The organism is Streptomyces sp. NPDC059787 (assembly GCF_042732315.1).
GTDB lineage: Bacteria > Actinomycetota > Actinomycetes > Streptomycetales > Streptomycetaceae > Streptomyces > Streptomyces atrovirens.
This window is the reverse complement of record NZ_JBHWHX010000011.1, coordinates 173,015-229,283: the sequence shown is the minus strand read 5'-3', so window position 1 is coordinate 229,283 and position 56,269 is coordinate 173,015. Positions and strand designations below refer to the sequence as shown.

General features: G+C 72.2%; 48 protein-coding genes and 1 pseudogene (1 of these 49 only partly in view). 28 read left to right on the top strand and 21 right to left on the bottom strand.

The genetic code is table 11. The features are described from left to right. Positions 1-117: 117 nt before the first annotated feature. The 4 genes from ACFV5H_RS13690 to ACFV5H_RS13675 form a co-directional block, all read right to left on the bottom strand. Entirely contained in the window at positions 118-834 is a 717-nt protein-coding gene (locus tag ACFV5H_RS13690) for a cupin (RefSeq protein ID WP_385059125.1), read from the bottom strand. Beyond that, positions 831-1,766 (bottom strand): PmoA family protein, encoded by a 936-nt coding sequence (locus ACFV5H_RS13685; RefSeq protein WP_385194727.1) that lies wholly within the window; start codon positions 1,764-1,766, stop codon positions 831-833. Before ACFV5H_RS13685 ends, ACFV5H_RS13690 begins: the two co-directional genes overlap by 4 nt. Then, entirely contained in the window at positions 1,766-2,878 is a 1,113-nt protein-coding gene (locus ACFV5H_RS13680; RefSeq protein ID WP_385059120.1) for a Gfo/Idh/MocA family protein, read from the bottom strand. The genes ACFV5H_RS13685 and ACFV5H_RS13680 overlap by 1 nt, the downstream gene beginning before the upstream one ends. A gap of 169 nt (positions 2,879-3,047) precedes the next feature. After that, a complete protein-coding gene (locus ACFV5H_RS13675) occupies positions 3,048-3,806 on the bottom strand; it encodes a response regulator (RefSeq protein WP_385059118.1) in 759 nt (252 codons plus the stop codon). A gap of 242 nt (positions 3,807-4,048) precedes the next feature. Between ACFV5H_RS13675 and ACFV5H_RS13670 the strand changes: the two genes are divergently transcribed. The 3 genes from ACFV5H_RS13670 to ACFV5H_RS13660 are packed head-to-tail and all read left to right on the top strand — an operon-like array spanning position 4,049 to position 7,063. Next, positions 4,049-5,032, top strand: coding sequence for a Bug family tripartite tricarboxylate transporter substrate binding protein (locus ACFV5H_RS13670; protein ID WP_385059128.1), 984 nt, complete (start codon positions 4,049-4,051; stop codon positions 5,030-5,032). Continuing rightward, a complete protein-coding gene (locus tag ACFV5H_RS13665) occupies positions 5,029-5,568 on the top strand; it encodes a tripartite tricarboxylate transporter TctB family protein (protein WP_385059115.1) in 540 nt (179 codons plus the stop codon). The genes ACFV5H_RS13670 and ACFV5H_RS13665 overlap by 4 nt, the downstream gene beginning before the upstream one ends. Before the next feature lies 1 nt (position 5,569). Continuing rightward, entirely contained in the window at positions 5,570-7,063 is a 1,494-nt protein-coding gene (locus ACFV5H_RS13660) for a tripartite tricarboxylate transporter permease (RefSeq protein WP_385194724.1), read from the top strand. Between the two features lie 148 nt (positions 7,064-7,211). Here ACFV5H_RS13660 and ACFV5H_RS13655 read toward each other — a convergent pair whose 3' ends face one another. Further along, on the bottom strand, positions 7,212-7,604 hold the full coding sequence (locus tag ACFV5H_RS13655; protein WP_385044768.1) for a DUF2795 domain-containing protein: 393 nt from the start codon (positions 7,602-7,604) through the stop codon (positions 7,212-7,214). A 160-nt stretch (positions 7,605-7,764) separates the two neighbouring features. Here ACFV5H_RS13655 and ACFV5H_RS13650 point away from each other — a divergent pair, with 160 nt between their 5' ends. From ACFV5H_RS13650 to ACFV5H_RS13630, 5 genes are all read left to right on the top strand, one after another. Then, on the top strand, positions 7,765-7,914 hold the full coding sequence (locus tag ACFV5H_RS13650; RefSeq protein ID WP_385044765.1) for a hypothetical protein: 150 nt from the start codon (positions 7,765-7,767) through the stop codon (positions 7,912-7,914). Positions 7,915-8,210: 296 nt separating this feature from the next. Next, the gene (locus ACFV5H_RS13645; protein WP_385044762.1) at positions 8,211-9,005 is read left to right on the top strand and encodes an RNA polymerase sigma factor SigF; all 795 of its coding nucleotides are present in this window, start codon (positions 8,211-8,213) and stop codon (positions 9,003-9,005) included. Positions 9,006-9,146: 141 nt separating this feature from the next. Then, a complete protein-coding gene (locus ACFV5H_RS13640) occupies positions 9,147-10,145 on the top strand; it encodes a hypothetical protein (protein WP_385194721.1) in 999 nt (332 codons plus the stop codon). Positions 10,146-10,395: 250 nt separating this feature from the next. Then, positions 10,396-11,643 carry an aminotransferase class I/II-fold pyridoxal phosphate-dependent enzyme gene (locus tag ACFV5H_RS13635; protein ID WP_385044758.1) on the top strand — a complete coding sequence of 416 codons (1,248 nt, stop codon included), beginning with the start codon at positions 10,396-10,398 and terminating at the stop codon, positions 11,641-11,643. Beyond that, positions 11,640-12,692 (top strand): MBL fold metallo-hydrolase, encoded by a 1,053-nt coding sequence (locus tag ACFV5H_RS13630; RefSeq protein ID WP_385194719.1) that lies wholly within the window; start codon positions 11,640-11,642, stop codon positions 12,690-12,692. Before ACFV5H_RS13635 ends, ACFV5H_RS13630 begins: the two co-directional genes overlap by 4 nt. Before the next feature lie 27 nt (positions 12,693-12,719). Here the strand turns inward: ACFV5H_RS13630 and ACFV5H_RS13625 are convergent, their stop codons facing one another. Both ACFV5H_RS13625 and ACFV5H_RS13620 read right to left on the bottom strand, forming a co-directional pair. After that, complete coding sequence (locus ACFV5H_RS13625; RefSeq protein ID WP_385044973.1) at positions 12,720-13,343, bottom strand: DedA family protein; 624 nt, start codon at positions 13,341-13,343, stop codon at positions 12,720-12,722. A 47-nt stretch (positions 13,344-13,390) separates the two neighbouring features. After that, positions 13,391-14,164 carry an MBL fold metallo-hydrolase gene (locus tag ACFV5H_RS13620; protein WP_385044753.1) on the bottom strand — a complete coding sequence of 258 codons (774 nt, stop codon included), beginning with the start codon at positions 14,162-14,164 and terminating at the stop codon, positions 13,391-13,393. 84 nt (positions 14,165-14,248) lie between these two features. Here ACFV5H_RS13620 and ACFV5H_RS13615 point away from each other — a divergent pair, with 84 nt between their 5' ends. The 6 genes and pseudogenes from ACFV5H_RS13615 to dnaK all read left to right on the top strand — a co-directional run bounded on the left by ACFV5H_RS13615 (position 14,249) and on the right by dnaK (position 20,678). Continuing rightward, the gene (locus tag ACFV5H_RS13615) at positions 14,249-14,650 is read left to right on the top strand and encodes a hypothetical protein (RefSeq protein WP_385044750.1); all 402 of its coding nucleotides are present in this window, start codon (positions 14,249-14,251) and stop codon (positions 14,648-14,650) included. Between the two features lie 91 nt (positions 14,651-14,741). Further along, positions 14,742-16,826 (top strand): phage holin family protein, encoded by a 2,085-nt coding sequence (locus ACFV5H_RS13610; RefSeq protein ID WP_385194717.1) that lies wholly within the window; start codon positions 14,742-14,744, stop codon positions 16,824-16,826. A gap of 181 nt (positions 16,827-17,007) precedes the next feature. Then, a pseudogene (locus ACFV5H_RS13605) lies at positions 17,008-17,274 on the top strand (hypothetical protein); the annotation flags it as partial. Between the two features lie 194 nt (positions 17,275-17,468). Beyond that, entirely contained in the window at positions 17,469-17,897 is a 429-nt protein-coding gene (locus tag ACFV5H_RS13600) for an OsmC family protein (protein ID WP_085574457.1), read from the top strand. Between the two features lie 81 nt (positions 17,898-17,978). Next, the gene (locus tag ACFV5H_RS13595) at positions 17,979-18,710 is read left to right on the top strand and encodes a glycerophosphodiester phosphodiesterase family protein (RefSeq protein WP_385044744.1); all 732 of its coding nucleotides are present in this window, start codon (positions 17,979-17,981) and stop codon (positions 18,708-18,710) included. A gap of 93 nt (positions 18,711-18,803) precedes the next feature. Beyond that, positions 18,804-20,678 (top strand): molecular chaperone DnaK, encoded by a 1,875-nt coding sequence (gene dnaK / locus ACFV5H_RS13590; protein WP_385044741.1) that lies wholly within the window; start codon positions 18,804-18,806, stop codon positions 20,676-20,678. Positions 20,679-20,697: 19 nt separating this feature from the next. On the opposite strand, the gene ACFV5H_RS13585 is transcribed toward dnaK, so the two are convergent. Both ACFV5H_RS13585 and ACFV5H_RS13580 read right to left on the bottom strand, forming a co-directional pair. Next, positions 20,698-21,513: an SAM-dependent methyltransferase gene (locus tag ACFV5H_RS13585; RefSeq protein ID WP_385044738.1), complete on the bottom strand. Its 816-nt coding sequence runs from the start codon at positions 21,511-21,513 to the stop codon at positions 20,698-20,700. Between the two features lie 56 nt (positions 21,514-21,569). Further along, positions 21,570-22,433 carry a helix-turn-helix domain-containing protein gene (locus ACFV5H_RS13580; RefSeq protein ID WP_385044735.1) on the bottom strand — a complete coding sequence of 288 codons (864 nt, stop codon included), beginning with the start codon at positions 22,431-22,433 and terminating at the stop codon, positions 21,570-21,572. A 416-nt stretch (positions 22,434-22,849) separates the two neighbouring features. On the opposite strand from ACFV5H_RS13580, the gene ACFV5H_RS13575 reads away from it, so the two are divergent. Further along, on the top strand, positions 22,850-23,275 hold the full coding sequence (locus ACFV5H_RS13575) for a hypothetical protein (protein WP_385044733.1): 426 nt from the start codon (positions 22,850-22,852) through the stop codon (positions 23,273-23,275). Here ACFV5H_RS13575 and ACFV5H_RS13570 read toward each other — a convergent pair. Continuing rightward, entirely contained in the window at positions 23,257-24,075 is an 819-nt protein-coding gene (locus ACFV5H_RS13570) for a helix-turn-helix domain-containing protein (protein ID WP_385044732.1), read from the bottom strand. The two genes, ACFV5H_RS13575 and ACFV5H_RS13570, sit on opposite strands and share 19 nt — an antisense overlap. A gap of 150 nt (positions 24,076-24,225) precedes the next feature. Here ACFV5H_RS13570 and ACFV5H_RS13565 point away from each other — a divergent pair, with 150 nt between their 5' ends. The 3 genes from ACFV5H_RS13565 to ACFV5H_RS13555 are packed head-to-tail and all read left to right on the top strand — an operon-like array spanning position 24,226 to position 27,220. Beyond that, the gene (locus tag ACFV5H_RS13565; protein WP_385044729.1) at positions 24,226-24,531 is read left to right on the top strand and encodes a 4a-hydroxytetrahydrobiopterin dehydratase; all 306 of its coding nucleotides are present in this window, start codon (positions 24,226-24,228) and stop codon (positions 24,529-24,531) included. Between the two features lie 5 nt (positions 24,532-24,536). Next, entirely contained in the window at positions 24,537-25,310 is a 774-nt protein-coding gene (locus ACFV5H_RS13560) for a class I SAM-dependent methyltransferase (protein ID WP_385194714.1), read from the top strand. A gap of 38 nt (positions 25,311-25,348) precedes the next feature. After that, the gene (locus ACFV5H_RS13555) at positions 25,349-27,220 is read left to right on the top strand and encodes a rhamnogalacturonan lyase (protein ID WP_385044724.1); all 1,872 of its coding nucleotides are present in this window, start codon (positions 25,349-25,351) and stop codon (positions 27,218-27,220) included. A 70-nt stretch (positions 27,221-27,290) separates the two neighbouring features. Here ACFV5H_RS13555 and ACFV5H_RS13550 read toward each other — a convergent pair whose 3' ends face one another. Both ACFV5H_RS13550 and ACFV5H_RS13545 read right to left on the bottom strand, forming a co-directional pair. Next, positions 27,291-29,963, bottom strand: coding sequence for a cellulose binding domain-containing protein (locus tag ACFV5H_RS13550; protein ID WP_385044722.1), 2,673 nt, complete (start codon positions 29,961-29,963; stop codon positions 27,291-27,293). Between the two features lie 143 nt (positions 29,964-30,106). Then, complete coding sequence (locus tag ACFV5H_RS13545) at positions 30,107-33,022, bottom strand: glycoside hydrolase family 48 protein (RefSeq protein WP_385194711.1); 2,916 nt, start codon at positions 33,020-33,022, stop codon at positions 30,107-30,109. 492 nt (positions 33,023-33,514) lie between these two features. Between ACFV5H_RS13545 and ACFV5H_RS13540 the strand changes: the two genes are divergently transcribed. The 3 genes from ACFV5H_RS13540 to ACFV5H_RS13530 all read left to right on the top strand — a co-directional run bounded on the left by ACFV5H_RS13540 (position 33,515) and on the right by ACFV5H_RS13530 (position 37,054). Next, positions 33,515-35,242 carry a glycoside hydrolase family 6 protein gene (locus tag ACFV5H_RS13540; protein ID WP_385194709.1) on the top strand — a complete coding sequence of 576 codons (1,728 nt, stop codon included), beginning with the start codon at positions 33,515-33,517 and terminating at the stop codon, positions 35,240-35,242. Between the two features lie 152 nt (positions 35,243-35,394). Beyond that, entirely contained in the window at positions 35,395-36,285 is an 891-nt protein-coding gene (locus ACFV5H_RS13535) for a class I SAM-dependent methyltransferase (protein WP_385044713.1), read from the top strand. Between the two features lie 67 nt (positions 36,286-36,352). Further along, positions 36,353-37,054, top strand: a complete 702-nt coding sequence (locus ACFV5H_RS13530) for an SDR family oxidoreductase (RefSeq protein ID WP_385194707.1) — start codon at positions 36,353-36,355, stop codon at positions 37,052-37,054. A 63-nt stretch (positions 37,055-37,117) separates the two neighbouring features. On the opposite strand, the gene ACFV5H_RS13525 is transcribed toward ACFV5H_RS13530, so the two are convergent. The 3 genes from ACFV5H_RS13525 to ACFV5H_RS13515 form a co-directional block, all read right to left on the bottom strand. Next, positions 37,118-37,909, bottom strand: coding sequence for an aldo/keto reductase (locus ACFV5H_RS13525; protein ID WP_385044972.1), 792 nt, complete (start codon positions 37,907-37,909; stop codon positions 37,118-37,120). Between the two features lie 135 nt (positions 37,910-38,044). Beyond that, positions 38,045-39,871: an AMP-dependent synthetase/ligase gene (locus ACFV5H_RS13520; protein WP_385044707.1), complete on the bottom strand. Its 1,827-nt coding sequence runs from the start codon at positions 39,869-39,871 to the stop codon at positions 38,045-38,047. Between the two features lie 295 nt (positions 39,872-40,166). Beyond that, a complete protein-coding gene (locus ACFV5H_RS13515; protein ID WP_385194705.1) occupies positions 40,167-41,048 on the bottom strand; it encodes a LysR family transcriptional regulator in 882 nt (293 codons plus the stop codon). A 171-nt stretch (positions 41,049-41,219) separates the two neighbouring features. Here ACFV5H_RS13515 and ACFV5H_RS13510 point away from each other — a divergent pair, with 171 nt between their 5' ends. Then, complete coding sequence (locus tag ACFV5H_RS13510; RefSeq protein WP_385044969.1) at positions 41,220-42,239, top strand: bile acid:sodium symporter family protein; 1,020 nt, start codon at positions 41,220-41,222, stop codon at positions 42,237-42,239. A gap of 321 nt (positions 42,240-42,560) precedes the next feature. Here ACFV5H_RS13510 and ACFV5H_RS13505 read toward each other — a convergent pair whose 3' ends face one another. The 6 genes from ACFV5H_RS13505 to ACFV5H_RS13480 form a co-directional block, all read right to left on the bottom strand. Further along, positions 42,561-44,090, bottom strand: a complete 1,530-nt coding sequence (locus ACFV5H_RS13505) for an alpha/beta hydrolase (protein ID WP_385194703.1) — start codon at positions 44,088-44,090, stop codon at positions 42,561-42,563. A 361-nt stretch (positions 44,091-44,451) separates the two neighbouring features. Continuing rightward, positions 44,452-45,300, bottom strand: coding sequence for a formate dehydrogenase accessory sulfurtransferase FdhD (gene fdhD / locus ACFV5H_RS13500; RefSeq protein WP_385044699.1), 849 nt, complete (start codon positions 45,298-45,300; stop codon positions 44,452-44,454). Between the two features lie 17 nt (positions 45,301-45,317). After that, complete coding sequence (locus tag ACFV5H_RS13495; protein WP_385194701.1) at positions 45,318-46,178, bottom strand: 2Fe-2S iron-sulfur cluster-binding protein; 861 nt, start codon at positions 46,176-46,178, stop codon at positions 45,318-45,320. Beyond that, positions 46,175-48,124, bottom strand: a complete 1,950-nt coding sequence (locus ACFV5H_RS13490) for an NAD(P)H-dependent oxidoreductase subunit E (protein ID WP_385044693.1) — start codon at positions 48,122-48,124, stop codon at positions 46,175-46,177. Before ACFV5H_RS13490 ends, ACFV5H_RS13495 begins: the two co-directional genes overlap by 4 nt. Then, positions 48,105-50,048: a molybdopterin oxidoreductase family protein gene (locus ACFV5H_RS13485; RefSeq protein WP_385194699.1), complete on the bottom strand. Its 1,944-nt coding sequence runs from the start codon at positions 50,046-50,048 to the stop codon at positions 48,105-48,107. Before ACFV5H_RS13485 ends, ACFV5H_RS13490 begins: the two co-directional genes overlap by 20 nt. Further along, entirely contained in the window at positions 50,045-51,016 is a 972-nt protein-coding gene (locus ACFV5H_RS13480) for a 2-dehydropantoate 2-reductase (RefSeq protein WP_385194697.1), read from the bottom strand. The genes ACFV5H_RS13485 and ACFV5H_RS13480 overlap by 4 nt, the downstream gene beginning before the upstream one ends. A gap of 178 nt (positions 51,017-51,194) precedes the next feature. Here ACFV5H_RS13480 and ACFV5H_RS13475 point away from each other — a divergent pair, with 178 nt between their 5' ends. The 6 genes from ACFV5H_RS13475 to ACFV5H_RS13450 all read left to right on the top strand — a co-directional run. Continuing rightward, positions 51,195-52,535: an OFA family MFS transporter gene (locus tag ACFV5H_RS13475; protein ID WP_385044685.1), complete on the top strand. Its 1,341-nt coding sequence runs from the start codon at positions 51,195-51,197 to the stop codon at positions 52,533-52,535. Further along, a complete protein-coding gene (locus ACFV5H_RS13470; protein WP_167748549.1) occupies positions 52,504-52,647 on the top strand; it encodes a hypothetical protein in 144 nt (47 codons plus the stop codon). The genes ACFV5H_RS13475 and ACFV5H_RS13470 overlap by 32 nt, the downstream gene beginning before the upstream one ends. 145 nt (positions 52,648-52,792) lie before the next feature. Then, positions 52,793-53,740, top strand: coding sequence for a beta-ketoacyl-ACP synthase III (locus ACFV5H_RS13465; protein ID WP_385044682.1), 948 nt, complete (start codon positions 52,793-52,795; stop codon positions 53,738-53,740). Positions 53,741-53,884: 144 nt separating this feature from the next. Next, positions 53,885-54,562 (top strand): GntR family transcriptional regulator, encoded by a 678-nt coding sequence (locus ACFV5H_RS13460; protein WP_385044679.1) that lies wholly within the window; start codon positions 53,885-53,887, stop codon positions 54,560-54,562. Positions 54,563-54,772: 210 nt separating this feature from the next. After that, the gene (locus ACFV5H_RS13455; RefSeq protein ID WP_385194694.1) at positions 54,773-55,954 is read left to right on the top strand and encodes an ROK family protein; all 1,182 of its coding nucleotides are present in this window, start codon (positions 54,773-54,775) and stop codon (positions 55,952-55,954) included. Between the two features lie 277 nt (positions 55,955-56,231). Continuing rightward, a protein-coding gene (locus ACFV5H_RS13450) for a sugar ABC transporter ATP-binding protein (protein WP_385044676.1) crosses the window boundary here: on the top strand, positions 56,232-56,269 show its beginning. Its footprint extends 1,480 nt past the window's final position; only the first 38 of its 1,518 coding nucleotides appear in the window; it begins with the start codon at positions 56,232-56,234; the stop codon falls past the right edge of the window.

The window sequence follows — 56,269 nt, the reverse complement described above, 5'->3', positions numbered from 1 at the left end:
CAGGCGCTACCCAAGCCCCCACCCGAGCCGCACAGGCGCCGCAGGCATCCCACCCACCGGACCGAAAGCCGCACCGCAGGCACAAGACCCGCACCCCCACCAAAGCCGCAGGCATGGTCACGGCACCGTGTACTCGTCCCGTAGGCCGCACATCCCGAAGCCTCCCCGCCGGCTGGGAGCCGTCTCGTACGCCGCCGCCTCTTCGAGGTGCGCGGAATCGCCCGCGGCCAGCGCGGACAACTGAGCCCCCGTACGCTCGGCGGCGGCCAGGGCACCGGACCGCCACAGTTCCCGCCACACCGGCACCCGGTCCCGCACCAGCCGGGCCGCCGCACGCCGGAACTCCCGGTACGGCCCGACGTCACCTCCCACAAGCGCCTCACGCAGCACGAGATAGCCTTCGACCGCGAGATCCCTCCGCCGCCGTGCCGCCGCCTCCGCCTCCGGCCCCACCCCGGGCGGAAGCACCGCCGCCTCGGCGTAGCGCTCGGGGTCGGCCAGCACCTCCGCCGGGAAGGTGAACACCGCGTCCCCGGCCTCCGGCAGCCCGCTGTTCTGCATCAGCACCGTGACCCGCAGATCACCGCCCTGCACCATCCGGTGCACGGTCCCCGGCGTGAACCAGGCCACCGTCCCCGGCCGCAGCGGGATGTCCCGGTACCCGTCGGAACTCAGCGTCTGCACGGCACCCCGGCCGCCGGTCACGACGTACGCCTCCGTGCACACCAGATGCAGATGCGGACTGCCGCCGCACACCCCGTCGGCGGCCTCCCAGTCGTAGGCGCTGAGATGCGACAGACCGACCGCGCCGGGGAGCGGATCGGACCCGCTCACCACGGCAGGCCGTCCAGGTGCGCCTCCACCCGCTCCCGGTCCCACACCCCGTCCGCGACCACGATCCGGTAGCGGTACGAGAAGGACTCCCCCGGCGGCAGCGCGAACTCCTCGAAGAACGCCCAGGAGAACGCGACCGACGGTATGGGCTGCGAGCGCACGAACCAGTGCGACGGATGGACGGCGCTCCCGTCGAGGTTCTCCGGCGCGTGCGCGAAGACGAGCGTGGAGTGACCGTCGTGCTCGTCGTGTTCGGCACTGAACGAGAGCCACGGCCCCTGCACGCCCATGAGTTCCCCGGCCTCGGCACCGGCGCCCGTGCCGACGTCCGGCACGAGGACCGTACCGCCCGTGAAGTCGCGCGGCCCGCGCCACTGCAGCCCGGTGTAACCGGCCATCCCACGGCCGGCGGTGGTGGGTGAGCCGAACTCCAGTGGCACGTCACGCAGGTTCGTGAGCCGGATCGACCAGTCCAGCACCCAGGCCCCGGCCTCCTCGTCGACCGAGTGGACACGCAGTCCGCGCTCCTCCCGGGCCCACTCGGCACCGCCGTTCTCCACCCACGTCAGGTCCTCGGTGCAGTCGAACCGGTCGGCCCCGGCCTCGAAGGCGGAGAACCCGTCGTGCCGCATCGACCCGATGCGCTCGGGCAGGGGCAGGTAACCCTGCCCGTGCACATACGAGTTGCCGCCCCAGAAGTTCTGCCCGGACAGATGACTGGCCGTCATCTGCAGGCCCTTGTGCCAGCGGTGGTCGTTCGGCCGGTACCCGGTGACCGTACGCCCGCCCAGCGTCCGCACCGGATGGGCGTACGGCTTCCGGGACTCGAACGCCTCGGGATCGGGCCGGTAGACGTACCGCAGGATCTCCGTACCCCCCGCGGCCGTCACCACCACGGCCTCGCCGACCTCATGAGTGACGCTGATACCCATCAGTGCTCCTCGGGCGCCCAGTCGGAGTGACCACCGTGCATGGCCGCGTAGAACGGGTCACCGGGGCCGATCTCCCCGGCCCGCACCGGCAGCCCGGTGAACGCGGCCTTGTACAGGGCGGCGGCGAACTCGAGGGTGCTCCGCGCCTCCGCCCCGCTCCCCGGCGGTCGCGTACCGGCGTCGTGGGCGTCGAGGAGGGCGCCCAGCTGCGCCGTGTGCGAACTGGGCACGTCCTGCGAGGGCGTACGCCACGCCGCGGCGCGCTCGGCGGGGACGTGCCGGGCCGGGGTGTAGGCCCAGTCGTCGTTGACGTGCCCGTACAGGTGGGTGAGCTCGACCGTCGCGTCGGCGCAGTCGACACGGATCCGGCTCACCTCGTCCGGCGAGAGCACGCTGTTGACGACGGTCGCGAGCGCGCCGCCCCGGAAGCGGACCAGGGCGGTGGAGACGTCCTCGCTCTCGGTGTCGTGGACGAGGCGCGCCGCCATGGCCCGTATCTCCTCCCACTCGCCGAGCAGGTGCAGCAGCAGGTCGAACTGGTGGATGCCGTGCCCCATGGTGGGCCCGCCGCCCTCGGTGGCCCAGCGGCCGCGCCAGGGCACGGAGTAGTACGCGCTGTCCCGGTGCCAGGTGGTCTGGCAGTGCGCGACCAGCGGGACGCCCAGCTCACCGCTGCGGATCAGCTCACGGGCGTGGACGGCGCCGGAGCCGTAGCGGTGCTGGAAGATCACGGAGGCGTACGCCCCCGAGGCCTCCTCAGCGGCCGCGATGTCGTCGTACTCGGCGAGCGACAGGCACAGCGGCTTCTCGCACAGTACCCAGGCGCCGGCCTTGAGCGCGGCCACCGTCTGCTCCCGGTGGAGCGACGGAGGGGTCCCGATCAGCACCAGGTCCGGCCGTACGGCGTCCAGCATCGCGCTCATCGAGGTGAACCCGGCGACCTGCTCCCCGGCGGTCGCGCGGAAGGCGTCGAGCCGGCCCTGGTCCACGTCGACGGCGGCGACCAGTTCGGTGCGGTCGGCGTGGGCGCGCAGCGCGGGCAGATGGCCGCCGCTGACGATGGCGCCGGTGCCGACGACGGCGACACGGCGGCGGACGGGGGACAAGGACATGCGGCGCTCCTCGGAACGACGGCGAAGGCAGACCGGAAAGCGTTTTAGAAAGCGCTTACTCTCATGGTCGACCCTAGGCCCGCCCGCAGACAGGGACAACCCCATGCCCTGTATTCGAGATCAACCGAAGCCGAAGCCAAAGCCGAACCCGAAGCCCGAACCGGACCCCCTACGCCCGCACCCCACCCCCCGACCGCAGCCCTCCCCCCTGCCCCAGGAACCGGTACCGCCGCTCGGGCCGCCCCGTCGCCCCGTACCGCAGCGACACCTCCACGGCGCCCACGGTGTGGAAGTACTCCAGATACCGTCGGGCGCTGACCCGCGAGACCCCGGTCAGAGCGGCGCACTCGGTGGCCGACAGGGTGCCGTCGGTCTCGCGCAGGGTGCGCTCGACCAGCCCGGCGGTCTCCGCGCTCATGCCCTTGGGCAGCACCGGGGACACCGGCCCCGCCGCACCGCCCGCCAGCACCCGGTCGACGTCCGCCTGACCGCGCACCACCGTGTCGAGCAGCCGCCCGCGCTGCACCGCGTAGCGCTCCAGACGTCCCCGCAGGTCCTCGAAGTCGAACGGCTTGAGCAGATAGTCGACGACCCCGTGCCGCACCGCGCCGCGCACCGCGTCCGCCTCCCGGGCGGCGCTGATGACCATCACGTCGCAGTCGTGCCCGGCGGTCCGCAGCCGGGGGATGACATCGAGACCGAACACATCGGGCAGGTACAGGTCGAGCAGCACCAGATCGGGACGGAGTCCGTCCACGGCGGCGACGGCCTGCTCCCCCGTCCCCGCGACACCCACGACCCGGAACACGTCGAGGCGTTCGACGTAGGCCCGGTGCACCCGGGCCACCCGGAAGTCGTCGTCGACCACGAGCACATCGATCGCGTCGGCTGTCGCGGGCGCAGGGCGACCGCCCCGACCACTGTCCATCGGCTTGCTCCTTCCGCCACCGCGTCGGTGAGGTGACCGGAACCGCCCATCATGGCCCCCACCTGCGGCTGAGGAAAGAGACGTGCACCACTGGCGCACCCGCGCTGACGCAATGACCACAACCTCCATTGCTTCCGCAAGCGCGACAGCCCGGCGGCGCGCGGGCACCATGTGGCCCGCGTCACCCTCCCCCACAGGGCCTGGCGTGATCCCAGACGACCGACCGACAGGTGGTGGCATTCGTGCGCCTGCGCACACCCCTCGCCCTGCTCGGGGCCGCCGTGCTCCTACTCGTGGGCCCGCCGCTGCTCACGACCGGCAGCGGCACCGAGACCGGCACGCAGATCCCGGGCCTGCGCTTCATGGTTCCCAACTCGCCCGGCGGCGGCTATGACATCACGGCCCGTACGGCCGCGAAGAACGCCGAGGACGCCGGACTCACCCACTCCATCGAGGTGTTCAACCTGCCCGGCGCCGGCGGCACCGTGGGCCTGAGCCGGCTGGTGAGCGAGCACGGCAACGGCAGGCTCGCCATGTCGATGGGCCTGGGCGTGGTCGGCGCCGTCCGCTCCAACGACGCGCCGAAGACCCTCGCGGACACCACCCCGATCGCCCGGCTCACCGAGGAGCAGGACGTCGTCGTGGTCGGGAAGGACTCCCCGTACAGGACGATCGACGATCTGATCGGCGCCTGGAAGGAGAACCCCGGCAAGCTCCCGGTGGGCGGCGGGTCCTCCCCCGGCGGGCCCGACCACCTCGCGCCGATGCTGATGGCGCGGGCGGCCGGTATCCCACCGAAGGAGGTCAACTACATCCCCTTCGACGGCGGCGGCGAACTGCTCGCCTCGATCCTCGGCAACAAGGTCGCCTTCGGTGTCTCCGGTGTCGGTGAGTACCTCGACCAGATCAACTCCGGTGAGCTGCGGCTGCTCGCGGTCACCGGCCCGGAACGCGTCGCGGGACTCGACGCGCCGACCCTCCAGGAGGCGGGCTACGACGTGAGCTTCACCAACTGGCGCGGCATCGTCGCCCCGCCCGGCCTCACCGACGCCGAGCGCGACAAGCTCGTACTCCTGGTGCGGGAGCTGCACGACTCCGAGGAGTGGCGGGAGTCGATGAAGCGCAACGGCTGGGACGACGCCTTCCTGACCGGCGAGAAGTTCGGCGCGTTCCTGGACTCCGAGGACAAGCGCGTGGTCTCGGTGCTGAAGGAGCTCGGACTGTGACGACATCAGCCACCGACGACACCCCCACCCCCGCCGACGGACGCCGCTCCTGGCTCCGCGACCACTCCGAACTCGGCGTCTGCGCCCTGCTGCTGGCCCTCGGCGTGCTCGTCCTGACCGACGCGCTCACCATGGACGTCGACATCACCCAGCGCGGTCCCGTCGGCCCGAGGACCGTGCCGATCGTGGTCGGTGCCGGCCTGCTCGTCATCGCCGCGCTCCTCGCCGTAGACGTGCTGCGCGGCGGCCGGGGGCAGGCCGAGACCGGTGAGGACGTCGACCTGTCCGAACCCGCCGACTGGCGCACGGTGTCGCTGCTCGCCGGGGTGTTCCTCGGCGCCGCCGTCCTCATCGAGCCGCTGGGCTTCCCCGTCGCGGGCGCCCTGCTCTTCTGGGGCGCGGCCTTCGCGCTCGGCAGCCGCAGACCCGACCGCGATCCGCTGATCGCGGCGGTGGTCTCCTTCGTCACCTACGCCGTGTTCAACAACCTGCTCGGAGTGCCGCTGCCCGGCGGTCCGCTGATGGGAGTGCTGTGAGATGAACGCCCTCAACTCCCTCATGGACGGCTTCGGTACGGCCCTCACCCCGCTCAATCTGCTCTGGGCCGCCGTGGGTGTGCTGCTCGGCACGGCGATCGGTGTGCTGCCCGGCATCGGCCCGGCGATGGCGGTGGCGCTGCTGCTGCCGGTGACGTACGGGCTCGAGCCGACCGGCGCGTTCATCATGTTCGCCGGGATCTACTACGGCGCGATGTTCGGCGGTTCGACCACCTCCATCCTGCTGAACACACCCGGTGAGAGCGCGGCCGTGGTCGCGGCCATGGAGGGCAACCCCATGGCCAAGTCGGGGCGCGGCGCGCAGGCCCTCGCGGCCGCCGCCATCGGGCACTTCGCGGGTGGCATGGTCGGCACGGTCCTGCTGGTGGCGCTGGCTCCGACGGTCGCGGACCTGGCGGTGGACATCGGCGCCCCGGACTACTTCGCCATCATGGTGCTGGCGTTCATCGCGGTGACGTCGGTGCTGGGTTCGTCCCGGATCCGGGGTCTGGCCTCGCTGCTGATCGGGCTGACGATCGGTCTGGTGGGCCTGGACCAGATGACCGGCCAGCAGCGGCTGACGTTCGGCTCGCTGCAACTCGCCGACGGTGTCGACGTGGTGATCGTCGCGGTGGGTCTGTTCGCGATCGGTGAGGCGCTGTGGGTGGCCGCGCATCTGCGGCGCCGGCCGCCGGACCCGATCCCGGTGGGCCGGCCGTGGCTGGGCCGCGCCGATGTGAAGCGCACCTGGAAGTCCTGGGCGCGCGGCCCGTTCATCGGCTTCCCGTTCGGCGCGATCCCGGCGGGCGGCGCGGAGATCCCGACGTTCCTGTCGTACGTCACGGAGAAGCGGCTGTCGAAGCACAAGGACGAGTGGGGCAAGGGCGCGATCGAGGGTGTCGCGGGCCCTGAGTCGGCGGCGTCGGCCTCGGCGGCGGGCACGCTGGTGTCCATGCTGACCCTGGGCCTGCCGACCACGGCGGTCGCGGCGGTGATGCTGGCCGCGTTCCAGCAGTACGGCATCCAGCCGGGCCCGCTGCTCTTCGAACGCGAACCCGACCTGGTGTGGGGCCTGATCGCCTCGCTGTTCGTCGGCATGGTGCTGCTGCTCGCCCTCAACCTGCCGCTGGCCCCGGTGTGGGCGAAGCTGCTGCGCATCCCGCGGCCGTACCTGTACGCCGGGATCATGTTCTTCGCGGCGGTGGGCGCGTACGCGGTCGGCGGCGAGGTGATCGACCTGGTGATCCTGCTGGTCATCGGCCTGATCGGGTTCGGCATGCGGCGGTACGGACTGCCGGTGCTGCCCGCCATCATCGGGGTGATCCTCGGCCCGGCCGCCGAACAGCAGTTGCGCCGCGCCCTGCAGATCAGCGACGGCAGCGTCACGGGTCTGGTCGACACACCGTTCTCGGTGATCGTCTACGCGGTCGTCGTGCTGCTGCTGGCCTGGCCGCTGGTGCGCAGGGCGCTGCCCCGGAAGGGCGCCCGGACCTGATCGAACGCGTCGTTCGCCGGTCGGGGGGGGGGCCCCCCCGGGCCCCCCCCCCCCCCGGCGGCCCGGGCCCCGGGGGCGGCGCGGGCCCCCCCCCCCGCGCCCGCGGCGGGGGCCCCCGCGGCCGGCCGCGGGGCCCCGGACGGGCCGGTTACGCGGTCTCCGTCTCCCGGGACCGGGTCAGCGCCTCGGCCAGCTCCTGGACGCTGTTGTAGCGGGCCTGGTGCGGCAGCCGCTCCAACGCCTCGATGAGGACGTCGGGCGCGTACCGCCGGTCCAGGGCGCGCATCAGCTCGCGCGGACCCGCGGGGAACGCCCCGCGGCCCAGGATCCTGGCCAGTTCCAGCCGCACCGACTCCAGTGACGTCGGGCCGCGGCCCGGTGTCACCGGGCCGCGCGCGACCTCGGGGTCGTCGTCGGCGAACGGCTCCGGGTCGTGCCACTCCTCGGTGCGGGTGGGGTGCCCGGACCGCAGCAGACCCTGCAGTTCGTGCTTCATCTCGTCGTCGCGGTGGACGTTGAGCCGGTCGCTGCCTCGCTGCATGTCTCCCTCCAGATCCTTCGGGGTGCGCACCGCGTACCCGGGGAGCGGAGGGCGACACGGGAGTTCGGGTGCCGGATCGTCACGGGCCGGGGTTTGGCCGCCGGGGGGCGGGAGACCCGCATCCCCACGCCCCCCACGTGCCTCCCGGAAAGGACAGGCCATGGCGGTGCTCGCCGTGCTCATCCCGCCACTCATGCTCGGCGTGATCCTGATGCTGGGCCGCTACGAGGATTTCGTGCTCCCGCCCGCACCGCCCGTACCGCCCGAGGCCGACCCGCCCGAAACCCGGTTGGGGAGTTTGGGAGGGTGAAGCGGGGGCAGGCGCACCCCCAGTGCTTCGGACAGGAGGCACGTCCGTGGAGGCGGTGTCGCGCCGCTCCGGGCGCGCCTGTCCCCCGACCGGTGCGTTCGCCACGGTGACCGTCCGTCCCCTAGGCCTTGTCACCACGTTCCCGCCCGTCCGGCACGTATTCCCCCACGAGGGGTCCATCGAGGGCACTGCGGTGCCTTGCGATCGCGTGCGCCGGACGCCGCCGGGTCCGCCCTCCGTGCGGACGGCGGGAACGCGACGACAGGACCTGGCCCCCGAGGGAGCTGCGACGCACCATGCCGACCCGAGCGACCGCGAAACACCCGCACGACGACGCGCCCGACACCGCGGCCGCCTTCCACAGGCTCGCCGCACTGCCCCCGGGGCCGGAGCGGGACGCGCTCCGTGACGAGATCGTCGAGGCCTGGCTGCCCATGGCCGACCGCCTCGCCGGACGCTTCCGCAGCCGCGGCGAGAGCTTCGACGACCTGCGCCAGGTCGCCGCGCTCGGCCTGGTCAAGGCCGTCGACCGGTACGACCCCGAGCTGGGCAACGCGTTCGAGAGCTACGCCGTGCCGACCGTCACCGGCGAGATCAAACGGCACTTCCGCGACCACATGTGGACCCTGCACGTGCCGCGCCGGGTCCAGGACCTGCGCAACCGCGTCCGGCACGCCTCCCAGGACCTGTCCCAGACCACCTCCGGCCGCCGGCCGACCGTGGCCGAGATCGCCGAGCACGCCGATCTGAGCGAGGAGGACGTCCGTACCGGACAGGAGGCGCTGGAGAGCTTCTCCGCGCTGTCCCTCGACGCCGAGCTGCCCGGCAGCGACGACGGCTACTCGCTCGGCGACGCACTCGGCGCGCCCGACCCGGCGCTGGACACCGTGGTCGACCGCGAGGCCGTCAGGGAACGGCTGGCCGCGCTGCCCGAGCGGGAGCGGGCCATCCTCTACATGAGGTTCTTCGGCGACATGACGCAGAGCGGCATCGCCGAGGAGCTGGGCATCTCGCAGATGCACGTCTCCCGCCTGATCAGCCGCTGCTGCGGCCGGGTACGGGAGCAGGTCATGGGGGACGGGGAGGAGTAGCGCGGGTCCTTCACCCGCTCGGGTGCGCCCGGTCCCGCCAATGGTGTCCGGCGGCGAGCGGTGCGGCGGGGATGGGGCTGTGATGGCTGTGGGGCGTGACCGCACGCCGTGCCCCCGCCGTCGCTCGAAGGAGCCCGCACCATGCGCCGCACCGCCCGTGCCCTGTCCCTCGCCGCCGCCACCGGTGCCGCCCTCGCGGCGCTCGCACCGGCCGCGTCTGCGGGCACCGTTCTGCACGACGGGGCCTCCTGGGGCACCACCTCCCCCTCGCCCTGCCCGCGGCCGGAGGGGCACACGTGGGAACCGGACGCCGCCCTCGACCCCGCCGGGCCCGAGGCGGTCGTACCGGAGAGCACGGCGTTGGACGAGGCCGAAGCCGAGTTCGATGCCGGACCCGGTGCCGGTGCCGGTGCCGGTGCCGGACCGGACGCCGAGTCCGGCACCGATGCCGGACCCGGCTCCGGGGCGGAGATCCCCGCTCCGCAGGAGGGCGACCCCGCCGGGCCCGAGGCGGTCGTACCGGAGAGCACGGCGTTGGACGAGCCCGGAGCCGAGTTCGATGCCGGACCCGGTGCCGGTGCCGGTGCCGGTGCCGGTGCCGGTGCCGGACCGGACGCCGAGTTCGGCACCGATGCCGATGCCGATGCCGGATCCGGCTCCGGGGCGGAGATCCCCGCTCCGCAGGAGGGCGACCCCGCCGGGCCCGAGGCGGTCGTACCGGAGAGCACGGTGCTGGACGAGCCCGGAGCCGAGCTCGATACCGGACTCGATGCCGATGCCGATGCCGATGCCGATGCCGGACCGGACGCCGAGCTCGGCACCGATGCCGATGCCGGACCCGGCTCCGGGGCGGAGATCCCCGCTCCCCAGGAGGGCGACCCCGCCGACCCGGAGGCCGGCGACCCGGTGGCCCTGAGGCCCAGGCCCACCGGGTCCAAGGCACCCGAGCCCAGGCCCACCGAGTCGAAAGGCACCCCCTGCCCCACCGCCCCCGCGCACCAGGGCGTCCACGCCGGCACGGGCGGTGCCTTCACCGACTCCGTGCCCGCGCTGGCCGCCGGCGGGCTGCTGATCGCGGGCGCGTTCGGCGCCGCCGCGCACCGCGTGCACCGCGACCGCACCACCCGCGCGGACGGCTGACACCGGCCGCCCCCACGTGTGAACAGCGCGATCCACCCGGCACCCATGGCACGCGGCACGCTGGGTACTGACTGGCTTGGGCCCGCAGTCAAGTCCCCGCCCGCCCGGCGACGCCCGGCACGCGCTCTCTCCGTACGCGCACCGGACGCCGCCGGGCCCGCCTTCCGGGCGGACGGCGGGGATGTGACGACAGGACCTGGAACACGAGCCGGCGCCGGGCACGACGCCGGGGAACCGCGCGGAGGTAGGGATGCGGCGGACGGATCCGGAAGGCCACGGCCCCGTCCGGTTCGGGCCGGCGCTCCCCGAGGACGGGCTGCCCGTCCTGCCCGAGCTGTCCGCCGTACTCGCCGCCGCGGCCTCCCGCGCGGGCGCCGAACCGGTCGGCGGCGGGCCCGCCCTGCTGGACGCGGCCTGCGGCTACGGCGACCGGCGCGGACTGCCCGCCGCCCCCGACCGGGTGGCCGTCGCCCCCGGCGCCCCCGCCCTGCTGGTGGCGCTGACCGCCGCCCTCGGCGGCGACGTCCTGGTGCCCCGGCCCTGCGCCGCCTGGTGGGCCCCCTACGCCCGCCTGCTCGGCCGCCCCGCCTTCCACGTGCCGACCCCGGCCGAGAGCGGCGGCGTCCCCGACCCGTACGCCCTGCTGGAGACCGTGCGCCGGCTGCGGGCCGAGGGCGGCGATCCACGCCTGCTGGTGCTCTCCGTCGCCGACGACCCCACCGCCGGCGTCGCCCCGCCCGAACTGCTGCACGAGACCCTGGAGGCCGCCGTCGGCGAGGGGCTGCACCTGGTCAGCGACGAGACCTGGCGCGACACCCTGCACGACCCGCACGACACCGTGCTGCTCAGCCCCGCCGAGATGCTGCCCGACCGGGTCACCGTCGTCACCGACCTGGCCGGCGCCCTGCTCCCCCCGGGCTGGCCGGCGGCGGTGGCCCGCTTCCCGGCCGGCGAGGACGGGAACGCGCTCCACGCGCGCGTGCTCGACGTGCTCACCGCGCTCGACGCGCGCGTCGCCTCCCCCGTCGCCGCCGCGGCGGTGTACGCGTTGTCCGAACCCGAACCGGTCACCGCGCGCGTCGCCGACACCGTGCGCCTGCACGCGCGCGTGGCCGCCGCCGCGCACCACGCCGTCGTCGCCGCGGGCGCCCTCGCCCGGCCCCCCTGCTGCGGCCGGCACCTGTACGTCGACCTCACCCCCCTGGCCCCCGCGCTCCGCGTGCACGGCATCGGTGACGCCCAGGAACTGGAGGACTTCCTCACCACCCGGCTCGGCATGCCCGCACCGGGCGGCCACCGCTTCGGTGACGGCCTCGAAGCACCGCGTGTACGGCTGTCCACCGCCCCCCTGCTGGGCGACACCGCCGAACTGCGCGCGGAAGGCCTGGGTTCACCCGCGCCCCTGGAACTGCCACAGGTACGAAGCGCGTTGACCCGGCTGACAACGGTCTTCGACGAACTCCGCGACGGCGCCCGGCGACGGGAGCCCCCCCGATGACGCGGCGCCCCGGAACGATCGTGAGGACGGCCACCCCCGGATCCGCCGGCCGGGAGGCCGACGACCCGCCCGCCCCGTACCCGCCGCTGGCCGCACCCCGCCCGCTCGCCGAACGCCGCTTGTGGCCCCGCCCCTTCCACGACCGGCTGACGTCCCCGCTGCCCGGCCTGAAGGCCCTCGCCCGTTTCGCCCGCGAGGGCGCCGTACGGCCCACCCCGGACGGTCTCGCCGACGTCCCCCTGCTGCCCTGCGCCCCCGGCCCGCTGCCCCGCGCCGACGCCCGTACGGTCGCCGTCACCTGGGTGGGACACGCGAGCTGGGTGCTGCGGATCGGCGGGCTCACCGTGCTCACCGACCCGGTCTGGTCCCACCGCATCCTCGGCACCCCCGCCCGGATCACTCCCGTGGGCGTCCCCTGGGAGGCCCTGCCGCGCGTGGACGCGGTCGTCATCAGCCACAACCACTACGACCACCTGGACGCCCCCACCCTGCGCCGGCTCCCGCGCGACACCCCCGTGTTCGTACCGGCCGGACTCGCCCCCTGGTTCCACCGCCGCGAGTTCACCCGCGTCACCGAGCTCGACTGGTGGGAGGTCGCCGAACTGGACGGCGTCCGCTTCGACTTCGTACCGGCCCACCACTGGTCCAAGCGCACCCTCACCGACACCTGCCGCTCCCTGTGGGGCGGCTGGGTGCTCACCGGCCCCGACGGACGGCGCGTCCACTTCGCCGGCGACACCGGCTACGGCCACTGGTTCTCCCGCATCGGCCGCCGCTACCCCGGCATCGACCTCACCCTGCTGCCCATCGGCGCCTACGACCCCCGATGGTGGCTGGCCGACGTCCACTGCGACCCGGAGGAGGCGGTACGCGCCGCCCAGGACCTCGGCGCACGCCACATGGCCCCCATGCACTGGGGCACGTTCGTCCTGTCCGCGGAACCGGTCCTGGAACCGCTCACCCGGGTCCGCGCCGCCTGGGAGAGGACGGGCCTGCCCCGCGAACACCTGTGGGACCTGCCGGTGGGCGGCTCCCGGATCCTGACGTGACCGGATCCCGGCGCCGCCGGGACCGGCTCACCCCGCCGCCGTCCCCCGCATCCGCCGCCACAGACCCGGGGCCACGCTGATCAGCACCGTCAGCACGATCGCCGCCAGCACGCCCTGCCACGGCTGGTCGAACAGCGAACCGCCGAGCACCCCGATCAGCTGGTACGTCGCCGCCCAGGCCAGACAGGCGGGCAGATTGCCCCGCACGAAGCGCCGCATCGGCCACTTCGCGACCAGACAGGCCAGCATCACCGGCAGCCGCCCGGCCGGGATCAGCCGGGACAGCACCAGCACCGCCACCCCGTGGTCGGCGAGCTTCCGCTGCGCCTGCGCCAGCCGGTCCTCCGGGGCGCGCTCCCGGATCGCCTCCAGCCAGCGGGAGCCGTTCTTCGACTTCATCCCGCGCCGCCCCAGCCAGTACAGCGCGATGTCCCCGAGGAACGCCGCCAGGGACGCCGTCACGAACACCAGCGCCATCGAGAACGGCGCCGCCCGGTGGAAGGCGACCACGGCCGCCGAACTGACCAGCGCGCCCGTCGGCACCACCGGCACCAGCGCGCCGATCAGCACCAGCAGGAACAGCGAGGGGTAGCCGACGGCCTGCTGGGTGAACCCGGGTGCCACGGCCGGTACGGAGGCCGACGCGGCCACCGACGACAGGGACGCGCCGGCCGCCCGGCCCAGGGCGGCGGGAAGGATCACCGCGCGACCTCCAGGCGCACGCGCTCCCCGTGCTCCAGCCGGTGCACCGACGCGCCGGGCGCGTGCCGGGCCGCCTGCCGCTCGAACTCGTGCCCCGGCGCGTGGAACTCGTGCGGGCGCACGGCGTCCATCCCGATCGGCCAGTACGTGCCGTAGTGCACCGGCACCGCGCTGGACGCCCCCAGCCGGGCCAGCGCCTCGGCCGCGCGCTCCGCGTCCAGATGGTGTTCGCCCAGGTACGGGCCCCAGCCGCCCACCGGGAGCAGCGCCACGTCGACCGGCCCGACCTCCTTGGCCATCTCGTCGAACAGACCGGTGTCCCCGGCGAAGTACGTCCGCGCCTCGCCCTCCAGGACATAGCCGAGGGCGGGGGAGCGGTGCGGGCCGACCGGCAGCCGCCGCCCGTCGTGCCGCGCGGGCACGGCCCGTACGGCCAGGCCGCCGACCCTCGTCACATCGCCGGGCGCCACCTCGCTCACCTCGAGATGCGTGAGCCGGCGCAGCCCCGGCACCGCGCGTGGCGCGCCCCGGGGCACGAGCAGGCGCGTACCCGGGGCGAGCCGGGCCAGCGACGGTATGTGCAGGTGGTCGGCGTGCAGATGGGAGACCAGGGCCACGTCCGCGTGCCGGGCCTCGGCCGGCGGCACCGCACCGCGCCGGCGCCGCAGATGCGCGAACCGGCGGGCGAACAGGGGGTCGGTGAGCACGCGGGTGTGCGAGTCCTCGACCGTGCAGGTGGCGTGACCCCACCAGGTGACCTCCACCGGCACCTCTTCCGCCCCCTTCGCGCGACTCCCCGAAGCCTACGCGCAGGAGTAGGGTCGGCGGCGAAAACCTGAGGTGAGGGGGACACCATGGGGCCGGTGCGGGTGACGGCGATCGCGAGTCTGACACCGCTGGAGGAACTGGACGCCGATCCCTTCCTGGTGGACTCCCGCGGTCAGCACGCCATGTGCGCCCGGTGGGCCGCCGAGCACGGCTATGCGGTGGCCCGGGAACTCCTCGTACGGGGACTGCGGCCCGATCACGGCGCGCTGTGGGACGGAGTGCGGCCCGGGGCCGATCTGTTCGTGGCGCCCAGTCTGCGGGTACTGGAACGCGCGCTGTCCTCCGTGGAGGAGTTCAGACAGGAGTGCGCGCGGCGCGGGGTGCGCGTGGAGACGGTCGGCCGCGCGGAACCGTCGTACGACGCGGAGATGAAGGCCCGCGTGCACCGGCGGCTGTCGCTGCCGACGGCCGGGTACGACGGCCGCTGAGCCGCGGACGGTCCGTACGACCGGGGACGAAACGCTCCGTCCGGCCGTTGTGACAGGGTGGGGACGGGCCAGGTCGGCCGGGACGTGAGGTGTGCGGGGCGTGGGTGGCGGGCGGTGGCGACGGGTCGCCAGTCAGATCGGGCGGAGTGTCGCCGTGTGGGCGGTCTCCACGCTCACCATGCTGCTGCTCGCGGGCATCCTGCCCGACTTCCGGCTGCGCTCGGCCGACGGCGACAGCGCCACCGACATCGCGGTCACCGCCGCTTTCGGCGCCGGCGCGTTCGGTCTGATGTCCGCCCTGGTCTGGCCGCTGCTGGTGCGTCTGCTGCTGCTCGTGCCGGCGCTCGTCCTGGGCCTGCTGGTGTTCTTCCTCAACGGCGCCCTGCTGTGGCTGGCGCTGCACGTCACACCGGTCGAGCGCGGCGCCGCCGCACCGGAGACGGCGGTCGTGGTCGCCGCCGTGATGTCCGCCGTCGCCTCCGCCACGGGCGCCGCCCTGGCCGTACGCGACGACGACGCCTACCGCCGCCGCCTCTACCGCCTCGCCGACCGCAGACGGGGCTCCGCCCCGCCCTGCCCGGCCACCCCCGGCACCGTGTTCCTGCAACTCGACGGCGTCGGTCACGACGTGCTGCTGGCCGCCGTCGACAAGGGACTCATGCCCACCGTCGCCCGCTGGCTCGGCACCGGCACCGGCGGCGACCGTCCCTCCCACCGCCTCACCCCCTGGCGCACCGACTGGTCCAGCCAGACCGGCGCCAGCCAGCTCGGCATCCTGCACGGCAGCAACCACGACGTCCCCGCCTTCCGCTGGTACGAGAAGGCCCGCCGCGAGGTCATGGTCTGCAACCGGCCCACCAGCGCCGCCGAACTCCAGGCCCGCGCCATCGAGTACTCCGGCCACGCCGGACTGCTCGCCACCGACGGTGCCAGCCGCGGCAACCTCTTCAGCGGCGGCGCCGACGAACAGGCCCTGGTGCTCTCCATCGCCACCCGCCGCCGCGGCCCGGCGGCCCGCTCCCGCGCGGGCTACTTCGCCTACTTCTCCGACCCCGCCAACGCCGTGCGCACCGCGCTGTCCTTCGTCGCCGAGGTGGGCCGGGAGATCGGCCAGTCCACCCGGGCCAGGTTCCGGGAGCAGCGCCCGCGCGTCTCGCGCGGCGGGCTCTACCCGTTCGTACGGGCCTTCGCGACCGTCGTCGAACGGGACGTCGTCGTCGCCGCGGTGACGGGCGACCTGCTGGCCGGCCGCACCTCCGTCTACGCCGACCTGGTCGCCTACGACGAGGTCGCCCACCACTCCGGGCCCACCAGCCGGGACACCGACAAGGTCCTCCAGCGTCTCGACCGTGCCCTCGCCCTGATCGAGAACGTCGCCGAGCACGCCCCCCGCCCCTACCGCATCGTCGTCCTCTCCGACCACGGGCAGAGCCCCGGCGAGACCTTCCGCTCCCGCTACGGCCTCACCCTCGGCGACCTGGTGCGGGCCGGCTGCGGACTGCCCGTGCCGCGCCGCGCCCGGCGCACCCACAGCGGCGCCGAGGCCCGCGCCGCCGTCCGCGCGGCGCTGCGCCGGCCCGTCGAGGAGGGCACCGAGCAGTACCGCCCCTCCCGCGGCTCCGAACCGATCGTGCTCGCCTCCGGCAACCTGGGCCTGGTCTCCTTCCCGGACGTGCCGCACCGGATGACCAAGGAGGAGATCGACGCCCGCCACCCCGCGCTCCTCGCGACCCTCGCCAACCACCCCGGCATCGGCTTCCTCCTCGTCCGCAGCGAACGCCACGGCGGGGTCGTCCTCGGCGCGTACGGCGCGGAGATACCGCTGGACGAGCTGGACGACAACCCCGGCCCGCTGGCCGCGTTCGGCCCCGGCGCCGCCGACGTCGTGCGCCGCACCCACACCTTCCCGCACACCGCCGACATCATGGTCAACTCCTTCCACGACCCCGCCGACGGAGAGGTCCTCGCCTTCGAGGAGCAGATCGGCTCCCACGGCGGCCTCGGCGGCACCCAGTCCCGCCCCTTCCTGCTGTCCCCGCTCGCCCTGTCCGCACCGGTCCACGACGGAGCGGACCTCACCGGCGCCGAGCAGATCCACCGGGTGCTGCGCCGCTGGCTGACCGAGTCGGACGAGGCGGACCTGCCGGCGGCCCCGGACCGGGAACGCGCGGCCTGAGCCGGGCCGCGGGGCCTGAGCCGGGCCGCGGGGCCGTCGTACGTCCGTACTCCAAGGGCCGCTTCCGTGCGGTGATGTCCGTGCACGTCCCGCAGGGCCGGGACCTGGACATCACCCGCGTGCACCGCCGCCGGGGCGTGGTCGACATTCCCGAGGCGGGCCGGGTCCGCTGAGGTCCCCGCCCCGGCGCTGCTCCGCCTGTGGTCTCACCACGCCCGGCAGCCGGGAGTCCCAGACCGTGTTCGTGTGCGAGAACCCAGGCTGCGGCTGGTCGGGCAACGCCGGCCACAACGCGGCCCGGAACGTCCTGCACCTGTACCGGACGGGCCTCGCGCTCGTCCCGGCTGCCGGGAGGGCAGTCGTCAGGCGCGCGAAGCGCGTCAAGCCCGCTACCGCAAGGCAAGCAGGAATCTCCCGGCTTCAGCCGGGAGAGCACCTCAATCGCTGATCCTGACCGCCACGCCTCGCCGCATCGGCGACTCCGATCCCGCGGGGCGCGCGGCTGCCGTTCACCGCGAGGGGGCCCGTCTTCCGGGTGAGTTGAGCCGTGATGTGATCGGATGGGGACGGGCACCCGGTGATCCGGGCGCCCGGACCGAGCACCGCCGGACACACGGCCGGACATTTTCGAAAGGATGCGTCATGGCAGCCACGCGCTCCGCACACACCGTTTGGGAAGGCAACCTGTTCAAGGGCAGCGGGGTCGTCGCCTTCGACTCCTCCGGCAGCATCGCCGAGCAGCCGGTCACCTGGGCCTCGCGGGCCGAGGAGGCGAACGGGAAGACCAGCCCGGAGGAGCTGATCGCCGCCGCGCACTCCAGCTGCTTCTCGATGGCCCTGTCCAACGGTCTCGACAAGGCCGGCACCCCGCCGACCAGGCTGACCACCTCCGCCGACGTCACCTTCGTGCCCGGTGAGGGCATCACCGGCATCCACCTCACCGTCGAGGGCACCGTCCCCGGCCTGGACGAGGCCGGGTTCGTCGCCGCCGCCGAGGACGCCAAGGTGAACTGCCCCGTCAGCCAGGCGCTGAAGGGCACGAACATCACCCTGACGGCGAAGCTCGCCTGACCCGCTCGCCGCGCCGCACCACCGCAGGCCGCTCCCTTCCGGGGCGGCCTGCGGCACATCCCCTCCCGGAGCCGCACCACCATGACGCCACGCCCCGCCGTCTCCGCCCACCGGGGAGGTTCCGAGCGCGCCGCACCGGCGACCCGGGAGGCGTACGAGGACGCGCTCGCGTCCGGCGCGGAGTACGTCGAGTTCGACGTACGGCGCACGGCGGACGGGGTCTTCGTCGTCCACCACGACCCCCGCGTACGTCGCACCGGCCCGCCGCTGTCCACGCTCACCCACGCCGAGCTGAACGACCGCGCCGGCTACCCCGTGCCCGTCGTGGACGAGGTCATGGCGCTGGTCGCCGGGAAGCTCGTCGCCCATCTGGACCTCAAGGAGACCGGCCACGAACGGGAGCTGATCGACCGCGCGGTCGCCCTGCTCGGCGAGGACGGACTCGTCGCCACCACCCTCGAGGACCGCTCCGTCGCCGCCCTCACCGCCGCCCGCCCGCGGGTGCGCACCGTGCTGTCCCTCGGCCGGGACGGCAAGGACATCGCCCGCGGCCGGCTGGTGCGGACCCGGATCGGCGAGCTGCTGCCCATGCGCCGCGTCCGCGCCTGCGGCGCCCACGGCGTCGCCGTGCACTGGCGCCTGGCCCGCGCCGGCGTGCTGCGCGAGGCCGCGCGCAACAGACTGTTCACCATGGTGTGGACGGTCAACGAGGACACGGCGCTGCGCGGCTTCCTCGGCGATCCGCGCGTGGACGTGCTGATCACCGACCGGCCCCGCCGTGCCGTGACCCTGCGTGATCACCCCTCCCGTTGACCGTTGACAACCATCCGCTCAAACTATTGACAACGGAACGCTCAAGTTTTGTGCTGGAAGTCCGGAGAGGTGCCCTGACGGAAGGGGACAGCGATGGGACGTGCGGTCGGAATCGACCTGGGAACCACGAACTCGGTGGTGGCCGTGCTGGAGGGCGGTGAGCCCACCGTCATCGCCAACGCGGAGGGCGCCCGGACCACCCCCTCGGTGGTGGCCTTCGCCAAGAACGGCGAGGTGCTGGTCGGCGAGGTCGCCAAACGGCAGGCCGTGACGAACGTCGAACGCACCGCCCGCTCGGTCAAGCGGTACATGGGCGACGCGCACTGGCGGTTCCCCGAGCAGGGCTCCGTCGACGGCACCCGTTACACGGCGCAGGAACTGTCCGCCCGGGTGCTGCAGAAGCTGCGCCGGGACGCCGAGTCCTACCTCGGCGAGGACGTCACCGACGCGGTCATCACCGTACCGGCGTACTTCGACGACACCCAGCGGCAGGCCACCAAGGAGGCCGGGGAGATCGCCGGCCTGAAGGTGCTCAGGATCATCAACGAGCCCACGGCGGCGGCCCTCGCGTACGGCCTGGACAAGGAGAACGACCAGACCGTCCTCGTCTTCGACCTGGGCGGCGGCACCTTCGACGTGTCGCTGCTCGACATGGGCGAGGGCGTCATCGAGGTCAAGGCCACCAACGGCGACACCCACCTCGGCGGCGACGACTGGGACCAGCGCGTCGTGGAGTACCTCGCCAAACGCTTCAAGGGGCAGTACGGCGTCGACCTGGCGCAGGACAAGATGGCGGTGCAGCGGCTGCGGGAGGCCGCCGAGAAGGCGAAGATCGAACTGTCCTCCTCGTCGGAGACCACCGTCAACCTGCCCTACATCACCGCCTCCGCCGAAGGCCCCCTGCACCTCGACGAGAAGCTCACCCGCGCCCAGTTCCAGGAACTCACCGAGGACCTCCTGGAGCGCTGCAAGAAGCCCTTCCACCAGGCCGTCAAGGACGCCGGCGTGCAGCTCTCCGCGATCGACCACGTCATCCTGGTCGGCGGCTCCACCCGGATGCCGGCCGTCACCGACCTGGTCCGCGAACTCACCGGCAAGGAACCGCACAAGGGCGTCAACCCCGACGAGGTCGTGGCCCTCGGCGCGGCCCTCCAGGCGGGTGTCCTGCGCGGCGACGTCAAGGACGTGCTCCTCCTCGACGTCACCCCGCTGTCCCTGGGCATCGAGACCAAGGGCGGCATCATGACCAGGCTGATCGAACGCAACACCACGATCCCCACCCGGCGTTCGGAGATCTTCACCACCGCCACCGACAACCAGCCCTCGGTCGGCATCCAGGTCTACCAGGGCGAACGCGAGATCGCCGCCTACAACAAGAAGCTCGGCGTCTTCGACCTCACCGGTCTGCCCCCGGCCCCGCGCGGCGTCCCGCAGATCGAGGTGGCCTTCGACATCGACGCCAACGGGATCATGCACGTCTCCGCCAAGGACCTCGCCACCGGACGCGAACAGAAGATGACCGTCACCGGCGGCTCGGCCCTCCCCAAGGACGACATCGACCGCATGATGCGCGACGCCGAGCAGTACGCCGAGGAGGACCACAACCGCCGCGAGGCCGCCGAGACCCGCAACCAGGCCGAACAACTCGTCTACCAGACCGAGCGGTTCCTGCGGGACAACAGCGACAAGGTGCCCGGCGGGACCAGGTCCGAGGTCGAGTCGGCCGTCACGGAGGTGAAGCGGCTGCTGGAGCAGCAGTCCTCCGACACCGCCGGACTGCGCGCCGCCGTCGAGAAACTCGCCTCCGTCAGCCAGAAGATGGGCCAGGCGATGTACGCGCAGGCCCAGCAGACCCCCTCGGAGGGCGCCGAACAGCACACCCCGCCGCAGGACGACGACGGCGTCGTCGACGCGGAGATCGTCGACGACGACAAGGACACCGGCCGGCGGGAGAACGGCGCGGCCTGACCGCCGTACGCCGCACCGGTCAGGGCTTGCGGGCGACCCCCGCGTACACCGGCACGATGCCCTCCGCCTGCGCCGCCACGTCCTCCGCCTCCGGACGCCACCCGTGCACCGGGATCACCCCCGGGCCCAGCAGCTCGAGGCCGGTGAAGAAGCGGGAGAACGCGGCCAGCGAGCGCGGGTGGAAGGGCGTACCGCCGCGCCGGAAGTGCTCGGCGGCCTGCCCGACGGCCTCGGGGCTCAGATCGGGCGTGACCTGGGAGAGGATCAGGTGGCTGCCCGGCGCGAGCGCGGCCGTGTACCGCTCCAGCAGGCCGTACACGTCGTCGCCGTCCGGATCGTCGTCCAGATAGTGGGTCAGCGCGACCAGCGACAGCGCCACGGGCCGGCCGAGGTCCAGCGACTCGGCGGCCCGGCGCAGCAACGTGTCCGCGTCCCGTACATCGGCGTGCACGTACCGCGTGCTGCCCTCGGCGGTGCCGTGCAGCAGCGCCTCGGCGTGCCGCAGCACGATCGGGTCGTTGTCCGCGTACACCACGCGGGACTCCGCGGCGACGCCCTGCGCCACCTGGTGCAGATTGGGCTCCGTGGGGATGCCCGTGCCGATGTCCAGGAACTGGCGTGTCCCCGCCTCGGCGACGGTGCGCACGGCCCGGTGCATGAACCGGCGGTTGGCCCGCGCCCCGCGTAACACCGTGCCGTCCGCCGCGAGGATCTTCCGCGCCAGCTCCTCGTCGACCGGGTAGTTGTCCTTGCCGCCGAGCCACCAGTCGTAGACCCGGGCCGGATGCGGCCGGCTGGTGTCGATGCGGGCGGGCGCGGTGTCGGATCCGGTCATGGGCAGTCTTCTCCTCGTGGGTCGAAAAGGTGCGAAGGCCTGCTCGGGCGCGCGGCTCAGTAGTGCTCGCGGCACTCCCGCAGCAGTTTCTCGGTGCGCTGTGTCGAGGCCGCCCGCGCCGTCATGTGGTCCAGGACCTCCAGATGCGCGGACACCTCCTTGCGGGAGTCCAGGTACAGGGCACCGGTCAGATACTCGGTGAACACCATGTCCGGCAGCTCCGGCTCGGCGAACCGGAACAGCGAGAACGGCGCGTACGTCCCCGGGTGCGGCCCGTCCGCGAACTCGGCGATCTGCAGCGTGATCCGGTCCCGCGCGGACCACTCCAGGAGCTTGTCGAGCTGGTCGCGCATCACCCGGCCGTCGACGCTCACCGGACGCCGCAGCACCGTCTCCTCCATCAGCACCCACAGGTGCGGCGGATCGGGGCGCTCCAGCAACCGCTGGCGCTCCATGCGCAGCGCCACGTGCCGCTCGACCACTTCGGGCCCGATGTTCCCGATCGTCCCGGCCTCCAGCACGGCACGCGCGTACCCCTCGGTCTGCAGCAGCCCCGGCACGAAGTGCGGCTCGTAGGAGCGGATGATACGGGCGGCGCCCTCCAGGCTCACATACATGCTGAACCACTCGGGCAGCACGTCCCCGTACCGCTGCCACCAGCCCGGCCGGTTCGCCTCCTCGGTGAGCTCGACGAACGCGTCGGACTCGCCCCCGGGCACCCCGTAGGCGCTCAGCAGCAGCTGGACGTACGGGATCTTCAGCGCGACCTCGGCGGTCTCCATCCGCCGTACGGTCGCGGGCGCCACCCGCAGGATGCGGGCGGCCTCCTCCCGTGAGAGGCCCGCCGCCTCCCTCAGTTCCTGCAGCCGCCTTCCCAGAACCACCTGGCCCACGGTGGGTGCGGCCCGCCGCTCACTCACGCCACGCCTCCCCAACGCGCCCGGGCATGCGCTCAGTCTGTCATGTTCTTCCGACACTCTCACGAGTCGCAGGTGACCGCCCTGTTTCACTGGTCCGCAGGGCCCGGGGGGTGTTGTTCGGATCTTGCCGGGGTCGCGGGGTCCGGCACGCACATCTGCCGCGTTGTCGTCGGTTGTCAGGGCTCCGCCCTGGCGCCCTCCTCCGCCTTGCAGCTGCACGCACCGGACCCCGCTCGGCTCGGCTGCATGGCGCCGTCGCCTGAAGCCGGCCTGATCCGAACAACACCCCCCAGCCGCATGACCTGAGAGGTAATCGACCCGGCCCCGCCCGCACGGGATCGTGGACGCAACGGGTCCCGGGCCGGCGCACTCCGGCCCGGGACCCGGCAACCGATCCCGACGGAGGATGATGCGTCATGTCCGCGACCCAGCTCGCCGTGCTCGCCCGGACCGTGGAGCCGCAGCGGATGCTGCGCCGTTTCCTGGCCCTCGACGCCGTGGTGACCGGTGCCAACGCCGTCGCCTACCTCGCCCTCTCCGGGCCGCTCGGCCGGTTCCTCGGGGCCGGTTCCGGTCTGCTGCTCGGGCTTGGCGCGTTCCTCGCCGTGTACGCGGCCGGCGTGGGCCTGCTGGCCGCCCGCCCGCACCCGCCCGCCCCCGGCGTGCGGATCGTCGTCGAGGCCAACCTCGCCTGGACGGCGGTGAGTCTCGCCGCCCTCGCGCTGTGGCTCACCCCGACCGCGGCGGGCGCGGTGTGGACGGTCCTCCAGGCGCTCACCGTGGCGGGCTTCGCCCTGCTCCAGCACATGGCGCTGAAGGAGCGTCAGCTCAGCCAGGTCTGAAGGTACTTGGCCGTCGCCGGGTCCGCCGGGAGCAGGGTCTCCACGGCCAGCTCGGCGACGGTCACGTCCATGGGCGTGTTGAACGTGGAGATCGACGACACGAACGACAGCGTCCGCCCCTCGTGCTCGATCACCATCGGCAGCGCGAAGTACGCCACCGGATCGGCCGGTTCCTCCGGCAGACCGGTGGAGTCCGGTACGGGGAACGCCGCCACCTCGTCGTACAGCGCCCGCAGCCGCTCCGAGCGGTGCAGGGCGATGTGCCGCCGCATCTGCTCCAGCAGATGTCCGCGCCACTCCCGCAGGTTCCGGATCCGCGGCGCCAGCCCCTGCGGGTGCAGGGTGAGCCGCACCGCGTTCAGCGGCGGCGTCAGCAGCGCCTCGGGGACGCCGTCGAACAGCGCCATGACCCCCCGGTTGGCCGCCACGACGTCGTACATCGCGTCCACCACCAGCGCCGGATACGGCTCGAACCCGCTGATCAGCCGCTCGATGCCGTCGCGCACCACCTCCAGCGCGGGATCGTCCAGCGGGGTCTCCGGGTAGTGCGGCGCGTAACCGGCCGCCAGCAGCAGCGCGTTGCGCTCCCGCATCGGCACGTCCAGGTGCTCGGCCAGCCGCAGCACCATCTCCTCGCTGGGCCGGGAGCGGCCGGTCTCGATGAAGCTGATGTGCCGGGCGGAGGAGTCGGCGCGCAGGGCCAGCTCCAGCTGGCTGACCCGCCGCTGCTCCCGCCAGGCGCGCAGCAGCGGGCCCACGCCCCCGGTGCGGGAAGCGGTACCGGACGTGACAGTGGTCATGCCAGGACGGTAATCGAGAAACGGCCGTACCGGGGAACCGCCCGCTTCCGGCCGGGGCCCCGGGGAGGCTTCTGTGGCAGCCTGGGAGTCCTGTACGAGATCACGGGATCACGGGATCACGGGATCCGAACCGGCGAAGGAGCGCAGCCCATGCCCGTCGAACCGCTGTCGCAGAAGGAGACCGAGGGCCGGTTGGCCGGACTGCCGGGCTGGTCGCTCGACGGTGACCGGCTCACCCGCTCCTACCGGCTCGGCTCGCATTTCGCGGCGACGGCGATGGTCGTCCACATCGCCCAGGTGCAGGAGGAGCTCGACCACCACTCCGACCTCACCCTCGGCTACGACACCGTGGCCCTGTCCGTGCACACCCACAGTGCGGGTGGCGCCGTCACCGAGAAGGATTTCGAGCTCGCCCGCAGGGTGGAGGACCTGGCCCCCGGCCACGGTGCACACTGAGGCGCGTGCTGGACTACGACGAGGAAGCGGAACGGTACGACGTCCTGCGCGGCGGGGAACCCCGCGCGGCGGCCGCCGCGGAGGCCGTGCTGAGCCTCGTACCGGCGCCGGCGCGGGAGCTGCTGGACGTGGCGTGCGGCACCGGCATCGTGACCCGGCGGTTCGCCGCCGCCCGTCCCGGGCTGCGGGTGACGGGCGCCGATCTCTCCCCGTCGATGACCCGGATGGCCGTCGCCCGTCTGCCGGGCGCGGTGGTCCGCGCGGACAGCCGCCGGCTGCCCTTCGGGGAGGCCCGGTTCGACGCCGTGGCCAGTGTGTGGCTGCTGCACCTGATGCCGGGGCCCGAGGACGTGCGGGCGGTCGTCGCCGAGTGCGCCCGCGTGCTGCGGCCCGGCGGGGTGTACGTCACCACCGTCCACAAGGGTGCCTCGCACAACGTCGGCAGCGACATCGACGCGGTCCTCGCCGCCCGCCCGCGCAGCCCGGTCCCCGATGCCCCCGACGCCGTCGACGCCTGCGCCGCCGCCCACGGTCTGCTGCCCGCGGGGGAGGCCCGCTTCCGGGGGCACGGGCAGGGCCGCAGCCCCCGCCGCACCATCGACGACCTGCGCCGCGGCTGGTTCGTCACCCTGCCGCCGGGCGAACCGGTCGCCGAGGAGTTCGCCGCACGGCTGGCCGAGCTCCCCGACCAGGAACGGCCCCGCCCCGACCCCGTGTTCAGTCTCCGGGCGTACCGGAAGCGGAAGGACGGCAACCTGGGGCGCTCCGGCGGCGACTGAGGGGCGGAACCCATCCGTTTTCCCAGGAGGTCCGTCCCGTGACCCACCCCCACAGGCACCGCAGACGCCGTCTCGTCCTGCCCGCGGCACTCGCCGCGGCGGCGCTGGCCGGCGCCGGTCTGACCGCGCTGTCGGAGGCGCCCGCCGAGGCCGCCACCGCACGGCAGGTCGAGAAGCTGGACCGCGGCGTCGTCAGCGTGTACACCGGCAGCGGCAACCTGGTCAGCTGGCGCTGGCTCGGCACCGACCCGGACGACGTCGCGTTCAACGTCTACCGGGCCGGCACCAAGGTCAACGCCGGCCCGATCACCGGCTCCACCACCTACTTCCACTCCGGCGCGCCCTCGCACGCCGACTACACCGTCCGCGCGGTGGTGAACGGCACCGAGCAGGGCGACTCGGTCCACGCGATCCAGTTCCGCGCCGGCTACAAGGACGTACCGATCAGCGCTCCGTCCGGCGGCACCACCCCCGACGGCGTCTCGTACACCTACGAGGCCAACGACGCCTCCGTCGGCGACCTCGACGGTGACGGCGCCCTCGACATCGTGCTCAAGTGGCAGCCCACCAACGCCAAGGACAACTCCCAGTCCGGCTACACCGGCAACACCGTCGTCGACGGGATCAAGCTGGACGGCACCCGGCTGTGGCGCGTCGACCTGGGCCGCAACATCCGTTCCGGCGCCCACTACACGCAGTTCCAGGTGTACGACTACGACGGCGACGGCAAGGCCGAGGTCGCCATGAAGACCGCCGACGGCACGAAGGACGGCACAGGAGCGGTCATCGGCAGCTCCTCGGCCGATTACCGCAACTCCAGCGGGTACGTCCTGTCCGGCCCCGAGTACCTGACGATGTTCAACGGGCAGACCGGCAAGGCGATGGGCACCGTCGACTACGTCCCGGCCCGCGGCACGGTCTCCTCCTGGGGCGACTCCTACGGCAACCGCGTCGACCGCTTCCTCGCCGGCACCGCGTACCTGGACGGAGCCCGCCCCTCCCTGATCATGGCCCGCGGCTACTACACGCGCACGGTGATCGCGGCCTGGGACTGGCGGGGCGGCCAGTTCACCCGCCGCTGGACCTTCGACACCAGCTCCTCCACCAACAGCGGCAAGGGGTACGACGGCCAGGGCTCCCACGCCCTCTCCGTCGGGGACGTCGACAACGACGGCCGGGACGAGATCGTCTACGGCGCGATGGCCGTCGACGACAACGGCAACGGCCTGTGGACCACCAGGACCGGCCACGGCGACGCCCAGCACCTCGGCGACCTCGACGCGTCGACGTCCGGCCTGGAGTACTACAAGGTCTCCGAGTCCACGAGCCAGCCCGCCGCGCTGTACATCAACCCCTCGAACGGCGCGGTCCGCTGGAAGCTCTCCGCCTGCTGCGACAACGGACGCGGAGTCGCGGGGGACATCTGGTCGGGCAACTCCGGCCCGGAGATGTGGTCCTCCTCCGACGGCAGCATCCGTGACGAGGGCGGCGGCACCAAGGGCCGCAAGCCCTCCTCCACCAACTTCCTCTCCTGGTGGGACGGCGACCCGGTCCGCGAACTCCTCGACGGCACCCACATCGACAAGTACGGCACGTCCTCCGACACCCGCCTGCTGACCGGCTCGGGCGTCTCCTCGAACAACGGCACCAAGGCCACCCCGGTCCTGTCCGGTGACATCCTGGGCGACTGGCGCGAGGAGGTCGTCTGGCGCACCGGCGACAACAAGAACCTGCGCATCTACTCCACCCCCCACGACACGGACCGCCGCATCACCACCCTCCTCCACGACACCCTGTACCGCACGGCCCTGGCCTGGCAGAACACCGCCTACAACCAGCCCCCGCACACCGGCTTCTTCATCGGCGCCGACATGCCCACCCCGCCCAGGCCCTCGGTCTTCACCCCCTGAGCGGACCTCCTGAGCACGACCCCGGCCCGCCCGTACCGGTGTACGGGCGGGCCGGGGGCCTTCCACGTGTTCAGCGAACCGCGCAGGTACGTCCGCCCAGTTCGAAGACGGCCGGTGCCGTGTTCGTCGCGGACCGGGTCGCGGTGAAGCCGAAGGCGACCGACGAGCCCGCCGCCACCGTGCCGTTCCAGTCGGTGTTGCGTACCGTCACCGCCGGACCGGACTGGGTGGGGGACCCGTTCCAGAGCTGGGAGATCTTCTGGCCGTTGGCGAAGGACCAGTTCAGGGACCAGCCGTTCCAGGTGGCCGAGCCCGTGTTGGTGAGCTGGACGTCGGCCTGGAAGCCGTCGGGCCACTGGTTGGTGATCCTGTAGGTCACCGCGCAGGCGCCCGACGGACCCGGCTCCTCGGGCTCTTCCGGTTCCTCCGGGTCCGTGCCGCCGCCGGTGTCCGAGGTGTCGCCGTAGACGACCCCCCGGCCGTTGGTCGCCACGTAGACCCGGCCGTAGACCCGCGGGTCACCGGTGATGGCCGCGCCCGTCCAACCCCACTGGTGGGCGTCGTCGTTGACACGGGTCCAGGTCGCGCCCCGGTCCGTGGAGCGGAAGATGCCGCGTACGCCACCGATCTCCGCGCTGGTGAAGAGGGTCTGGTACGAGGCGCCCGGCGCCGCCTTGCCGAAGCCGACGGTGTCGGCGGCGTCGACGTTCGACAGCTTGGTGAAGGTCGCGCCCGAGTCCGTGGAGTGCCACAGGCCGTACGCCCCGTCGCTCGCCCCGCCGGCCAGCCACACGTCGCCCTTCGCACCCGGGAGTGCCTTGAAGCGCACGCTGTCACCGGCCGGAAGCCCCGTCGCGGACGAGGCCGCGAACGTCGCGCCGCCGTCCGTACTGACGTAGAACTTCCCGGACTTGAAGCCGTAGAACGTCTTCGGGTCCACCCGGTCGGATTCCACGACCGCACCCGCCGGGATGCCGCTCGACGCCGACCAGGACGTGCCGAACCCGGTCGCGTGATGCACGCCCGCGCCCTGCGGGCTCCACACGAACCGGCTGCCGTCGGCCGCCGCCGCGACCGTCCCGCCGCCGCTCACACCCGAAGGGTCCGTCCCCGCGAACCAGTTGGCGCCGTTGTCCGTCGAGAACGCGATGTGCGGCCCGGAGTCCAGGTTGCCGGCCCGGACCACCGTGTTCGGGTTCGACTCGGCGAAGTCCAGACTGGTCGTCGACGTGAAGTTCGGCTGGGTGAACATCATCGACGGCACCTTGGTCAGGTCCGTGTGCCGGAAGCCGCCGATGTCACCGAGCGCGCTGATCAGCGGGGCGCCCGACGGGGGAGAGATCAGGTCGTTGACGGCCGTCTCCTCCAGGCCCCGCACCATCGGGGTGATGGTGAACGACGTGTCGTCGTCCCAGTTCGTCAGGTTCTGGGTGCCGTAGATCGTCGCGCCCGTCCCGTACATCATCCGGTCGGAGTCGAACGGGTCGATCTCCAGCGCCTCCGTCATCCAGCCCAGTTTCGGCGTCTGTTCGGGCGGTGACGGGTTCGCGCCCCAGGTCAGCCACGGCGACGACGAGACGTCCATCGTGTAGCGGTTCTCCCGGTTCGGGTACGACGTGTAGCTCCACGCCTGCGTCCAGGTGCCGCCGCTGTCCGTCGAGCGGAAGATCTGCGTGTCCGGCCACCAGGAGCTGTACGCCGTCGCCATCACCGTGCCCGGGTCCTGCCGGTCCACGGTCAGGCCGCTGAAGCCGTAGTAGGTGTCGGCCTCCGCCACCGGGCTGATGTCCGTCCAGGTGCCGGTCGCCGTCGCGTACCGGTACAGCCGGCCCTTGCCGCCGTCGTACGGGCCGCCCGTGTCGCTGTACGCGAGGTACAGGTAGCCGTTCTCGGCGTCGAGGACGCCCTTGTGGGCGAGGTATCCGGTGGGCTGTCCGGCGATCCGCTGCCAGGTCGCGCCCGCGTCCGTCGACCGGTAGACCGCGTTCTCCTTGTCGGCGACCCCGACGTAGACCGTCTTCGTCGCCGACCCCGCGCCGCCCGTCGACTCGTCGAAGGTGACCCAGGTGATGCCCTGGTTGTCGGACGCGTACCCGGAGGTGTCACTCGGATCCTGCGCGTAGTTCCCCGGGTTGGGGAACGCCGTCACCTCCGACCAGGTGGCGCCCGCGTCGGTCGACCGCCAGAGCCCGTGGCCGCTGGGCGCGCCCAGGTACAGCACGTCGTTGTCATGGGGGTCGACCGCCAGCCGTTCCCCCATGCCCCGCCCCGGCATGTTCCCGCCCAGCTTGAACGGCAGGTCCGCCTTCTTCCAGCTCGCGCCCCGGTCGGTGGAGCGCAGCACGGCGCCGTTCGTCGGGTCCCAGTCGTTGGTGTACGTGCCGACCGCCGCGTACACCCGGTCGGGGTCGGCGGAGTCGGAGGCGAGGCTCACCACACCGGTGTGCCCCCAGTCGTCCCAGCCGACCGAGTCGAGCAGCGGGGTCCAGGTCTTCGTGGACTCCTGCCAGCGGTAGGCGCCGCCGATGTCGGTACGGGCGTAGGCCAGGTCCTTCTCACTGCGGTTGAAGACGATGCCGGGCACGAAGCCGCCGCCGTCGATGCGCGCGTTCTTCCAGGCGTAGGTGTCGGCGGCGAGCGTACCGGCCGGCTCGGGGGCGCCGGCGGCCAGGGCGGGCGGGCCGCCCGCGAGCAGACCGGCCGCCAGCGCGAGCACGGTCGTGAGGACACGGGTTCTTCGCACGGAGGTTCCTTCCTCTTGGGGGGAGGTGGAGTGGGGAGAGCGTGCGAGGGCCGGGCGGCCCCACCGTGCGCGAGTGGGACCGCCCGGCCGTTTGTGGTCCCGGCGTCAGGTGCCGGGACCGGTACGCGGAGCGTCGGCGGGGGCTATTCGAGAAGCTCCGCGTACGAGCCCATGGCCAGGGCGATGTCGGCCTGGGCCCAGAACCGGTGGTACGTGAAGGTGGGCGCGGCGCCGCCCGCCAGATAGGACTCGATCTTCGACCACGCCGGGTCGTCCTGGTAGAAGGAACGGATCGACTCGAACGTCGACGACGAGTTGATCGTGTCGCCGTTGGGCATGGTGCCGGTCCAGCCGTTCGGGACGTGGACCGGGTCGTCGAAGCGGTTGTAGTCGGCGCGGGTCTCCGGGACGGCGATGCCGAGCGCGTCCTGGTCGTTCTCCCACATGCCGTCAAGGAGCGCCTTGGCGGTCGAGGCCGCCTCCGTGTCGCCCGAGCGGTCGGCGTAGTACGTCAGCGTCTTGGCGTACGCCGCGGCCACACCGACGTCGTTGGTGTAGTCGGCGACACTGACGTGCAGCCCGCTGTTGGCGCCGGGCGACGACGCGTTCCAGGTGTCGGGCTTGCCCGACCACTGCAGCGTCGACGGGATCCGGAAGGAGCCGTCCGGGTTGACCGTGGTCTCCGACAGCGCCCAGTCGACCCACTTGTCGAGGACGACCTTGGCGTCGGCGTCACCGGTCTGCTGGTAGTACTCGGCGACCCGCTCCATGGACCACGCCTGGAAGCCGAACCACTGGTTGGACGGCGGGTCGTGGTACACCGGCTTCTCGTCGTAGTACATGCCGTAGAAGGTCGGTGTGCCGGACGGCGGGCTCGTGTACCTGCCCGCCCAGCTGTTGGTCGCGCCGCCCGCGATGGCACCCTCGTCGGACTGCAGCCAGCGGTAGAACTCCAGCTGCCGGTCGAGGGACTTGCCCCAGTCCGCCGCGCCCGTCGCCGACTTGGGCTTCAGGTCGTCGTAGGAGCTGAGCGCGTACGCGGCGAGCGGGTTCTGGTAGCCGCCGTGCGCGTGGCTGGAGCCGATGCGCCAGGCCCAGCCCGCCGAGGAGTCGGTGGCACCGCCCCAGGCGTAGTACCAGGAGAGGAGGTAGTGCGAGGCGTCCTTGCCGGTGCCGGCCGGGCAGGACGGGCTGGTGCAGTTGCCGATCTTCTTGAAGTACTTGTCGAACATGGCGTAGCGCAGGTAGTCGCCCATCTTGGCGGCCTTGGCGACGGTCCCGGCGATCTCACCCGCCTTGCCCTGCTCCTCGGCCCACAGGTCCGCCCAGTACGCGGCCTGCACGGCGCGGGCGTCGGCGTCCGGGGCGTTGGTGAACTTCCACTGCTTGGCGTAGGACGCGTCCTTGGTGAACAGGTCCAGGTAGCCGTTCTTCCCGCCGTACTTGAAGGCGTCGCAGGTGGGCTGCGGGACGGTCTCCCACACCGACTCCTGCGGGCCGCGCTGGAAGGTGTTGATGTACGACGGCCCGGTGTCCGACGGTCCCGCCTCGCACTTGCCGGGCGAGTTGCCGTAGCCGTACACGTTGTCGACGTCCTGGATCCAGTGCATGCCGTAGACGTCGTCGGTGCCGTAGGCGGACTTCAGCTCGGCCGCGATCGGGTCGGGGCCGACCGAGACATTGGAGTCGAGCTGCGACGGGTACTCGTTCGGGGTGTCGTACTCGGGCGCGTACGTCGCCGGCTTCGAGGCGTTGTAGAAGGAGTTGGTCGGCTGGTCGGCGTGGGTCGGGATCATGTAGTTCTCCATGATTTCCCAGGCCCCGTTGAACTTCGACCAGTCACCGGTCACCTTGCCGTACATCGCCTGCAGCCACAGCAGGTAGCTGTACGCCTCCGAGGTGGTCTCGTGGCCGTGGTCCGGCGCCTCGACGATCAGCGTCTCGACCGAGTGGTACGGGATGCCCTCCGGCGAGAAGTAGCCGTTCGCCGGGTCGGTGATCTTCCCGTACAGCTCCAGGAAGCGCGCGTCGTACGTCTTCTCCGCGCCCAGCTGCGTCACCGTGACCGCCGCCTTGGCGTGGCCCGGCGCCGAGGACTCGAAGACCGCCGAGCCACTGCCCGAGGAGTCGGCGGCGATCGTCACCTCCTGCGCGGTGTTCCAGTTCGACGGCGTGAAGGTGAGCGACCCGCCGGCGGAGACCGACAGTCCCGAGTTGCCGCTCGCCCGGCTCGTCGTGACGGTCACGTTCGAGGTCGGCTGCTTGGACAGCTTCACTTCGTACGAGCCCGACTCACCTTGCTGGACGCCGAGTTGGGACGGCGTGGCCACCACGGCGGGACCCGAGGCGACCGTGATGCCGACCGGGGTCGAGTCGGCGGAGGCGCCCATGCTGTCGTACGCCTTCGCCACCAACGAATGACTGCCCACGGTCAAACCGGAGGCCGAAAGCGTGAAGGGCGAGCTGCTGTCGGAGCCCAGCAGCTCGGTGTCGTCGTAGAACTCCACCTTGGTGATGGTGGCCTGGTCGGCCGCCGCCGCGGTGGCGGCGAGCGGGACCGTCTCGCCCTGCGTGTAGACGGCGCCGGCCTGAGGGCTGGTCAGCACGGTGATCGGCGGCTGGTGGGCCCCGACGCAGGTGGTGCCGTTGATGGCGAACGACGTGGGAGCGGCGTTGCTGCCGCTGTAGGTGAACTGGCCGCCGGTCGTGACGGCGGCGCCGGCGGCGATCTTGGCGTTGTACCCGGCGTTCTTCACGGTGACGGTCCTGCCGGACTGCGACCAGCTGCCGTTCCAACCGTTCGAGAGCTTCTGGTTGCCCGTGTAGTCGTACGTCAGGGTCCAGCCGTCGATGGCGTCCGAACCGCGGTTGGTGAGGGTCAGATCCACGGTGAATCCGGAACCCCAGTCGTTCGTCCTGTAGTCGACGCTGCACTGGACGGCCGCCGCCTGAGCGGGAGTCGAGCCGGTCGAGAGCATCGTCAGCGGAAGCGCGAGAGCAGCGGCGACGGCCGTCAGCGACCGCCGTAAGCCTCTGCGTCTCCTGGGTGGGGGATGCATGGTGCTGGTTCCTCCTGCGACTCGGACATGTCAAGCCTTGAACCAGTGGGAGCGCTCCCATAGTGAGGATGGGGTGGGGGGCGGTCAAGCCTTGTGTCGAATCGAAAACATTCGACGGTTCAACTTGGGCGAAAGTCAGCAGTCCCCCTGTTCTTTGCCGTCACTTGGCGCTAGCTTCATGTGCACCAGTGGGAGCGGTTCCACCAGTCGACGCGTCCGCCACGACGTGTCCGAGCTGCAAGGAGTCGCTCAATGCGCCACCCCCCGCGTTCAGTACTTTTAGCCACCCCCGTGCACGTGTGGAGCACCTGACGCGGGGTCGCTCGTTCCCGTGGGATCCATGTGCCGTCCCTGCTGCCCGGAACCCCCGGCCGGCACCGCAGGCCTGCCCCGTCAGGTCTGGACGGCATCCCCACCCGTGAGGCACCAGGCCGCGCGATCGTCTGCGCGCGCCCAAGAAGGACAGCCCCCTACGGATAGGAAACCCGCACGATGAGTCGCACCAGAACCGCGCTTCTCGCCGCCATGGCGCTGGTCGCCGGCGCCACCGGGACGGCGATCGCCGCTGTCCCCGGCGCCGCCGGCGCGGCCGCCGCCGTCCCCTGCACCGTGGACTACAAGGTGCAGAACGACTGGGGCTCCGGCTTCACCGCGTCCGTGACGATCACCAACAACAGCGCCGCCAAGTCGTCGTGGTCGCTGAAGTGGTCCTACGCCGGCAGCCAGAAGGTCACCAGCGGCTGGAACGCCAAGGTGAGCCAGTCCGGCGCGAACGTCACCGCCGCCAACGAGTCCTACAACGGCACCCTCGCCACCGGGGGGTCGACCTCCTTCGGCTTCCAGGGCACCTACAGCGGCAGCAACGCCGTCCCCGCCACCTTCACCCTCGACGGTGTGACCTGCAACGTCGACTCCGGCGGACCCACCGACCCGCCGCCGGACCCGGACCCGACCGACCCGCCCGGCAACCGGGTGAACAACCCCTACAGCGGCGCCAAGGTGTACGTGAATCCCGAGTGGTCCGAGAAGGCCGCCGCCGAGCCCGGCGGCAGCCGCATCGCGAACCAGCCCACCGGTGTCTGGCTGGACCGCACCGCGGCCATCAACGGCGTCAACGGCGGCATGAGCCTGCGCGACCACCTCGACGAGGCCCTGCGGCAGAAGGGCTCCGGCGAGCTCGTCATCCAGCTGGTCATCTACAACCTGCCCGGCCGTGACTGCGCCGCCCTCGCCTCCAACGGCGAGCTCGGCCCGACGGAGATCGACAAGTACAAGACGCAGTACATCGACCCGATCAAGACCATCCTCGCCGACTCGAAGTACGCCTCGCTGCGGATCGTCACCACGGTCGAGATCGACTCCCTGCCCAACCTGGTCACCAACGTGACGCCGCGGGCCACCGCCACGCCCAACTGCGACGTGATGAAGGCCAACGGCAACTACGTGAAGGGCGTCGGCTACGCCCTGAACAAGCTCGGCGACGTGGCCAACGTCTACAACTACGTGGACGCCGGCCACCACGGCTGGCTGGGCTGGGACGACAACTTCGGCGCCTCCGCCGACATGTTCAAGCAGGCCGCGACCGCCGAGGGCGCGACCGTCGCCGACGTGCACGGCTTCATCGCCAACACGGCCAACTACAGCGCGCTGAAGGAGGACCACTTCTCCATCGGCCAGAGCGTGGCAGGCAAGTCGGTGCGCGAGTCGAAGTGGGTCGACTGGAACCGCTACACCGACGAGCTGTCGTACGCCCAGGCGCTGCGCAACCAGCTGGTCTCGATCGGCTTCGACTCGGGCATCGGCATGCTGATCGACACCTCCCGCAACGGCTGGGGCGGTGCGAACCGGCCCACCGGTCCGGGCGCGACGACCAGCGTGGACACCTACGTGGACGGTGGCCGCTACGACCGCCGCATCCACCTCGGCAACTGGTGCAACCAGTCCGGAGCCGGCCTCGGTGAGCGGCCGAAGGCCTCCCCGGAGCCCGGGATCGACGCCTACGTGTGGATGAAGCCCCCGGGTGAGTCCGACGGGTCGAGCAAGGCCATCGACAACGACGAGGGCAAGGGCTTCGACCGGATGTGCGACCCGACCTACACCGGTAACCCGCGGAACAACAACAACATGTCGGGAGCGCTGGGCGACGCCCCGGTCTCCGGACACTGGTTCTCCGCCCAGTTCCAGCAGCTGATGCAGAACGCGTACCCGCCGCTGTCGTGACGGGCTGAACCACCGGTCCGCCGGGGCCCTGCCCCGGCGGACCGTCGCACGCCTCTCCGCACGGCACCCTTTTGCGGGAACGGCAATGTCGTTTGCCCACTCCCGGTGCGTCATCGCACTCTGGCGGCATCCGAGCGGAGAGGCTGAGCACCATGGCGCACAAGCACGACCACCAGCACAAGCACGACCACCGGCACGGGCACGACCACGACTGGGCCGAGCTGGCCCCTCTGCTCGAATCCGAGGCGGAGCTGTTCACACCGCTCTACGAGCGGGCCCTGAACTGGCTGGCGAAGGAGGTGACGGAACCGGGACTGATCGTGGACACCGGCAGCGGACCCGGTGTCATCTCGTGTCTGTTCGCCGAGACCTTCCCGGGCGCGCGGGTCGTGGCCGTCGACGGTTCCCGGCCGCTGCTGGAGCGGGCCAGGGACCGGGCCGTGCGCCAGGGCGCCGGCGACCGTTTCGGCACCCTCGCCGGTGAACTCCCCGATGTGCTCGGCGAACTGGACTATCCGGCCGACCTGCTGTGGGCCAGCCGCAGCGTGCACCACCTCGGGGACCAGGCCGCCGCGCTGGCCGCCTGTGCGGAGCGGCTGGCGCCCGGCGGCACGCTGGCCGTGATGGAGGGCGGTCTGCCCGTCCGGTTCCTGCCCCGCGACATCGGGTTCGGCCGGCCCGGTCTCCAGGCGCGCGTCAACGCGGTGGAGGAGGAGCGGTTCGACCGGATGCGGGCCGAACTGCCGGGCTCGGTGGCGGTCGTCGAGGACTGGCAGGCCCTGCTGACCTCGGCCGGCCTGCACCACGCCCGCTCGCGCACCTTCCTCCTCGACCTCCCCGCCCCGGTCACGGACCGCTCCCGTGCCCATGTGGTCGCCGCCCTCACCCGCACCCGAGAGGTCATCGGCGAGGAGCTGGACGCCGAGGACCGCGCCACCCTCGACCGCCTCCTCGACCCCGACGACAAGGCGAGCGTCCACCACCGCCCGGACGTGTTCGTCCTGGCGGCCCACACGGTCCACACGGCTGTACGGCCCGTGTGACGGCTTGACTTGGAGAGCTCTCCAAGTGATGGACTCCCCGGCACGCAACGACACACAGGGGGTTTCCATGACCGACTCTCCGGTCGCGCTCATCACCGGCGGGGGCAGCGGCATAGGCGCCGCCGTCGCACGGCGGTTGCTGGACGCGGGGCAGCGGGTGGCCGTCACCGGACGCGGTGAGGAGCGGCTGCGCGACTTCGCGAAGGAACTCGGTGAGCCCGAGGACCTGCTGACGATCACCGGGAACGCCGCCGAGTACGACGACGTACGGACGGCGGTCGACACCGCGCTGACGCGGTTCGGCCGCCTGGACACCGTCGTCGCCAACGCCGGTCTCGCCACCCACGACTCGGTCGCCGAGGGCGACCCGGCCGGGTGGACCGAGATGGTGCTGACCAATGTCCTCGGGCCCGCGCTGCTGATCAGGGCCGCCATCGACGCCCTGAAGGAGACCCGCGGGCGCATCGTCCTGGTCGGCAGCGTCGCCGGGTTCGTGCCCACACCGGGCAACTTCTACGGGGCGACCAAGTGGGCGGTGACCGGACTCGCCGAGAACACCCGGCGGGAGGTCACCGAGTGGGGTGTCGGCGTCACCCTGATCGCGCCCGGCCGGGTGGAGACCCCGTTCTGGGACTCCTACGGCAGCCTCCCGCCCGGCCGTCTGCTCACCGCCGACCAGATCGCCGACTCCGTCGTGTGGGCCATGCGGCAGCCCGCCGGTGTCGACGTCAACACCGTGGTCGTACGGCCCGTCGGCCAGCCCAACTGATCACCGCCGGACGGACGCGCGACGGCCTCTCCTCCGGTGGGAGAGGCCGTCGCGCGTGTACGGTCAGCCGCCGTTGAACTCCGCCGGATGCGACCCGATCCGCCGGTCCTCGTTCAGCGCGCTGATCGCAGCGAGGTCCTCCGCGTCCAGACCGAACCCGAACACATCGATGTTCTCCGCGATCCGGGACGGCGTCACCGACTTCGGAATGACGACGTTCCCCAACTGGAGATGCCAGCGCAGCACCACCTGCGCCGCCGTCCGCCCGTGCTTCTGCGCGATCGCCACGATCGCCGGAATCTCCAGGATCCCCTTGCCGGAACCGAGCGGCGACCACGCCTCGGTCGCGATGCCCTGCTCCGCGTGGTACTCACGCGAGGCGTGCTGCTGCAGATGCGGATGCAGCTCGATCTGGTTGACCGCCGGGACCACCGACGTCTCGGCGATCAGCCGCTCCAGGTACTCCGGCAGGAAGTTGGACACACCGATGGCGCGGACCCGGCCGTCGGCGAGCAGCTTCTCGAACGCCTTGTACGTGTCGACGTACCGGTCCCGGGCGGGCGTCGGCCAGTGGATCAGGTACAGGTCCACGTACTCGAGACCGAGCTTCGACAGGGACGTGTCGAACGCCCGCAGGGTGGAGTCGTATCCCTGGTCGCTGTTCCAGAGCTTGGTGGTGACGAAGAGGTCCTCGCGCGGGACGCCCGACTTCGCGAGGGCCCGTCCGGTGCCCTCCTCGTTGCCGTAGATCGCGGCGGTGTCGATGCTGCGGTAGCCGGCCTCCAGCGCCGTCGCCACGGCCGTCTCGGCCTCCGCGTCCGGCACCTGCCAGACGCCGAAACCCAGCTGGGGCATCTCGACGCCGTTGTTCAGGGTGATCGGGGGGACCTTGCTCACGAGCTCTCGATCCTTCGGTTGTGGTCAGGTACTTACAAGTGTTACCCCCATCGTCGACGATCACGGCCCGTGGCGCATTCCTGACCGGGAAATTCATGCCTGGTAGAGCGCCGCGACCTCGGCCTCGTACGCCTTCTCGATCGCCCTCCGCTTCAGTTTCAGCGACGGCGTGAGCAGCCCGTGCTCCTCGGTGAACGGCTGCGCCAGGATCCGGAACGTACGGATCGACTCGGCCTGCGAGACCAGGGTGTTCGCCGCGACCACGGCCCGCCGCACCTCCGTCTCCAGATCCGCGTCGCGCACCAGCTCGGCCGGTGACATCCGCGGCTTGCCGCGCATCGCCAGCCAGTGCTCGACGGCCTCCTGGTCCAGGGTGACCAGCGCGGCGACGTACGGGCGGTCGTTGCCGACGACGATGCACTGGTTGACCAGCGGATGGTCCCGCACCCGCTCCTCCAGCACCCCCGGCGAGACGCTCTTGCCGCCGGAGGTCACCAGGATCTCCTTCTTGCGGCCGGTGATGGTGAGATAGCCGTCCTCGTCGAGGGAGCCGAGGTCGCCGGTGGCCAGCCAGCCGTCGTGCAGGGCCTCGTCGGTGGCCTCGGGGTTGTTGAGGTAGCCGTCGAAGACGTTGTCGCCGTGCAGCCAGATCTCGCCGTCGTCCGCGATGTGCACGGTGACCCCGGGGATGGGCCGGCCGACCGTCCCGTACCGGGTGCGCTCGGGCGGGTTGGCGGTGGCCGCCGCCGTCGACTCCGTGAGGCCGTACCCCTCGTAGACGTGCACGCCCGCGCCCGCGAAGAACAGCCCGAGCCGGCGGTCCATCGCCGAACCGCCCGACATGGCGTGCCGTATCCTGCCGCCCATCGCCGCCCGGATCCTGGCGTAGACGAGCTTGTCGAAGAGCTGGTGCTGCATCCGCAGCGCCGCGGACGGGCCGGGCCCGGTGCCCCAGGCCCTCGCCTCCACCGCGTCCGCGTACCTGACGGCCACCTCGACGGCCTTCTCGAACGGCCCCGAGCGGCCCTCCCGCTCCGCCTTGCGCCGCGCCGCGTTGAACACCTTCTCGAAGATGTACGGCACGGCCAGGAAGAACGTCGGCCGGAACGCGGCCAGATCGGGCATCAGCGCCGCCGCGTTCAGCTGCGGCTGATGGCCGAACTTCACCTTCCCGCGGATCGCCGCGACCTCCACCATCCGCCCGAAGACGTGCGCGAGCGGCAGGAACAGCAGTGTCGCCGCCTCGTCGCCCCGGCGGGAGTGGAACACCGGCTCCCAGCGTTCGATGACGGTGTCCGCCTCGTACATGAAGTTGCCGTGCGAGAGCACACAGCCCTTGGGGCGGCCGGTGGTGCCCGAGGTGTAGATGATCGTCGCGACGGAGTCGGGGGTGACCGCCTGCCGGTGCCGGTGCACCACCTCGTCGTCGAGGTGCGCGCCCGCGTCGTACAGCTCCTGGACCGCGCCCGCGTCGAGCTGCCACAGCCGGCGCATCCGCGGCAGCCGGTCGATGACGGTGGCGATCGTCATCGCGTGGTCCTCGTGCTCCACGATCGCGGCCGTCACCTCCGCGTCGTACAGCATCCACAGGCACTGCTCGGCGGAGGACGTGGGGTAGACGGGCACGACCTGCGCGCCGATCGTCCACAGCGCGAAGTCGAAGAGCGTCCACTCGTACCGGGTACGGGACATGATCGCGACCCGGTCGCCGAACCGTACGCCGCCCGCGAGGAGGCCCTTCGCGAGGGCGAGCACCTCGTCGCGGAATTCGGCGCCGGTCACGTCCCGCCACCGGCCGGTGTCGTCCTTGCGGCCGAGCGCGACGCGTGACGGGTCCTCCTCGGCATACCGGAAGACCACGTCGGCCAGACCGCCCACCGGAGGCTCCAAGGCCGACGGAGGGTTGGTGAACTCGCGCAATCCCGCTCCCCGCTCCTCGGCGCCGGAATGGTGCGGCGACGCCCTCGTCCCGCACGGCGCCGTGAAAGCTACCCCACGCGGACGGAGGGCGGGAGGGGAGCGAAAACCGGGCGGAGCTCTCGTCCGCGCTGGTCAGGGGAGGAAAATGCGCTCACATGGGGAAGGGTCGGACAGAAACCTGACCGATGAGTAAGTTTCGGTGGAGCAATCTCCACCGAATCTGTACGACCTCATGACCGCGCCTTGAGGCGCCGCACGGCCCCCACCTGATCCAGCGTGCGCGCCGGCCGAAACGTCACCGCCGCCCGTCCTGCCCGCCCCGGTGCAGCCGGTCGCCGCCCGCGAGGATCGCCGACGCCAACGCGTCCGCCGCGCCCTGCGCGGAGGGACGGCGCCGCCCGTGCACCACCACGAAGTCCACCTCGCCCGGTTCCGGCAGCCCCGCCCGCTCCGGCATCCGCACCAGCCCCGGCGGGATCAGCCCGCGCGAGTGCACCATCACCCCGAGCCCGGCGCGGGCCGCCGCGAGCAGCCCGTTGAGGCTGCCGCTGGTGCACACGATGCGCCACTGCCGGCCCTCCCGCTCCAGCGCCCGCAGAGCGAGGGCACGGGTGATGCCCGGCGGCGGATAGACGATCAACGGCACCGGACGGCCGGTGTCCAGCCGCAGCCCCGGCGCGCCGATCCACACCAGCTCGTCGTGCCACACCAGCTCGCCCCGCGGATCCTCGGGCCGCCGCTTGGCCAGCACCAGGTCCAGCCGTCCCGCCGCCAGCCGCTCGTGCAGGATGCCCGACAGCTCGACCGTCAGCTCCAGATCGACCTCCGGATGCTCGTGCCGGAACCGTTCCAGGATCTCCGGCAGCCGGGTCAGCACGAAGTCCTCCGACGCGCCGAACCGCAGCCGTCCGCGCGGCCGGGTACCGGTGAAGAACTGCGCCGCCTGCTCGTGCACGTCCAGGATGCGCCGCGCGAAGCCGAGCATCGCCTCGCCGTCCTCGGTCAGCTCCACCGAGTGGGTGTCCCGCGTGAACAGCTGCCGCCCGGTGGCCTCCTCCAGCCGCCGCACGTGCTGGCTCACCGTCGACTGGCGCAGCCCGAGCCGCCGCGCCGCCTGTGTGAAGCTCAGCGTCTGCGCCACCGACAGGAACGTCCGCAGCTGTGTCGGGTCGTACATGCGGCCAGGGTAACGGCGGTCATCGCGGAACGTGATGACAGTGAGAGCGGTATACCGGATTCCCGATCACGGCGGGAAGGAGCAGGATGGGGAGGGGACACCCGTGAACACCCGAGCACCGAGTACCTGAGCAAGTGGAGCACCGTGAAACGCCTGCGTCGGCCGAGCCGGCTGCCGATCGACCCGTACATCCTGCTGCTGCTCGGGACCGTGGGCCTCGCCGCGCTGCTCCCCGCGCGGGGGACCGGCGCGGACATCGCCTCCGGCGCCTCCACCGCCGCGATCGCCTTCCTGTTCTTCCTCTACGGCGCCCGGCTCTCCACCCGCGAGGCCCTGGACGGGCTGAAGCACTGGCGGCTCCATGTCACCGTGCTGGCCTGCACCTTCGTCGTCTTCCCGGTGCTGGGCCTGGCCGCCCGCGGACTCGTCCCGGTGTTCCTGACCGACCCGCTCTACCAGGGCCTGCTCTTCCTCACCCTGGTCCCGTCCACCATCCAGTCGTCGATCGCGTTCACCTCCATCGCCCGCGGCAACGTGCCCGCCGCGATCTGCGCCGGCTCCTTCTCCTCGCTGGTCGGCATCGTCGTCACCCCGCTGCTCGCGGCGACGCTGCTGGACGGCGGCGGGGGCGGGTTCTCCGCCGGGTCGGTGGTGAAGATCGTGCTCCAGCTGCTGGTGCCGTTCGTCGCCGGGCAGCTGCTGCGCCGCTGGATCGGCGGATTCGTCTCCCGGCACCGGAAGGTGCTGGGGCTGGTCGACCGCGGCTCGATCCTGCTCGTCGTCTACACCGCGTTCAGCGAGGGCATGGTGCAGGGCGTCTGGCACCAGGTGAGCCCCGCCCGGCTCGGCGGACTGCTCGCCGTCGAGGCCGTCCTGCTCGCCGTGATGCTGCTGCTGACCTGGTACGGCGCCAAGGCGCTGCGGTTCGGCCGGGAGGACCGGATCGCGATCCAGTTCGCCGGCTCGAAGAAGTCGCTGGCCGCGGGGCTGCCGATGGCGAGCGTGCTGTTCGGGGCGCAGGCCTCGCTGGCCGTGCTGCCGCTGATGCTGTTCCACCAGACGCAGCTGATGGTGTGCGCGGTGATCGCCAAGCGCCGCTCGCACGACCCCGTCGAGGAGACGGAGGTCACCGTCCCGGACCGGGCCGGACGGTCACGGACCGGGGCCGGTACGGGGACGCGTTCCGGCTGAGCGTCCCGGCCGCTCCGGGCGTCTCCAGCCGGTTCACGTGGTGGCCGAGCACCAGCCGCCCGTCGTCGCTCGGCTCCGGGTGCGTCTGCGGGTTGCAGGCGGCGGCCCCCTGGGGCAGGGCCGGGGTGAACGCGCGTGCCGGCCCGTGCCACGGTCCGGTCGGGGAGCAGGTCCAGGACGACGCCGCCTCGGGGACGCCGGCGGGTGTCGCGGCCCGGTTCATGGAGCCTCGGGCGCCGGGTCGTCCTCGAAGGGGCGGGAGGCGTGCGGGCGCGGGCATGCGGCATCGCGGCCGGTCGGACCGGCCGGTGAGAACCGACATCACGAGCACGTCGTGCCGGCCCGGGGGACCGTGCCGTGGAGGAGGTATGTGTCGACGGCCTTGGTCGCGCAGCGGTTGAAGGGGTACGATCCGTGGCCCTCGTCCCGCACCGTCAGCAGCACGCCGACCCCCTCGCCCAGCTCGGCCGCCATCCGCTCGGCGCCCTCGTACGGCGTCGTCGGGTCGCCGGTGTTGGCGACGACGAGGATCGGGGCAGCACCGTCCGCGCTGACGTCGGGAGTGGCGCTCTCGCCGCCGAACGGCCACTCGTAGCAGAGGTAGACGCCGGTGGCCCAGGTCTCGCCGAAGACGGGGGAGGCCGCCTCGATCCGCTTCATCATCGCCTCGGCTTCGGTGAAGTCGGGGCGCAGGTCGGAATCGGCGCAGGTTATCGCCGCGAAGGCGGACGTGCCGTTGCCGCTCGAGGTCCCGCCGCGGGCTCCGGCGCCGGCCCGGGTGCCGCGTGCCTGGGTGTCCGGGCCGTGGTCGTACGCCTCCTCCAGCAACGCGTTGCCGGTGCCCCGCTCCATGACCTCGCGGAGCGCCTTCGCCAGTGGCCTCCAGCCTTCCTTGCCGCTGTCCAGGTGATTCGCGATGGCGTGGGCGGCGAGACCGTCGTCGAGTTCCCCGCCGCCGTCGGTGGGCGCGGGCTTCTCCTCGAGCTTGTCCAGCAGCTCGGTGACGCGTTGTCCGGCCTGCTCGGGGCCGCTGCCGGTGGGGCAGTCGTCGTAGGCCATCGCGCAGTGTCCGGCGAAGCGGTCGAAGGCGAGCTGGACGGCCTTGACCTGGCTGAGCTCGTCCTGCAGGCGGTCCAGTGTCGGGTCGACCGGGGCTTCGAGCACGAACCGGCCCACGTTCTCCGGGAACAGATGGGCGTAGACGCCGCCCAGCCTGGTGCCGTAGGAGACGCCGAAGTAGTGCAGCTCCTCGTCACCGAGGAGATAACGCATCAGGTCCATGTCGCGCGCCGTATGGGAGGTGCCGACGTACGGCAGCAGCTCACCGGAGTGCTTCCCGCAGGCGGCACCGCCCTCGTACTCCTTCTCCCCGCAGCTCACAGGGGCCGTCCCGCCGACGCCTCGCGGATCGAAACTGACCAGGTCGTACTGCTCGCCCAGCGCGGCGTAGTCGCTCGCGAACTCAGGGAGCCCCACGACGCCGGACTGGCCGGGGCCGCCGAAGTTGAGGAGGAGCGATCCGATCCGCTCCGGTCCGGTGGCCCTCTTCCGGATCATGGCGACGTCGATCGTGCCGCGGCCGGGCCGCCCGTAGTCCAGCGGCGCCTTCATCGTGGCGCACTCCCAGTCGTCGCCCGGGGCGTCACCGTCCCCCTGCGCCCCGGACGGTGCCGGGCAGGCCGACCAGTCGAGCCGCTGGCCGGCGGTGAAAGCCGCAGGCAGCCCCGGTGGCGGGTTCGTCGCCTTGCGCTCGTCCCGGCGGGGCGCCTTACCGCCCTCGGAGGACGCGGACGGACCCGAGCCCGAGCCTCCGACGACATCGCATCCGGCCCCCGCGGCCACCACGAACACGACGGCGAGGGCGAGCAGGCCCGCGGCGGCGCGGCGGGACGCGGCGGCACGTACTGCGGCACACCGCGAGAGACCACCGGACCAGTCCGCCCCCGTAGCGAAAGACCGGGGCGAGCGACCCGAGTTCCGAAATCGCGTACGCATCCGCGGGTCCCCCTGCCTCCTGGCACACCGGAACAGCGTGCCGTTCGATATTCGACAGCCCGAACCTACTGATCGTCATTCTTCGACGGCAACCGATCGGGCGTCCGGACGGGAGACGTGAGGGCGCGACGTGGTACGGGATCGAGGCGGGGCCCCGCGGCGCAGGGGGCGCTCCCCGCCGGCCGGGGCCCCGCCGCCGTGCAGCGAGGGGAACCGGTCAGCCCCGGGCGGCCGCGGCCCGCAGGGCGATACGGTCCTCACCCGCGTACACGTTCATGGAACCGCCCCGCAGGAAGCCCACCAGGGTCAGCCCCGTCTCCGCCGCCAGGTCCACGGCCAGCGAGGACGGCGCCGAGACCGCCGCCAGCATCGGAACGCCGGCCATGACCGCCTTCTGCGCCAGCTCGAACGAGGCCCGGCCGGAGACCAGCAGGATCGTCCGGGACAGCGGCAGGTTCCCGCTCTGCAGGGCACGGCCGACCAGCTTGTCGACCGCGTTGTGCCGGCCCACGTCCTCCCGTACGTCGAGCAGCTCGCCGTCCTCGTCGAACAGGGCCGCCGCGTGCAGGCCGCCCGTGCGGTCGAAGACCCGCTGGGACGCGCGCAGCCGGTCGGGCAGGCCCGCCAGCAGTTCCGGCTCCACGCGCAGCGCGGGGGTGTCCGCGATGGGATGGCGGGTCGTCGTGCGCACCGCGTCCAGGCTGGCCTTGCCGCACAGGCCGCAGGAGGAGGTGGTGTAGACGTTGCGTTCCAGCGTGATGTCCGGGATCACCACACCGGGGGCCGTCTTCACGTCGACCACGTTGTAGGTGTTCGATCCGTCGACGGTCGCCCCGGCGCAGTAGACGATGTTCTGCAGGTCGGAGGCGGTCGCGAGGACCCCCTCGCTCACCAGGAACCCGGCCGCCAGCGCGAAGTCGTCGCCCGGTGTGCGCATGGTGATGGCGAGGGGTCTGCCGTTGAGGCGGATCTCCAGGGGCTCCTCGGCGACGAGTGTGTCCGGGCGGCTGGACACCGCTCCGTCCCGGATGCGGAGCACCTTGCGTCGTTCCGTGACTCGTCCCATGTTCCCACCAGTTCCGCTCAGTCCCGGTTCTGTACGTGCTGATAGCCGAAGCGACCCTTGATGCACAGGTTGCCGTGGGTCACCGGATTGTCGTGCGGTGAGGTGACCTTCACGATCTCATTGTCCTGCACATGGAGGGTGAGGTTGCAGCCCACACCGCAGTACGCGCACACGGTCGTCGTCTCCGACTGCCGCGACTCGTCCCAGGTACCCGCCGCCCGCATGTCGAACTCCGACTTGAACGACAGGGCCCCGGTGGGGCAGACCTCGATGCAGTTGCCGCAGTACACGCACGCCGAGTCGGTCAGCGGGGCGTCGTGCTCCACGGCGATCCGGGCGTCGAAACCGCGGCCCGCGACCGAGATCGCGAAGGTGTTCTGCCACTGGTCGCCGCAGGCGTCCACGCACTTGTAGCAGAGGATGCACTTGTCGTAGTCGCGGACGTACAGGTCGTTGTCGAGCTTCGGCTCCTCGTTCAGCCGGGCCGCGTCCGGGCCGAAACGGTCCGGTTCCGCCTCGTACTCCTCGATCCACTCGGTGACGCGGGGAGTCGTCGACAGGTCGACGGAGGACGCGAGGAGTTCGAGCACGACCTTGCGGCTGTGCCGGGCCCGCTCGGTGCCGGTGCGGACCTCCATGCCCGGCTCGGCCCTGCGGGAGCACGCGGGGACCAGGGTGCGGGAGCCCTCCACCTCCACCACGCAGACGCGGCAGGCGTTCTTGGGGGTGAGCGTGTCGCCCTCGCAGAGCGTCGGGATGTCCTTTCCGGCCGCCCGGCAGGCGTCCAGGATCGTCGACCCCTCGGGCGCCCGGACCGGCTCTCCGTCCAGGGTGAACTCCAGCAGGCGGCGGGGGATCCCCAGCGGTGTCACGGTCATTCGTACGCCCCCAGACGGTCGATGGCGGATTCCACGGCGTTCCACGCGGTCTGCCCCAGACCGCAGATCGAGGCGTCCCGCATGGCGCGGCCGACCTCGCGGAGGAGGGTGATGTCGGAGGCGGCGTCGGCGCCCGCGCGGTCGACGATCCGGTGCAGCGCCTCTTCCTGACGGACGGTGCCGACGCGGCAGGGGACGCACTGGCCGCACGACTCGTCGCGGAAGAACCGGGCGATGCGGAGGAGGAGGCGGGGGAGCGGGACGGTGTCGTCGAAGGCCATGACGACTCCGGAGCCGAGGGTGGTGCCCGCTGCCCGGGTGCCCTCGAAGGTGAGGGGGATGTCCAGCTCGTCGGGGCGGACGAAGCCGCCGGCGGCTCCGCCGAGGAGGACCGCGCGGAGGTTGTCGCGGACGCCGGCGAGGTGGAGGAGTTCGCCCAGGGTGGCACCGAAGGGGAGTTCGTAGACGCCGGGGCGGGCGACGCTGCCCGAGACGCAGAAGAGTTTGGGCCCGGTGGATCTCTCCGTGCCGATCGCCGCGTACGCCCGGGCGCCCAGGGTGAGGACGGGCAGGACGTTGATCAGGGTTTCCACGTTGTTCTCGACCGTCGGTTTGCCGAACAGGCCCTTCTCCACCGGGAAGGGGGGCTTGGTGCGGGGCTCGCCGCGGTAGCCCTCGATGCTGTTGAAGAGGGCGGTTTCCTCGCCGCAGACGTACGCGCCCGCGCCGCGCCTGATCTCCATGTCGAAGGCGTAGCCCTGGCCGAGGACGTCGTCGCCGAGCAGGCCGCGGGCGCGGGCCTGGCTGATCGCGTGTTCCATGCGGGCTGTCGCTCGCGGGTACTCGCCGCGGAGGTAGAGGTAGCCCTGGTGGGCGCCGGTCGCGTACGCGGCGATCGTCATGGCTTCGACGAGTGCGTACGGGTCGCCCTCCATGAGGACGCGGTCCTTGAACGTGCCCGGTTCGGATTCGTCGGCGTTGCAGACGAGGTAGTGGGGGTGGTCCGGCTGGGACGCCGTGGCCTGCCATTTGCGGCCGGTGGGGAAGGCCGCGCCGCCTCGGCCCAGGAGGCCGGAGTCGGTGACCTCGCGGATGACGGCGGCGGGGCCGAGGGCGAAGGCGCGGCGGAGGGCGGTGTAGCCGCCGTTCGCCCGGTAGTCGTCCAGGTCGGTGGGGTCGGTCGTGCCGACGCGGTGGAGGAGGGTGAGGGCGGGGTCGCCGGCCTGGGGGACCGCGGTGGCGGGTGGGGGTTCGAGGGGGGCGGTCTCGGGGGCGGTGGCTGCTCGGATCGTGGCTTCGGGGGTGGCCGGGGCGCATACGGCTGTGGCCCTTGAGGTTTCTCGCCCCCGCCGCCCCTTCCCTTTCCCGTTCCCGGGGGCGGTGCCCCCGGACCCCCCTTTCGGCCCTGGACGGGCCTCGTCCTCGAACTCCCCCAGAGGGGGTACCCCCGGACGGGCTGATTCGCCGGCCCGGATGACCAGGGCCGCCGGTGCTCGTTCGCACAGGCCCAGGCAAGGGCTTCGTTCGACGTGTACGCCGGACTCCGGGCCCAGGCGGGCCTCCACGTCGGCGCACAGCCCGGTCGCGCCGGCCGCCGTGCACGCCAGGTCCGTGCACACGTGCAGGACCGTCGCCGGGCGGGGGCGGAGGGAGAACATCGCGTAGAAGGTGGCGACGCCGTAGGCCTCCGCCGGGGGGACCGTCAGGCGGCGGCACAGGTAGTCCAGGGCGCCCTCGCTGATCCAGCCGACCCGGTCGTTGACGGCGTGCAGCCCCGGCAGCAGCAGGTCGCGGCGGTCGCGGGCCTCTCGGCCGCCGCGGGCCCAGCGCAGGTCCGCGTCGGAGCGGTCGGCGCCCTCCCAGGAGGACTCGGGCGGGCCGAGCAGGGCGTCGACGGCCGCGCGTTCCTCGTCCGTCGGCTCGCTGTCACCGAAGTGCAGGTCCATGGGTGCTCACCTTCTCGATCCGGATCGCCGACGCCTTGAACTCCGCCGTCCCCGCGATCGGGCAGTTCGCCTCGATCGTCAGCCGGTTGGTGTCCACCTCGTCGGGAAAGTGGAACGTCATGAACGCGAGGCCCGGCCGGAGTCCCGTGTCCACCCAGACCGGCGCCAGCACCGAACCGCGCCGCGAGGTCACCCGCACCTCCTCGCCGACCACCACCCCGTAGCGTTCCGCGTCCTCCGGGCACAGCTCGACGTACTCGCCGCGCCGCAGGGGGGACGCGAAACCGCCGCTCTGCACACCCGTGTTGTAGGAGTCGAGGCGCCGGCCCGTGGTCAGCCGGATCGGGTACTGCTCGTCGGTGAGGTCGACCGGCGGGTCGTGCCGCACGATGCCGAAGGGGGCCGGCCTGCCGCGCCCGGCCGGGTCCGGGTCCCACAGACGGCCGTGCAGGTACGTCGGTTCGAGCGCGTCCGTGCTCGGGCACGGCCACTGGATGCCCTGGTGCTCGTCCAGACGCTCGTACGTCATCCCGTAGTGGTCCGGGGAGACCGAGCGCAGCTCGTTCCACACCGCCTCGGCGTCCGGGTACTTCCAGTCGTGGCCGAGGCGGGTGGCGAGGTCGCAGAGGATGTCGATGTCCTCGCGCGCCTCGCCGGGCGGGACCACGGCCCGGCGCACCCGCTGCACCCGGCGCTCGCTGTTGGTGGTGGTGCCCTCGGTCTCCGCCCAGCCGGCGGTCGCGGGCAGGACGACGTCCGCGAGTTCGGCGGTCTTCGTCAGGAAGATGTCCTGGACCACCAGGAAGTCCAGCTCCCGCAGGCGGCGTACCGCCTGTTCGCTGTCCGCCTCCGACTGGGCAGGGTTCTCACCGATGCAGTAGACGGCCCGCAGGGAGCCGTCCTCCATGGCCTCGAACATCTCCGTCAGGGTCAGCCCGTGGTGCGGCTGGATGACGGTGTCCCAGGCGGACTCGAACTTCAGCCGCGTGCCGGTGTCGAGGATGTCCTGGAAGCCGGGCAGACGGTTGGGGATCGCGCCCATGTCGCCGCCGCCCTGCACGTTGTTCTGGCCGCGCAGGGGCTGCAGCCCCGAGCCGTAGCGGCCGACGTGGCCGGTCAGGAGGGACAGGTTGATCAGGGCGCGGACGTTGTCGGTGCCGTTGTGGTGCTCGGTGATGCCCAGGGTCCAGCAGAGCTGGGCGCGCTCCGCGCGGGCGTAGGCGTGCGCCAGCTCCCGTACGGCCGCCGCCGGTACGCCCGTCACCTTTTCGGCCAGGGAGAGCGTCCACGGTTCGACGAGCGCCTCGTACTCCTCGAAACCCGTGGTGGCCCGCCGGACGAACGCCTCGTTGACCAGGCCCGCGTGGATGATCTCGCGGCCGATCGCGTGCGCCATCGCGATGTCCGTGCCGACGTTCAGGCCGAGCCAGCTCTCCGCCCACTCGGCGGTGGACGTCCGGCGCGGGTCGACCGCGTACATCCGGGCGCCGTTGTGCACGCCCTTCAGCACGTGCTGGAAGAAGATCGGGTGCGCGAAGCGGGCGTTGGAGCCCCACATCACGATGACGTCGGTGTGCTCGATCTCCTCGTACGACGACGTGCCGCCGCCCGAGCCGAACGCCGCCGACAGGCCGGCCACGGACGGGGCGTGGCAGGTGCGGTTGCAGGAGTCGACGTTGTTGGTGCCCATGACGACCCGGGCGAACTTCTGCGCCACGTAGTTCGTCTCGTTGGTCGCGCGGGAGCAGGAGAACAGGCCGAACGCGCCGCGCGCCGCCGCCAGGCCCCGCGCGGTCCGCTCCAGCGCCTCGTCCCAGCTCGCCCGGCGGAAGGGCGCGTCGCGCGAGTCCCGGACGAGGGGGTGGGTGAGACGGGTGTAGGTCTTCGGGCTGCGGTCACGTTGCTTGCGGGCGGGTTTCCTCATGCGGCGCTCCTCAGCGCGAGCAGGTCCGACAGGGCGTGCACGGTGCGCAGGGTGGGCACCGGGACACCGGTGATCTCCGCCAGCTCGACGACGGCCGCGAGCAGGACGTCGAGTTCGAGCGGCTTGCCGCGCTCCAGGTCCTGGAGCGTGGAGGTGCGGTGGTCGCCGACCTTCTCCGCGCCCGCCAGCCGGCGCTCGATGGAGACGCCGACCTCGCAGCCGAGGGACGAGGCGACCGCCAGCGTCTCGGCCATCATCGTCTCGATGACCTGCCGGGTGCCGCCGTGCAGACACATCTGCCGCATGGTGGCGCGCGCCAGGGCGCTGATCGGGTTGAAGGAGATGTTGCCCAGCAGCTTCAGCCAGATGTCGCCCCGCAGATCCGGCTCGACCGGGCACTTCAGGCCCCCGGCCCGCATCGCCTCGCTCAGGGCCAGACAGCGCGCGGAGACACTCCGGTCGGGCTCGCCGAGGGAGAAGCGGGTGCCTTCCACATGGCGTACCACGCCGGGCTGTTCGAGTTCGGTGGCCGCGTAGACGACGCAGCCGACGGCCCGTTCGGGCGCGAGCACCGCACTGACCGCGCCGCCCGGGTCCACACTCTCCAGGCGGCGGCCGTCGTAGGGTCCGCCGTGCCGGTGGAAGTACCACCAGGGGATGCCGTTCTGGGCGGCCACGACGGTCGTGGTGTCGTGCAGCAGCGGCTCGATCAGCGGCCCGCACGCCGCGTACGAGTTGGCCTTCAGACCCAGGAACACATGGTCGACCGGGCCGACTTCGGCCGGGTCGTCGGTGGCGCGGGGGTGCGCGGTGAAGTCACCGCGCGGGCTGCGCACCCGTACTCCGTACCGCCTCATGGCCGCCAGATGCGGTCCACGGGCGATGAGATGCACGTCGGCGCCCGCACGGTGGAGCGCGGCACCGACGTAGGCGCCGATCGCCCCGGCGCCGAGGACTGCGACTTTCATGGCGAGGGTAGCTCCGTCCGGTCGAGGGACACCGAGGACCACGGGAACCGCCGAATCTCTGTCGACGAAATATTGTCTACAGTATGGGGGTGGCCCCAGCAAGGCTTTGTGCAGTACCAGTGGTTGTCTGCTCAACTGTCTTCTCAAGGGCCCCTGTCGTCCCTACGGTTGGGGACTCATGAGTCCCCCCGTCGCACCGCCGGGCTGGAGCCGCTGGCTCGTCCCGCCCGCCGCGCTCTCCGTCCACCTCTCCATCGGCCAGGCCTACGCGTGGAGCGTGTTCAAGCCGCCGCTGGAGTCCGCGCTCGACCTCAGCGGCACCCAGAGCGCACTGCCCTTCCAGCTCGGCATCGTCATGCTCGGCCTGTCCGCCGCGTTCGGCGGCACCCTCGTGGAACGCCGGGGCCCGCGCTGGGCGATGACCGTCGCCCTGATCTGCTTCTCCTCCGGCTTCCTGCTCTCCGCCCTGGGCGCGGCCACCGAGCAGTACTGGCTGATCGTCCTCGGCTACGGCTTCGTCGGCGGCATCGGTCTCGGCATCGGCTACATCTCACCCGTCTCGACGCTCATCAAATGGTTCCCCGACCGGCCCGGCATGGCCACCGGCATCGCCATCATGGGCTTCGGCGGCGGCGCGCTGATCGCCTCGCCCTGGTCGGCGCAGATGCTCGACTCCTTCGGCGCCGACAACGCCGGCATCGCCCTCGCCTTCCTCGTGCACGGGCTGACGTACGCCGTGTTCATGCTGCTCGGCGTGGTACTGGTGCGGGTGCCGCGCGGCGCGCGTCCGGGGGGCGGCGGGCCCGCCGTGGTCACGGGGCCGCAGGTCTCGGCCCGTTCGGCGGTGCGCACCCCGCAGTTCTGGCTGCTGTGGATCGTGCTCACCATGAACGTCACCGCGGGCATCGGCATCCTGGAGAAGGCCGCCCCGATGATCACCGACTTCTTCGCGGACACCTCCGCACCGGTGTCGGCGACCGCCGCCGCGGGATTCGTCGCCCTGCTGTCGGCGGCCAACATGGCGGGCCGCATCGGCTGGTCGACCACCTCCGACCTCATCGGCCGCAAGAACATCTACCGGGTCTACCTCGGCGTCGGCGCGCTGATGTACGCGCTCATCTGGCTGCTGGGCGACTCCTCCAAGCCGCTGTTCGTGCTGTGCGCCCTGGTGATCCTCTCCTTCTACGGCGGCGGCTTCGCCACGGTCCCGGCGTATCTGAAGGACCTCTTCGGCACCTACGAGGTCGGGGCGATCCACGGCCGGCTGCTCACCGCCTGGTCCACGGCCGGTGTGCTCGGACCGCTGATCGTGAACTGGGTCGCCGACCGCCAGGAGGAGGCGGGCCGGCACGGTCCGTCCCTGTACGGGCTGTCGCTGGTCATCATGATCGGGCTGCTCGTCGTCGGCTTCGTCGCCAACGAACTGGTCCGGCCCGTCCACCCCCGCCACCACGTCCCCAGCCCCGAGACACCGAAGGAGGCCGCCGATGACCGGCGAGAGCAGCCAGAGTCCGCCTAGCAGCCCCGGCCGCCGCGGGCTCATCACCTTCTCCTGGCTGTGGGTGGGAGTGCCGCTCGCCTACGGACTGTACGAGCTCGTACGCAAGGCGACGCAACTGTTCACCGGGTGACCGCGGACGGCCGGGGCCGCCCTTCGAGAGCTGATGGAAGCCGACAAGCACGGCGCCCGTTTCCTGTCACTTCACCTGCCCTCGTACCCGTGAGTCACTGATCAGACTGGTGCATCCCGCAACCGAACCACTAGGGGGATCACCCATGATCGGCTCGCGCATCGTCGCCGTCGGCCACTACCAGCCCGCCCGGGTCCTCACCAACGAGGACCTGGCGGGCATGGTCGACACCAGCGACGAGTGGATCACGAGCCGCGTGGGCATCCGCACCCGTCACATCGCAGGGCCCGACGAACCGGTCGACGAGCTGGCCGCGCACGCCGCCGCCAAGGCACTGGCGGCGGCCGGCCGGACCCCCGCCGAGATCGACCTGGTGCTGGTCGCCACGTCCACCGCCATCGACCGCTCGCCCAACATGGCCGCCCGCGTCGCGGCCCGCCTCGGCATGCCCGGGCCCGCCGTCATGGACATCAACGTGGTCTGCGCCGGCTTCACCCACGCCCTCGCCACCGCCGACCACGCCGTACGGGCCGGCGGTGCGAGCCGGGTGCTGGTCATCGGCGCCGACAAGATGTCCGACGTGGCCGACTGGACCGACCGCACCACCTGCGTGCTGGTCGGCGACGGGGCGGGCGCGGCCGTCGTGGAGGCCTGCGCCCCGGGCGCGGAGCCGGGGATCGGTCCGGTGCTGTGGGGCTCGGTGCCCGAGATGGGCCACGCGGTGCGGATCGAGGGGACACCGCCGCGGTTCGCGCAGGAGGGGCAGAGCGTCTACCGCTGGGCGGCCACCCAGCTGCCGGTCGTCGCCCGCCAGGCCTGCGAGAAGGCGGGACTGGCACCCGAGGACCTCGCCGCGGTGGTGCTGCACCAGGCCAACCTGCGGATCATCGAACCCCTCGCCCGCCGGCTCGGCGCCGTCAACGCCGTCGTCGCCCGCGATGTCACCGAGTCCGGCAACACCTCGGCCGCCAGCATCCCGCTCGCCTTCTCCAAACTCGTCGAACAGGGCGCGGTGACGGCCGGCGACCCTGTACTGCTCTTCGGCTTCGGCGGGAACCTGTCGTACGCGGGACAGGTCGTGCGCTGCCCCTGAGCCCGCCGCGCGTGTGACAAGGCCGACTCCCCGCCCCCCTGGCACCTGTGCGCCGTAGACTGTAGACGAAAGACAATCACTACTGGCGTTGCGGTGCACCGGTGTTCGCGGCGGTGCACGGCGCCGCCGAGGAGGGGGACCGCGATGCTGTCGACCGGACTGCCCCAGGGGGCGGTGCCCAAGCTCGAACGGCCGGGACCGCTGCGCGACCGGGTCTACGAGGCGCTGCTCGAACTCATCACCACCCGCGCCCTCCAGCCCGGCCAGCATCTCGTCGAGAGCGAACTCGCCGGCCACCTCGGTGTCTCCCGCCAGCCGGTGCGCGAGGCGCTGCAGCGGCTCAACACCGAGGGCTGGGTCGATCTGCGGCCCGCGCAGGGCGCGTTCGTGCACGAGCCGACGGAGGAGGAGGCCGACCAGCTCCTCACCGTCCGTACGCTGCTGGAGGCCGAGGCGGCCCGGCTGGCCGCGAGCAACGCCGACGGGGCGGGCGTGGCGGCCCTGGAGGAGATCCTGGCCGAGGGGCTCGAGGCCGTCGACGCCGACGACGTGGACGCCGCCGTCGCCCTCAACGCCCGCTTCCACGCCAAGATCATGGAGCTGGCCGGCAACGCCGTGCTCGCCGAACTCGCCGCCCAGGTCGACCGGCGCGTGCGCTGGTACTACACCCCCGTCGCCCGGCAGCGCGGCGGACAGTCCTGGGTCGAGCACCGCGAGCTGATCGCGGCCGTCGCCGCCCATGACGAACAACTGGCCACCCGGCTCATGCGCGAACACACCGAGCACACCCGGCGCTCGTACCACGCCCGCGCGAAGTCCTGAATGCGCCTTTCCGGTTGTTTTGTGACGTCTCTCCCCGCACCCTCACGGGCTCCTTTGTCCTGTGAGTGGAAAAAGTAGGGGGCAATTCCTGCGCGACTTCTTCCCACCTCCGGCAGGCGCTGCTACTTTCCCATCCGAAGGAACGCCACACACGTGGCCGGAATCCGGCGCGCACAGGCCGATCGGGGCGGGGAGGAACTCGTGAGACGCATGACAGCGCGACCCGCCAACGCCCACCAGGCACGACTGCTCAGACTGCTGCGCGACGGCGGACCCAACTCCCGTGCCCAGCTGGGCGACCAGGTCGACCTCTCCCGGTCGAAACTGGCCGTGGAGGTGGACCGGCTGCTGGAGACGGATCTCGTCGTGGCCGACGGACTCGCCGCCTCGCGCGGCGGCCGGCGCTCCCACAACATCCGGCTCAACCCGCACCTGCGTTTCCTCGGCGTCGACATCGGCGCGACCTCGGTCGACGTCGCCGTCACCAACGCCGAGCTGGAGATCCTCGGGCACATCAACCAGCCCATGGACGTACGCGAGGGACCGGTCGCGGTCTTCGAGCAAGTACTCGTCATGGCCGCGAAGTTGAAGGCCTCGGGGCTCGCGGAGGGGTTCGACGGCGCCGGCATCGGCGTCCCGGGCCCGGTCCGCTTCCCCGAGGGCATCCCGGTGGCTCCGCCGATCATGCCGGGCTGGGACGGCTTCCCCGTGCGGGAGGCGCTCAGCCAGGACCTCGGCTGCCCGGTCATGGTCGACAACGACGTGAACCTGATGGCGATGGGGGAGCAGCACGCGGGCGTCGCCCGCACCGTCGCCGACTTCCTCTGCGTCAAGATCGGTACCGGCATCGGCTGCGGCATCGTCGTCGGCGGTGAGGTCTACCGCGGTACGACGGGCAGCGCGGGCGACATCGGGCACATCCAGGCCGTGCCCGACGGCCGCCCGTGCGCCTGTGGCAACCGGGGCTGCCTGGAGGCCCACTTCTCCGGCGCGGCCCTCGCCCGGGACGCCATGGAGGCCGCCGAACAGCGGCTCTCCGCCGAACTCGCCGGCCGGCTGGAGACGAACGGCACGCTCAGCGCCGTCGACGTCGCGGCCGCGGCCGCGGCCGGCGACGCCACCGCCCTCGATCTGATCCGCGAGGGCGGCAACCGCACCGGCCAGGTCATCGCCGGCCTGGTCAGCTTCTTCAACCCCGGCCTGGTGGTGATCGGCGGCGGGGTGACCGGCCTCGGCCACACCCTGCTCGCCGCGATCCGCACCCAGGTCTACCGCGGCTCGCTGCCCCTGGCCACGGGCAACCTGCCCATCGTGCTGGGGGAGTTGGGACCCACCGCCGGAGTCATCGGCGCGGCCCGGCTCATCAGCGACCACCTGTTCTCACCCGCGTAAGCAGCCTTTCCCGCTCCTTCGTCGCACCTGCTCCGAGTACCACCGCATCCGCGCCACGGCACCTGCTCCGAGTACCACCGCACCCGCTCCAGGCACCACCGCATCCGCGCCACGGCACCCGCTCCACCGCACCGGCTTCCACCGCATCTTTCCTCGCACCGGAACAGCCCACCCGTACCAGGCACCGCCACCGCCCTACCCAGCCCTGCCTGAAAACGCCTGCCCCGCAAGGGGATCGCCCTGACACCGGCCCGTACGCCCGCCGAGGGGAATCCGCATGGCACCACAACCACCGCTGCTCAGTATGTCCGGCAT

Bases quoted from the DNA above. Each gene is read 5' to 3' on its own strand.
- ACFV5H_RS13685 (WP_385194727.1), bottom strand. From the start codon at position 1,766: ATGGGTATCAGCGTCACTCATGAGGTCGGCGAGGCCGTGGTGGTGACG.
- ACFV5H_RS13680 (WP_385059120.1), bottom strand. From the start codon at position 2,878: ATGTCCTTGTCCCCCGTCCGCCGCCGTGTCGCCGTCGTCGGCACCGGC.
- ACFV5H_RS13675 (WP_385059118.1), bottom strand. From the start codon at position 3,806: ATGGACAGTGGTCGGGGCGGTCGCCCTGCGCCCGCGACAGCCGACGCG.
- ACFV5H_RS13660 (WP_385194724.1), top strand. From the start codon at position 5,570: ATGAACGCCCTCAACTCCCTCATGGACGGCTTCGGTACGGCCCTCACC.
- ACFV5H_RS13655 (WP_385044768.1), bottom strand. From the start codon at position 7,604: ATGCAGCGAGGCAGCGACCGGCTCAACGTCCACCGCGACGACGAGATG.
- ACFV5H_RS13650 (WP_385044765.1), top strand. From the start codon at position 7,765: ATGGCGGTGCTCGCCGTGCTCATCCCGCCACTCATGCTCGGCGTGATC.
- ACFV5H_RS13645 (WP_385044762.1), top strand. From the start codon at position 8,211: ATGCCGACCCGAGCGACCGCGAAACACCCGCACGACGACGCGCCCGAC.
- ACFV5H_RS13640 (WP_385194721.1), top strand. From the start codon at position 9,147: ATGCGCCGCACCGCCCGTGCCCTGTCCCTCGCCGCCGCCACCGGTGCC.
- ACFV5H_RS13635 (WP_385044758.1), top strand. From the start codon at position 10,396: ATGCGGCGGACGGATCCGGAAGGCCACGGCCCCGTCCGGTTCGGGCCG.
- ACFV5H_RS13630 (WP_385194719.1), top strand. From the start codon at position 11,640: ATGACGCGGCGCCCCGGAACGATCGTGAGGACGGCCACCCCCGGATCC.
- ACFV5H_RS13615 (WP_385044750.1), top strand. From the start codon at position 14,249: ATGGGGCCGGTGCGGGTGACGGCGATCGCGAGTCTGACACCGCTGGAG.
- ACFV5H_RS13600 (WP_085574457.1), top strand. From the start codon at position 17,469: ATGGCAGCCACGCGCTCCGCACACACCGTTTGGGAAGGCAACCTGTTC.
- ACFV5H_RS13595 (WP_385044744.1), top strand. From the start codon at position 17,979: ATGACGCCACGCCCCGCCGTCTCCGCCCACCGGGGAGGTTCCGAGCGC.
- dnaK (WP_385044741.1), top strand. From the start codon at position 18,804: ATGGGACGTGCGGTCGGAATCGACCTGGGAACCACGAACTCGGTGGTG.
- ACFV5H_RS13585 (WP_385044738.1), bottom strand. From the start codon at position 21,513: ATGACCGGATCCGACACCGCGCCCGCCCGCATCGACACCAGCCGGCCG.
- ACFV5H_RS13575 (WP_385044733.1), top strand. From the start codon at position 22,850: ATGTCCGCGACCCAGCTCGCCGTGCTCGCCCGGACCGTGGAGCCGCAG.
- ACFV5H_RS13570 (WP_385044732.1), bottom strand. From the start codon at position 24,075: ATGACCACTGTCACGTCCGGTACCGCTTCCCGCACCGGGGGCGTGGGC.
- ACFV5H_RS13565 (WP_385044729.1), top strand. From the start codon at position 24,226: ATGCCCGTCGAACCGCTGTCGCAGAAGGAGACCGAGGGCCGGTTGGCC.
- ACFV5H_RS13545 (WP_385194711.1), bottom strand. From the start codon at position 33,022: ATGCATCCCCCACCCAGGAGACGCAGAGGCTTACGGCGGTCGCTGACG.
- ACFV5H_RS13540 (WP_385194709.1), top strand. From the start codon at position 33,515: ATGAGTCGCACCAGAACCGCGCTTCTCGCCGCCATGGCGCTGGTCGCC.
- ACFV5H_RS13535 (WP_385044713.1), top strand. From the start codon at position 35,395: ATGGCGCACAAGCACGACCACCAGCACAAGCACGACCACCGGCACGGG.
- ACFV5H_RS13530 (WP_385194707.1), top strand. From the start codon at position 36,353: ATGACCGACTCTCCGGTCGCGCTCATCACCGGCGGGGGCAGCGGCATA.
- ACFV5H_RS13525 (WP_385044972.1), bottom strand. From the start codon at position 37,909: ATGCCCCAGCTGGGTTTCGGCGTCTGGCAGGTGCCGGACGCGGAGGCC.
- ACFV5H_RS13515 (WP_385194705.1), bottom strand. From the start codon at position 41,048: ATGTACGACCCGACACAGCTGCGGACGTTCCTGTCGGTGGCGCAGACG.
- fdhD (WP_385044699.1), bottom strand. From the start codon at position 45,300: ATGGGACGAGTCACGGAACGACGCAAGGTGCTCCGCATCCGGGACGGA.
- ACFV5H_RS13495 (WP_385194701.1), bottom strand. From the start codon at position 46,178: ATGACCGTGACACCGCTGGGGATCCCCCGCCGCCTGCTGGAGTTCACC.
- ACFV5H_RS13490 (WP_385044693.1), bottom strand. From the start codon at position 48,124: ATGGACCTGCACTTCGGTGACAGCGAGCCGACGGACGAGGAACGCGCG.
- ACFV5H_RS13485 (WP_385194699.1), bottom strand. From the start codon at position 50,048: ATGAGGAAACCCGCCCGCAAGCAACGTGACCGCAGCCCGAAGACCTAC.
- ACFV5H_RS13480 (WP_385194697.1), bottom strand. From the start codon at position 51,016: ATGAAAGTCGCAGTCCTCGGCGCCGGGGCGATCGGCGCCTACGTCGGT.
- ACFV5H_RS13475 (WP_385044685.1), top strand. From the start codon at position 51,195: ATGAGTCCCCCCGTCGCACCGCCGGGCTGGAGCCGCTGGCTCGTCCCG.
- ACFV5H_RS13470 (WP_167748549.1), top strand. From the start codon at position 52,504: ATGACCGGCGAGAGCAGCCAGAGTCCGCCTAGCAGCCCCGGCCGCCGC.
- ACFV5H_RS13465 (WP_385044682.1), top strand. From the start codon at position 52,793: ATGATCGGCTCGCGCATCGTCGCCGTCGGCCACTACCAGCCCGCCCGG.
- ACFV5H_RS13460 (WP_385044679.1), top strand. From the start codon at position 53,885: ATGCTGTCGACCGGACTGCCCCAGGGGGCGGTGCCCAAGCTCGAACGG.
- ACFV5H_RS13455 (WP_385194694.1), top strand. From the start codon at position 54,773: ATGACAGCGCGACCCGCCAACGCCCACCAGGCACGACTGCTCAGACTG.